This is a genomic window from Croceicoccus naphthovorans (assembly GCF_001028705.1).
In the GTDB taxonomy this organism is placed as follows: Bacteria; Pseudomonadota; Alphaproteobacteria; order Sphingomonadales; family Sphingomonadaceae; genus Croceicoccus; species Croceicoccus naphthovorans.
In genome coordinates this window covers 57,373-113,986 of record NZ_CP011772.1, presented here as the reverse complement: position 1 = coordinate 113,986, position 56,614 = coordinate 57,373, and the positions used below count along the sequence as shown (strand labels likewise).

At 62.8% G+C, this 56,614-nt stretch carries 54 protein-coding genes (2 of these 54 running past the window's edge); 29 read left to right on the top strand and 25 right to left on the bottom strand.

Annotated elements, in window-relative coordinates; translation table 11 throughout:
* From AB433_RS19160 to AB433_RS19115, 10 genes are all read left to right on the top strand, one after another.
* Positions 1-324: the 3' portion of a DUF5615 family PIN-like protein gene (locus tag AB433_RS19160; protein ID WP_053059307.1), read on the top strand. 51 nt of this gene lie to the left of the window's left edge; 324 of the gene's 375 nt are visible here — the last part of the coding sequence; its start codon lies off the left edge, out of view; its stop codon occupies positions 322-324.
* Between the two features lie 175 nt (positions 325-499).
* Positions 500-2,554 carry a ParB/RepB/Spo0J family partition protein gene (locus tag AB433_RS19155; RefSeq protein ID WP_053059306.1) on the top strand — a complete coding sequence of 685 codons (2,055 nt, stop codon included), beginning with the start codon at positions 500-502 and terminating at the stop codon, positions 2,552-2,554.
* Between the two features lie 82 nt (positions 2,555-2,636).
* The gene (locus AB433_RS19150) at positions 2,637-3,536 is read left to right on the top strand and encodes an ArdC family protein (protein WP_047824580.1); all 900 of its coding nucleotides are present in this window, start codon (positions 2,637-2,639) and stop codon (positions 3,534-3,536) included.
* Between the two features lie 105 nt (positions 3,537-3,641).
* Positions 3,642-4,298: a hypothetical protein gene (locus AB433_RS19145; protein ID WP_047824578.1), complete on the top strand. Its 657-nt coding sequence runs from the start codon at positions 3,642-3,644 to the stop codon at positions 4,296-4,298.
* Between the two features lie 9 nt (positions 4,299-4,307).
* Positions 4,308-4,913 carry a DUF6927 domain-containing protein gene (locus AB433_RS20910; RefSeq protein WP_047824704.1) on the top strand — a complete coding sequence of 202 codons (606 nt, stop codon included), beginning with the start codon at positions 4,308-4,310 and terminating at the stop codon, positions 4,911-4,913.
* Entirely contained in the window at positions 4,910-5,146 is a 237-nt protein-coding gene (locus AB433_RS19135) for a hypothetical protein (RefSeq protein WP_047824576.1), read from the top strand. The genes AB433_RS20910 and AB433_RS19135 overlap by 4 nt, the downstream gene beginning before the upstream one ends.
* 70 nt (positions 5,147-5,216) lie before the next feature.
* Positions 5,217-5,630, top strand: a complete 414-nt coding sequence (locus AB433_RS19130) for a DUF3768 domain-containing protein (protein WP_047824574.1) — start codon at positions 5,217-5,219, stop codon at positions 5,628-5,630.
* A gap of 5 nt (positions 5,631-5,635) precedes the next feature.
* Positions 5,636-5,971, top strand: a complete 336-nt coding sequence (locus AB433_RS19125; RefSeq protein ID WP_047824702.1) for a hypothetical protein — start codon at positions 5,636-5,638, stop codon at positions 5,969-5,971.
* 139 nt (positions 5,972-6,110) lie between these two features.
* Positions 6,111-6,629 (top strand): DUF736 domain-containing protein, encoded by a 519-nt coding sequence (locus tag AB433_RS19120; protein WP_047824571.1) that lies wholly within the window; start codon positions 6,111-6,113, stop codon positions 6,627-6,629.
* A gap of 229 nt (positions 6,630-6,858) precedes the next feature.
* Positions 6,859-10,872 (top strand): ATP-binding protein, encoded by a 4,014-nt coding sequence (locus tag AB433_RS19115; protein ID WP_245626771.1) that lies wholly within the window; start codon positions 6,859-6,861, stop codon positions 10,870-10,872.
* A 60-nt stretch (positions 10,873-10,932) separates the two neighbouring features.
* On the opposite strand, the gene AB433_RS19110 is transcribed toward AB433_RS19115, so the two are convergent.
* On the bottom strand, positions 10,933-14,007 hold the full coding sequence (locus tag AB433_RS19110) for an AAA family ATPase (RefSeq protein WP_047824701.1): 3,075 nt from the start codon (positions 14,005-14,007) through the stop codon (positions 10,933-10,935).
* Complete coding sequence (locus tag AB433_RS19105; RefSeq protein ID WP_047824698.1) at positions 14,004-15,149, bottom strand: exonuclease SbcCD subunit D; 1,146 nt, start codon at positions 15,147-15,149, stop codon at positions 14,004-14,006. Before AB433_RS19105 ends, AB433_RS19110 begins: the two co-directional genes overlap by 4 nt.
* A gap of 102 nt (positions 15,150-15,251) precedes the next feature.
* Between AB433_RS19105 and AB433_RS19100 the strand changes: the two genes are divergently transcribed.
* Both AB433_RS19100 and AB433_RS19095 read left to right on the top strand, forming a co-directional pair.
* On the top strand, positions 15,252-15,998 hold the full coding sequence (locus AB433_RS19100) for a BrxR family transcriptional regulator (RefSeq protein ID WP_053059309.1): 747 nt from the start codon (positions 15,252-15,254) through the stop codon (positions 15,996-15,998).
* A gap of 68 nt (positions 15,999-16,066) precedes the next feature.
* Positions 16,067-17,938 carry a competence protein CoiA family protein gene (locus tag AB433_RS19095; RefSeq protein WP_156170935.1) on the top strand — a complete coding sequence of 624 codons (1,872 nt, stop codon included), beginning with the start codon at positions 16,067-16,069 and terminating at the stop codon, positions 17,936-17,938.
* 155 nt (positions 17,939-18,093) lie between these two features.
* Here the strand turns inward: AB433_RS19095 and AB433_RS19090 are convergent, their stop codons facing one another.
* Positions 18,094-19,542 carry an ATP-binding protein gene (locus AB433_RS19090; protein WP_047824690.1) on the bottom strand — a complete coding sequence of 483 codons (1,449 nt, stop codon included), beginning with the start codon at positions 19,540-19,542 and terminating at the stop codon, positions 18,094-18,096.
* Positions 19,543-19,766: 224 nt separating this feature from the next.
* Between AB433_RS19090 and AB433_RS19085 the strand changes: the two genes are divergently transcribed.
* From AB433_RS19085 to AB433_RS19070, 4 genes are all read left to right on the top strand, one after another.
* Positions 19,767-20,795: an IS110 family RNA-guided transposase gene (locus AB433_RS19085; protein WP_047824688.1), complete on the top strand. Its 1,029-nt coding sequence runs from the start codon at positions 19,767-19,769 to the stop codon at positions 20,793-20,795.
* Between the two features lie 438 nt (positions 20,796-21,233).
* Positions 21,234-21,923, top strand: a complete 690-nt coding sequence (locus tag AB433_RS19080; protein ID WP_245626770.1) for a hypothetical protein — start codon at positions 21,234-21,236, stop codon at positions 21,921-21,923.
* Between the two features lie 138 nt (positions 21,924-22,061).
* Positions 22,062-22,502 carry a hypothetical protein gene (locus AB433_RS19075; protein ID WP_047824684.1) on the top strand — a complete coding sequence of 147 codons (441 nt, stop codon included), beginning with the start codon at positions 22,062-22,064 and terminating at the stop codon, positions 22,500-22,502.
* Between the two features lie 129 nt (positions 22,503-22,631).
* Positions 22,632-23,147 (top strand): hypothetical protein, encoded by a 516-nt coding sequence (locus tag AB433_RS19070; protein WP_156170934.1) that lies wholly within the window; start codon positions 22,632-22,634, stop codon positions 23,145-23,147.
* 7 nt (positions 23,148-23,154) lie between these two features.
* Here the strand turns inward: AB433_RS19070 and AB433_RS19065 are convergent, their stop codons facing one another.
* Together AB433_RS19065 and AB433_RS19060 are read right to left on the bottom strand one after the other, a co-directional pair.
* Positions 23,155-24,393 carry a DUF1173 domain-containing protein gene (locus AB433_RS19065; RefSeq protein WP_047824680.1) on the bottom strand — a complete coding sequence of 413 codons (1,239 nt, stop codon included), beginning with the start codon at positions 24,391-24,393 and terminating at the stop codon, positions 23,155-23,157.
* Positions 24,394-24,574: 181 nt separating this feature from the next.
* Positions 24,575-24,769 carry a hypothetical protein gene (locus AB433_RS19060; RefSeq protein WP_047824678.1) on the bottom strand — a complete coding sequence of 65 codons (195 nt, stop codon included), beginning with the start codon at positions 24,767-24,769 and terminating at the stop codon, positions 24,575-24,577.
* A gap of 1,016 nt (positions 24,770-25,785) precedes the next feature.
* Here AB433_RS19060 and AB433_RS19050 point away from each other — a divergent pair.
* Together AB433_RS19050 and AB433_RS19045 are read left to right on the top strand one after the other, a co-directional pair.
* Complete coding sequence (locus AB433_RS19050) at positions 25,786-26,121, top strand: single-stranded DNA-binding protein (RefSeq protein ID WP_047824674.1); 336 nt, start codon at positions 25,786-25,788, stop codon at positions 26,119-26,121.
* Positions 26,122-26,576: 455 nt separating this feature from the next.
* Entirely contained in the window at positions 26,577-27,149 is a 573-nt protein-coding gene (locus tag AB433_RS19045; protein WP_047824673.1) for a hypothetical protein, read from the top strand.
* A gap of 12 nt (positions 27,150-27,161) precedes the next feature.
* Here the strand turns inward: AB433_RS19045 and AB433_RS19040 are convergent, their stop codons facing one another.
* A complete protein-coding gene (locus AB433_RS19040) occupies positions 27,162-27,584 on the bottom strand; it encodes a putative toxin-antitoxin system toxin component, PIN family (RefSeq protein WP_047824671.1) in 423 nt (140 codons plus the stop codon).
* Between the two features lie 33 nt (positions 27,585-27,617).
* A complete protein-coding gene (locus AB433_RS19035) occupies positions 27,618-27,860 on the bottom strand; it encodes a ribbon-helix-helix domain-containing protein (RefSeq protein ID WP_047824669.1) in 243 nt (80 codons plus the stop codon).
* 336 nt (positions 27,861-28,196) lie between these two features.
* Between AB433_RS19035 and AB433_RS19030 the strand changes: the two genes are divergently transcribed.
* Both AB433_RS19030 and AB433_RS19025 read left to right on the top strand, forming a co-directional pair.
* Positions 28,197-29,351, top strand: a complete 1,155-nt coding sequence (locus tag AB433_RS19030; protein ID WP_047824667.1) for an XRE family transcriptional regulator — start codon at positions 28,197-28,199, stop codon at positions 29,349-29,351.
* The gene (locus tag AB433_RS19025) at positions 29,348-29,845 is read left to right on the top strand and encodes a DUF4411 family protein (protein WP_047824665.1); all 498 of its coding nucleotides are present in this window, start codon (positions 29,348-29,350) and stop codon (positions 29,843-29,845) included. The genes AB433_RS19030 and AB433_RS19025 overlap by 4 nt, the downstream gene beginning before the upstream one ends.
* 53 nt (positions 29,846-29,898) lie before the next feature.
* Here AB433_RS19025 and AB433_RS19020 read toward each other — a convergent pair whose 3' ends face one another.
* Both AB433_RS19020 and AB433_RS19015 read right to left on the bottom strand, forming a co-directional pair.
* Complete coding sequence (locus tag AB433_RS19020; RefSeq protein ID WP_047824663.1) at positions 29,899-30,174, bottom strand: hypothetical protein; 276 nt, start codon at positions 30,172-30,174, stop codon at positions 29,899-29,901.
* A 52-nt stretch (positions 30,175-30,226) separates the two neighbouring features.
* Positions 30,227-30,457, bottom strand: coding sequence for a ribbon-helix-helix domain-containing protein (locus tag AB433_RS19015; protein ID WP_260182012.1), 231 nt, complete (start codon positions 30,455-30,457; stop codon positions 30,227-30,229).
* Positions 30,458-31,209: 752 nt separating this feature from the next.
* On the opposite strand from AB433_RS19015, the gene AB433_RS19010 reads away from it, so the two are divergent.
* On the top strand, positions 31,210-32,253 hold the full coding sequence (locus tag AB433_RS19010; RefSeq protein WP_047824659.1) for a DUF2493 domain-containing protein: 1,044 nt from the start codon (positions 31,210-31,212) through the stop codon (positions 32,251-32,253).
* A gap of 415 nt (positions 32,254-32,668) precedes the next feature.
* On the top strand, positions 32,669-32,980 hold the full coding sequence (locus AB433_RS19005; protein WP_047824657.1) for a hypothetical protein: 312 nt from the start codon (positions 32,669-32,671) through the stop codon (positions 32,978-32,980).
* Positions 32,981-33,109: 129 nt separating this feature from the next.
* Here AB433_RS19005 and AB433_RS19000 read toward each other — a convergent pair whose 3' ends face one another.
* A complete protein-coding gene (locus AB433_RS19000) occupies positions 33,110-33,337 on the bottom strand; it encodes a hypothetical protein (protein WP_047824655.1) in 228 nt (75 codons plus the stop codon).
* A gap of 472 nt (positions 33,338-33,809) precedes the next feature.
* Between AB433_RS19000 and AB433_RS18995 the strand changes: the two genes are divergently transcribed.
* The 7 genes from AB433_RS18995 to AB433_RS18965 all read left to right on the top strand — a co-directional run bounded on the left by AB433_RS18995 (position 33,810) and on the right by AB433_RS18965 (position 40,680).
* Positions 33,810-34,100: a ribbon-helix-helix protein, CopG family gene (locus AB433_RS18995; protein WP_037486438.1), complete on the top strand. Its 291-nt coding sequence runs from the start codon at positions 33,810-33,812 to the stop codon at positions 34,098-34,100.
* Complete coding sequence (locus AB433_RS18990) at positions 34,087-36,429, top strand: type IV secretion system DNA-binding domain-containing protein (protein WP_047824653.1); 2,343 nt, start codon at positions 34,087-34,089, stop codon at positions 36,427-36,429. The genes AB433_RS18995 and AB433_RS18990 overlap by 14 nt, the downstream gene beginning before the upstream one ends.
* A 3-nt stretch (positions 36,430-36,432) precedes the next feature.
* Positions 36,433-39,477 (top strand): MobF family relaxase, encoded by a 3,045-nt coding sequence (mobF, locus tag AB433_RS18985; protein ID WP_037486434.1) that lies wholly within the window; start codon positions 36,433-36,435, stop codon positions 39,475-39,477.
* Positions 39,474-39,722: a hypothetical protein gene (locus AB433_RS18980; RefSeq protein WP_037486431.1), complete on the top strand. Its 249-nt coding sequence runs from the start codon at positions 39,474-39,476 to the stop codon at positions 39,720-39,722. Before mobF ends, AB433_RS18980 begins: the two co-directional genes overlap by 4 nt.
* On the top strand, positions 39,712-39,915 hold the full coding sequence (locus tag AB433_RS18975; RefSeq protein WP_037486428.1) for a hypothetical protein: 204 nt from the start codon (positions 39,712-39,714) through the stop codon (positions 39,913-39,915). The genes AB433_RS18980 and AB433_RS18975 overlap by 11 nt, the downstream gene beginning before the upstream one ends.
* Positions 39,916-39,933: 18 nt before the next feature.
* The gene (locus tag AB433_RS18970) at positions 39,934-40,305 is read left to right on the top strand and encodes a hypothetical protein (protein ID WP_037486425.1); all 372 of its coding nucleotides are present in this window, start codon (positions 39,934-39,936) and stop codon (positions 40,303-40,305) included.
* 156 nt (positions 40,306-40,461) lie between these two features.
* On the top strand, positions 40,462-40,680 hold the full coding sequence (locus AB433_RS18965; RefSeq protein ID WP_245626769.1) for a DUF5818 domain-containing protein: 219 nt from the start codon (positions 40,462-40,464) through the stop codon (positions 40,678-40,680).
* A 10-nt stretch (positions 40,681-40,690) separates the two neighbouring features.
* On the opposite strand, the gene AB433_RS18960 is transcribed toward AB433_RS18965, so the two are convergent.
* The 15 genes from AB433_RS18960 to AB433_RS18885 form a co-directional block, all read right to left on the bottom strand.
* On the bottom strand, positions 40,691-41,173 hold the full coding sequence (locus AB433_RS18960) for a type II toxin-antitoxin system YhaV family toxin (protein ID WP_281177814.1): 483 nt from the start codon (positions 41,171-41,173) through the stop codon (positions 40,691-40,693).
* On the bottom strand, positions 41,170-41,493 hold the full coding sequence (locus AB433_RS18955) for a type II toxin-antitoxin system PrlF family antitoxin (protein ID WP_037486419.1): 324 nt from the start codon (positions 41,491-41,493) through the stop codon (positions 41,170-41,172). The genes AB433_RS18960 and AB433_RS18955 overlap by 4 nt, the downstream gene beginning before the upstream one ends.
* Before the next feature lie 480 nt (positions 41,494-41,973).
* Positions 41,974-45,015, bottom strand: a complete 3,042-nt coding sequence (locus AB433_RS18945) for a conjugal transfer protein TraG N-terminal domain-containing protein (RefSeq protein WP_047824645.1) — start codon at positions 45,013-45,015, stop codon at positions 41,974-41,976.
* Positions 45,016-45,030: 15 nt separating this feature from the next.
* Entirely contained in the window at positions 45,031-46,470 is a 1,440-nt protein-coding gene (locus tag AB433_RS18940) for a conjugal transfer protein TraH (protein ID WP_039859018.1), read from the bottom strand.
* Positions 46,470-47,297, bottom strand: coding sequence for a conjugal transfer protein TraF (traF, locus tag AB433_RS18935; protein WP_007015859.1), 828 nt, complete (start codon positions 47,295-47,297; stop codon positions 46,470-46,472). Before traF ends, AB433_RS18940 begins: the two co-directional genes overlap by 1 nt.
* Before the next feature lie 25 nt (positions 47,298-47,322).
* Complete coding sequence (locus AB433_RS18930) at positions 47,323-49,458, bottom strand: conjugal transfer protein TraN (protein WP_007015858.1); 2,136 nt, start codon at positions 49,456-49,458, stop codon at positions 47,323-47,325.
* Between the two features lies 1 nt (position 49,459).
* Positions 49,460-50,248 (bottom strand): type-F conjugative transfer system pilin assembly protein TrbC, encoded by a 789-nt coding sequence (trbC, locus tag AB433_RS18925; RefSeq protein WP_047824642.1) that lies wholly within the window; start codon positions 50,246-50,248, stop codon positions 49,460-49,462.
* Positions 50,245-51,264, bottom strand: coding sequence for a conjugal transfer pilus assembly protein TraU (gene traU / locus AB433_RS18920; protein WP_047824640.1), 1,020 nt, complete (start codon positions 51,262-51,264; stop codon positions 50,245-50,247). Before traU ends, trbC begins: the two co-directional genes overlap by 4 nt.
* On the bottom strand, positions 51,261-51,539 hold the full coding sequence (locus tag AB433_RS18915) for a hypothetical protein (protein ID WP_007016053.1): 279 nt from the start codon (positions 51,537-51,539) through the stop codon (positions 51,261-51,263). The genes traU and AB433_RS18915 overlap by 4 nt, the downstream gene beginning before the upstream one ends.
* Positions 51,536-52,192 carry a type-F conjugative transfer system protein TraW gene (gene traW, locus AB433_RS18910; RefSeq protein WP_238532674.1) on the bottom strand — a complete coding sequence of 219 codons (657 nt, stop codon included), beginning with the start codon at positions 52,190-52,192 and terminating at the stop codon, positions 51,536-51,538. Before traW ends, AB433_RS18915 begins: the two co-directional genes overlap by 4 nt.
* Positions 52,189-52,707 carry a S26 family signal peptidase gene (locus AB433_RS18905; protein WP_007016051.1) on the bottom strand — a complete coding sequence of 173 codons (519 nt, stop codon included), beginning with the start codon at positions 52,705-52,707 and terminating at the stop codon, positions 52,189-52,191. Before AB433_RS18905 ends, traW begins: the two co-directional genes overlap by 4 nt.
* Entirely contained in the window at positions 52,691-53,263 is a 573-nt protein-coding gene (locus tag AB433_RS18900; RefSeq protein ID WP_007016050.1) for a type-F conjugative transfer system protein TrbI, read from the bottom strand. The genes AB433_RS18905 and AB433_RS18900 overlap by 17 nt, the downstream gene beginning before the upstream one ends.
* On the bottom strand, positions 53,235-53,603 hold the full coding sequence (locus AB433_RS18895) for a hypothetical protein (protein WP_039859061.1): 369 nt from the start codon (positions 53,601-53,603) through the stop codon (positions 53,235-53,237). The genes AB433_RS18900 and AB433_RS18895 overlap by 29 nt, the downstream gene beginning before the upstream one ends.
* Positions 53,600-56,221: a type IV secretion system protein TraC gene (gene traC / locus AB433_RS18890; RefSeq protein WP_007016048.1), complete on the bottom strand. Its 2,622-nt coding sequence runs from the start codon at positions 56,219-56,221 to the stop codon at positions 53,600-53,602. Before traC ends, AB433_RS18895 begins: the two co-directional genes overlap by 4 nt.
* Before the next feature lie 5 nt (positions 56,222-56,226).
* A protein-coding gene (locus AB433_RS18885; protein WP_007016047.1) for a hypothetical protein crosses the window boundary here: on the bottom strand, positions 56,227-56,614 show its 3' end. Its footprint extends 788 nt past the window's final position; only the last 388 of its 1,176 coding nucleotides appear in the window; its start codon lies beyond the right edge, outside the window; its stop codon occupies positions 56,227-56,229.

Sequence of the window (56,614 nt, the reverse complement as noted above, 5' to 3'; positions counted from 1 at the left end):
ACTGAAACGGGCGAGCATAGTGCAATTCATCCAAGAGACATGGGCCGCCTCGGCGAGCCTGATCACGTTGTCCTTTCCCGCTGCCTTGCCGAAGATCGGGTCATCGTCACCGAGAACGCCATCGATTTCCGCAAGCTGGTGGCACGCGAGGAGATACACCCTGGTCTTATCATCCTGCCTAGCGCTCGCCGAGATGATGCCCTTCGCCTTTTGCAGGAAGCCCTTGGATACCTCACAGAATGCGGGGTCCCGTCGGATGTGATGGTCAATCATGTCCTTGAGGTCTCCCTGGACGGGACCTTTCGGCTTTTCGAACTTCCCTGACGATGTGACGACTTCGCTATCGGGGGCTATCCACCGCACAACCTCAATATGACCTGCACCGCCCGCGTTGCTGCCAACCGGGCGTCCCTTTCGTTCCTGAAGTGTCGAAAGGGGAGGGGGGTTGGAGGGGTTGAGCCGTTCGGCTCGATCCATTCCGGCCATGAGGAGCCCTCCCGTGAACGATATCCAGATGATCCCGCTCAGCAAGCTGCGCTTGTCCGAGGCCAATGTCCGCAAGAACGACAGCAACCTCTTCATCGAGGAGCTTGCCGCCAATATCGAGGCCAAGGGCCTCCTGCAGAACCTGATCGTGGTGCCCGCCAAAAGGCGCGGGTTCTTCGACGTCACCGCCGGCGGCCGGCGGCTGCGCGCGCTCAATGCATTGCTTGAGGCGGGCAAGGTGGCCAAGACCCACGAAGTGCCTTGCAAGGTCATCGACACCGACAGCGCCGAGCAGTCCGAACTTTCGCTGATCGAGAACGTCATCCGCCTCGACATGACCCCGACCGACGAGATCCGCGCTTACAAGCACTTCGTCAACGAGGGCAGCGACCTCGACGCGATCGCCAAGCGGTTCGGCCGCACGCGACGGTTCATCGAGGGTCGCCTGCGCCTGGCTGATCTCGCCGATCCGATCTTCGCCGCACTCGAGGAAGGCCAGATCACGCTCGATGTTGCCAAGGCCTACGCGACCACGCCCAATCACGAACGCCAGATGATGGTGTGGAACGAACTGGCCGATTCCTGGCAGGGCAACCAGCCCGATTCGATCCGGCGCATGATCACCCACAGCGCTGTGCGCTCGTCCTCGCCGATGGCAAGGCTCGCCGGTGAAGCAGAATACCTCGCTGCGGGTGGCCGGATCGAGCGCGATCTCTTCACCGAGGACTCGAACGAGACCTGGATCGACGCCGAAATCGCCCAGCGCATCGCCGGCGAGAAACTCCAGGCTTTTGCAACAGAGGTCGCCGAGACTTCGGGCTATGCCTGGGTGCGCCCGGTTCTTGAAAGCCGAGTGCCCTATGCGGCAACCGAAGACCTGCACCAGGTCCATCTCGAACCCGCCCCGCTTACCGACAAGGAACAGGCCGAGGCCGACCGCCTACTCGAGACGATCTCCGCCCTCGAAGCCGAAAGCGACGGCCTTGATGAAGACGACGAGACTGCGGCTGCAGACTTCCAGTCACGCTGGGAAGCAGCGACCGAAGCGTACGACGCCCTTCACGACAAACCCCCGGTGATCCCCGAGGAGATGAAGGCTAACCTCGGCTGCTTCGTCATCGTGCGCGAGAACGGCGAGCCGGCCATTGCCCACGGCCTCTACAGCGACAAGCCGCTCGAGAAGCGCAAGGCGCGTGGCAGCGACGCCAGTGGCGAGGGTAGTGCGCCTGACGGAGGCGGCGATGCCGGATCGGCGCCCAAACCGCTTTCGCAGAAGCTGGTCGAGGAGCTCGCCGTGCAGCGCCGCGACATCCTCTCGGTCAACCTCGCAGCCAACCCGGCGATCGCGCTCGATTACATGATCTTCGCGATTGCCGATGCCGGGCTCACCTACGGCGCACAGGCGCTCGGCACCACGATCCGCGCGCCATCGCCCTCGCTCTACCTTGCCAGCTATCCGGAGTCTCCGGCGCACACGCTGATGGCCGACATGCGTGAGACGCTCGATACCGCCTGGACCGAACATGAGCGCACGGTCGAGAGGTTCACCGCGTTCAGCGCGCTCGATGACGAAGCCAAGGCCGCATGGCTGGCCTGGTGCGTTGCCCGTACGCTCGAAGCGAGCATGGGCGTGGCGCGCAAACCCGGCCAGTCCGGTCCCGAACCGATCGAACTCCACGATCATCTGGCATCGCTGATGGAGATCAACGTCGCCAATCACTGGCGGCCCACCTCGGCCAACTACTTCGACCGGGTGAGCAAGCAGACACTGCTCGCGCACGTCACCGAAGTGGGCGGACCGACCATGGCGGCAATCTTCATGGGCGCCAAGAAGGGCGACCTATCCGCATCCTGCAAGAAGCTGTTCGCCGGTGAGACCATCGTCGCGCCCGAGGTCAAGCAGGCAGCGCTGGCCTGGGTGCCTGAGGCGATGCGGTTCCGGGTGCTGGGTGACACCGGGGCAGGGGAGGCGCAGCCCGACGAAGGCGAAGGTGAATCTCCGAACGAAGCGCCCGAACCGGACGTCACAGATGCCGCCGATGAGGTCCGCGAAACGGTCGACGCCTGATTATCCGAATGCTTTGCTATCCCCGCCTGGCCAAGGTGCCGGGCGAGGATGGCTTGCGCCCCAACAACACGGGAGTATACCCATGACCCGTAAGCCACGACCTGACGTTGCGCAGGTCATCACTGACCTCATCCTCGAGAAGATCGCTGCAGGCACCGCGCCGTGGCTCAAGCCCTGGTCGGCGACCAGCACTCGCCCGATGCGACACAACGGGATTCCCTACACGGGGATCAACACGTTTTTCCTTTGGGCGGTGGCCGAGGCCTGCGGCTACGCCAGTCCCTACTGGATGACGTATAGGCAAGCTGCCGAACTTGGCGGGCAGGTCCGCAAGGGCGAGTCCGGTTCCTACAGCGTCTTCTACAGTACCGCCCACAAGACCGACACCGACCGGCAGACCGGCGAGACCACTGAAAAGACCATCCGGTTCATGAAATGGAACCACGTGTTCAATGCCAGCCAGATCGATGGCTTGCCGGCGCACTACTACCCGGAGCCACCGGACCCCAAAGCCATCGGCGAACTGTCGGCCGGCGTGCGTGACTTCCTCGATGCGATTCCGATCCGGGTCGTCCATGGCGGCAGCAGCGCGCATTACACGCCTTCGACAGACACGGTGACGCTGCCGCAGCCACAGGCGTTCCATTCAATCGAGGCGTACTTTTCGACCCGTTGCCATGAGCTATCTCACGCCTCAGGCCATGCCAAACGGCTCAATCGCCAGTTCGGCAAGCGCTTCGGTGATCAGGCCTATGCTTTCGAGGAAGTTGTGGCGAGCCTGGCGCAGTCGATCCTTTGCGCTGAATACGGCCTGCCGAACGAGCTGCACGACAGCCACGCTTCCTACATCGATCACTGGCTCAATATCATGCGCGGTGACAAGACCGCCATCCTCCATGCCGCGGCCAAGGCCGAGCAGGCGGTCCAGTGGCTGCGCCAGTTCGATCCCGCGCTTGCGGACCCTGAACGCAAGGCGGCCTGATCGCTGAGAGCACATCGCCAATCTCTTCAACCGCGCTCGCACGGCGAGCGGGAAGGGGAGGGGGTGGGCAGCCCATGCGCCTTTCCGGCGCAAGGGAGCCATGCGATGAACTACGATCTCGACTTCCGCTACCGCCGGGCGCTCCAGCCCGATGGGCTGTCAACGATCCCGACCGCGACCCAGGCAGTGATCGATGCAATGCAGGACGCGCGCAATGCCGGAATCGACCTGGCACGCGATCCGGCGACCATCCTGCTTGCCCGCCATGTCGGACGCATTGCGCTCGGCCACGCCCCAGATGCGACCTTCGCCGAAGATGCGCCGCTGCGCCGCCAATGCATCGAGCGGATCGACGAATTGAAGTCGAAGCCCGCGCTGGTGGCGCTCGCCCGACGCGGCGTGGGCTACGACCCGGAAGCCAAACGCGTGTTCCAGCGCGAAGCCCGCTCGGCGCTCAGGATTGCGGCACGGCAGCTGGGTCTTGGTGCCGACGACTATGACCTGCGTGTCAATCCAGGCGGCGTCGCCGTCTCGGGCGAGATCACGCTTCATGCCGATGCGATCTACATCCAGGTCGCGCTCTCCTGCATGGGTGCGGGCCGCGAGGTGATGTTCCGCCGCTGCAACGGGCGGCAGGACTATATCGGCGAGCGCAATCACTATTGCGACATCGCGGTGCTGGCCGTTCCGGTCCGCTTCCGCGCGACCGTGGTGCGCGAGACCCGCCTCGAACTCGAACCCCGACAAACCGAACTCGTATAGGAGGCCCCGATGGGTTGGCTCTCGATGACCGCATCAGGCATGGCGCCGCATGCCACGCCCAAGGCATATCTCGATGCCCAGTTCACATTCCCGCCTGACCTGGACAAGGGGCGGACCACGGGCCTGCGCGTGCTCAAGTCCTCGGTCCGTTCTGGCGCGTGGTACGCTGCCTGTCAGAGCTATGAGTCCGATGGCACCTCACTCGTCTTCGCGGCGATCTGCCTCATCCGCTGGAACCCCAAGGCGCGTGACGGCTACATCTTCGCATACAAGGACATGGAAGAATCCATGGGGCCGTATCGCTACGATTGCCCGGCTTCGATTCTTGACCTGCTCGATTCGCCGAGGAACGAACACGCCGCGCATTGGCGCGAACATTGCCGCCAGCGACTGGCGCTGACCTCGCGCCGCAAGCCCCGGCCCGGCGACACGCTGGTGCTTGCCGAAGCCCTGACGTTCACCGATGGCCACAGCGAACGAACGTTCCGCGTGGTTGCCTCTGGCAACAAGACGCGGCTGTGCCGCATGACCGACGGCGTAGGCGTGCGGATCACGAACCTGATGAGCCGTGCCTGGACCATCGTCCCGCCTCCAGCAGCTCCGCACGTGTCATGAGCGAACCTGCCTTATCCACTCGCTCGCCCAAGCGCGCGCGGCTGTGCAGTATCGAAAATGCCAACCGTGTCGCGAGCCAGGTCGCTGAACGTATGGCCGCCGACACCGCCGTGGTGAAGACCGGCAATCCCCTGCAACCATTCCGCGTCGTCCTGGCGAGCCGCGCTTCGCCCGCGCGCATCGTCACCCGCGTCGTCATCTCCAGCAACGATGACGAACCCATTCCCGCCTGACCCGGCAAGCGCCGGCAAGGAGGGGAGGGGGATCGGACCGGGCGATCAATTGCAAAAGGAGCATTTTTCCATGGCCCAGCCTGCCCAGGCATCATGCCTTTCCGCCGAACAGTCCCGCGCCGGCGAGATCGCCCGGCTCAACGATGCCGCGCGTGCCGGTACGCTTGCGAACTCCCGCATGGTGTTCACCCGCAATCTCGTCGACCTGCTTGCGGGCGACGCGGACGATGCGGCCATTGCGCAGGTGCGCCAATTTCAGAACCAGGCTGCATTGCTCCGCCTCGTTCGCGAAACCCCGATCGATCCGGGCAACGACCCCAACGGCGAGAGGGACTTCGGCGTGGTGACATTCCTTGATCGCAAGATCTTCTGGAAAGTCGATGTCTACGAGAACGACGGCACATTTGAGTGGGGCGCAGAGGCGCCGTGGGATGAGCAGACCAGCTACCGGGTGGTCACCGTCATGCTTGCGACCGACTACTGAGCCAGATGTCGCGCTATTCGCTCAAACCGCTTCCCAACCATGTCGACCTCTTCGAGGTCGCCCTGGGTTGGGACCCCGGGCTCGATACCTTCTTCGTCACCGTGTTCGCCGCAAGCGACGGCGCGCCCGATCCAGATGTGCGCCTGTGGCGCGGCACCACCTTCCGGGAAATCCCGAGCGCTTCCGCGCTGCTAGCGCTCGTCCGCGACTATGCCGAGGTGCCGGATGGTCTTGCTTCGCGCCTCGAGATCGACCGGCTGCGTAACCCTCATGATCAGACCCGGCCCATCAGCACGCTGATTGTCGGATTGCTGGGGGCAGGGCGGGGCGGTTCCCGGTGATCTCTCCGTGCCTCTCCTCAGAAGTGCTGCGGGCATGGCCCGCAGGTCTCGGCCTGACGGCCGGGAGGGAAGGGGGATGGAAGAATGGTGATCGGACAAGGGGTCCGGTCGCAATCAATCCTTCAAGGAGAACGTCCCCATGAATATCGGTGAAATCCGCAAGAACGCGAATGGCCAGCTGATCGGCTCTGTCGAAACGCTCACCATCACCCGCACCATCGGCCTTCGGCCGGTGAGCTCCAGCAACCCGCGCGCGCCCAAGTACGAGATCGTCGCGCTCAACGACCAGCGTCGCTGGGTCATCGTCGGCGCCCTGTTCGAACTCGCCTCGAACTCGACCGGCGAGATCTTCTACCAGGGCAAGATAGACGATCCGTCGATGTCGCAGCCGCTCTACATCGCCGTGTTCCCGCGCGAGGACGGCACCATGGCGGTCGCCTGGCAGCGTCCGCGTCGGCGCAACAGCCAGCTCGGCACTGCCGAATACGGCGAAGGCGACATGTTCGCTGGCGACGATGCCGGTTCCGACAGCGACAGCTCCGGCGACGGTCTCGGTGACAGCACCGCGACGCTCCCGGCAAAGCGCGGTCGTGGCAGCGCCAAGGACAGCGGCACCAGCGAAGACGAAGGCGCCCTGCCGCCGATGGTCGACGCCTGAGCCTGAACTGCTCCTCCGAAAGGACGGGGACCCAACCGCGGGTCCCCGTCCCCATGCAACGGCCGCAACCGCCCCACGCGGCCCGAGGCGGAACGTCGGCGCATCCCCCGCCCGACGTTCCGCCTCTTTATTTGCAGGGGAGGCTTTGGAGAATTCCGACAGGTCGAAGGGCTTGAACGCGTACATTGCAGCTATTCTATTTGGGGAAATGGAGCATAGTTGAGCGGGCATGCTCGCCTACCGGTTGTTCAACGCCGGTGGTGAAGTCGCCGATTTATCTGTCGTGATCTGGACGACCATCATTTTTGTCGCGAGAATGTCTCAGCAATATGAGGACATTATGGCTGACGACACCGCAGCATCACGCGATATTCATCTTCTGACGACCGATGCCTTGCTTGCCGATCTCATCGGCGGTCGAGCCGTCACACTTGGCAATGGAGAGCAATTAACACTGGCGTCGGACGACGCCCGCGCGGTGCTTGATTGGTATCGTCGCAACCGGGCCAAATGGCAGGGCAATTTGTCAGTGGGAGATACTGAGGCGGTCATCGACACGATCGGCACGCCACCTCCCACCATCTTGGCCACAGCAGATGCCGCGCCGGCTTCTCCGACCCGGGTGCTGCGGCTGGTTAGGGTTGAAGCGCACCGTTTTGCCGGGCTGCATGCCTATGGGCGCGTGACCGAACCGCCCGCCTCGTTCGTGTTCGAGCCTGGCAAGCCGATCACATTGCTCGAGGGCGTCAATGGGTCTGGCAAGACCTCGATCGCGAATGCTCTTGTCTGGTGCCTTACCGGTCAACTGATCCGCTCGCAGCGTGCCCCAGAGGATGGGACTCTTGATTTTGCGTGTGAGATCGCGAGGGACGATCACAGCGTCAGCACCCATCCGATGTCGGCCATCACGCCGATGCCCCAAAAATCAACCGAACTACCCCCCGACGGGCAACCTATCCCGGCGGACAGCTGGGTTGAGGTTACCTTTGCCGATGGCGACGGCGCGCCTCTGCCCCCGCTCCGGCGCAGCCAGACCCGGTCATCGCGCGGAAAGCTCAATGAGACTCCGCCCGACCTCGACGGAATCGATCCGATCGCGTGGCGGATCGCCACAACGATGCCTGCACTGCTGCCGTTTCTGGCGGTAGGCTCGGCATCCCAACTTGGCGAATCCGTGGCGCGCCTGACCGGACTTGCAGACCTCGTCGATCTCGCGAAGCATACCGAGAAAATGGCAGTGCGGATCAGGAAGACAGCGACGCCGGAGCTCGAATCCCAGCGCGATGGAATCGCAGACCAGTATCAGCAGGCTGTCGACGATCTCGCCGCCGTCATCGCCGAGACACCGGCAATTGCATTTGAAGGTGACGCGCCTGCCGTGACCGATGCGCAAGCCAGAGACCGGATTGGCGCGATTGGCACGCATTTTGTCGATCTGAAGGCAGCGGCGCTTAGGAATGCGCAGGAAGTTCTGGGCGACGGCTTCGACGCCGAGAATAAACAGGCGCGCGATGACCTTGAAGCGAGTATCCTGCCTGCTATCGAACGGCTGAAAACTGCGGGCGAGCTACCATCGATTGCCCGACTATCATCGCTCTCGGTGGACTCCAATGATGTCGCCGCGGTCGTCGCTTTGCTGGCGCAGGTAGAGGCCGAAGCCACAACCTTGGCACAGCTGGAGAGTGCCCCCGATCGCGCGCGCCGTGCGCAGCTCTACGCCAAGGTTTCCACTTGGATGCATGACCATGAGCATGTCGACGACGGCACCTGTCCCGTCTGTATTGGCCAACTCCACGGTGCCTGTGACCCGGTATCTGGCAACCCGGTTTCCGATCACCTCGCCGATGCTGCGCGCGACCGTGAAGTGGTCGCGCGGACTATCGCGGAATGGTCGGCGCACTGGTGCGGGCATCTCATTCAGGAACTACCGGTTGCGATCGGCAAAGAGGCGCGAGGCGATCTGCCGGCTACACCAGCCACACTGCTGCGGGCAGGCCTGGCGGACGAGCTTTTCGCGACCGAGCCTTTCCGTGGCGTTCTCGTCGCCCTGCAACCGGACGCAATCAAGCTGATCGACGAGCGCATCGCGAAGCTCCCCACCTTCACCGAACCGGCCGCCCGCCTGCTGCCTGTCGCGCTGGCGACCGGTGCCGCGGGGCTTCAACAGATGATCGACCGCACAGTGCGTGCGCTTGCCTTCGCCGAATGGCGCGCAGCGAACGGTGGGGCGATCAATAGCTTCGTTCAAGCAGTCAGGCGTGGCGAGGACGGCGCCGCTGACGCAGATCGAGCGATTGGTGTCCGCCTATCCACGCTGCGAGGGATCGTCGCCGGCGCGGCGCCGCTGAATGCAGCGATCGAACAGACCCGGCGTATGGAGACGGCGCGCGGCAACCATGCCGCTAAGACTACGCGGATTGCCGCCTGCGGGCGAGCAGCAACTGCTCTCGATCTGCTCGTTCCTCTCGGTAACCTTGCACAGACGCAGGTCGATACGTTGCGTCGGACGCTACACGACCGGTCAGAACACTGGCGTACTTCGATCTACCGCAACGCGACGACATTCGCCCCGGATCTGACCGACACAGGTATGAATGCGCGTGGCGTGCTGGAACTAACCGTTGGCCGCGACGGTGTGACCGCGCCTGCCCAGCACATCTCCAATGCATCGGCGCTGCGCGGCGCGCTGCTCGGCTTTTTCCTTGCATTTCGTGAGCATGTGCTTGCGACACGCGGAGGACTGGCACTGCTCGTACTCGACGACCCGCAGGAACTGCTGGACCACGATAATCGTCAGCGGCTCGCACATGGCCTGGCGAGCGTCGCGGCAGCCGGCGCACAGTTGCTGGTCACCACGCACGACCGGCGGTTCGCCCGATCACTCGTCGCCGAATGCCGTTCCGACGACCGCGTTGAGCATCTATCGGTGCATCCAGTGAATACCGTGCGTCCAACACTCAGCCTGTCGCCCGCAATCGAAGAAGTGGATCGGCGACGGCAGGAATTTCTGGCAGTAGAAGACGGCGCGTCGGAGGCGCAGACATATGCATCTGACGTCCGAGTGTTTCTCGAAGCGCGGCTCGGCGACCTCTTCGACGACCTGGTGGAGCCCGCTCATGCCACTGCATCGCGGGCGTTGACGCTATTCCCGCTGGTTGATCGATTGCGTGGATTAATTAACAGCGGAAGTGGCGAGCTGTTCACCAACCCTGTTCTCAAGCGGTTCGTGGACGATCCGGGGCTTGCCGAAGGTGCGGCGCCACGCCAGGTGCTCAATACCTCCCATCACGACAAAGCATCGCTGACCTATATGGACGTGAAGCATGTGGATGCGGATCTTGTGCGACTGCGTGGTTCGATCGAGAAGGTTCATGAGCAATTCCGCCTGCATCGTTGGCGCGAACCGCTCGCGCCCGCCGGTCCCGCTATCGACAACCTCGTGGCGCTACCTTTTATGGAGCAGCCCACGTTCTCGGTATCCATCTATCCTGATATCGCAGCGTTCGTCGGCGCGGCACCCGCTGGCGGCTCGCAAGACTTTGACATGGAGCTGCTCGACGGACATTGGTTCGATGGCAAAGCTCTATACTACATTCGTGGCGAGAGCCTCGGCTTCGCCATTCCGGCCGGTGCGCTCGCCATCGTCGAGGCAGAACCCTATCCCGGCCGCGACCGGAATTTGGTAGTAGCTCTATACCGCGAACAGGTGCTGGCTCGCCGTATGGCCAAATCATCTGGCTCGCTGGGCGTTTCGTTATCTGCGCAGATGCCAGATCCGCGCCGCGGGCGACCAACGATGACATATGATGAGAGCAAGGTGCGCCTTCACCGCATCGTCGGTGCGATCTTCACTGCGATGCCGCCACCGGTTGGCGGCGGCGAAGCGACAGCGGTTGAGAGTGCTCCGGAACTCACCCGGATCGAGACTGCGTATCGCGTCCGGGAGGAAAGCGCGGTGCCCCTGGCACTGCCTGGTCAGATCGTTCTGGGTGGTGCCGAACTTACCGCAACAGATCTAGACGGTTGGGAAGGTCGGCTAGTTGCGGTCACGCTCGACGACGGCACGAGCCTCTTCAAACGCGTCGGCGTGCGCCTCGCAGGTAACCTCGCTCACCTCCGCCAGTTCGAGACGATCGGCGGTCTCGGTGCGTCGATCGTGATCGCAACAGAAGCAATCGAAGGCGAACAAGGAGCTCCACTAATGATTTCCGCGCGTCAGGTGCTGGGAGTGCTTTACGATTGAAGATATCGACCACGCCTCGCCTTTGCGGGCCGTTCGAGTACCGCCGAAGCAGGATTAGGTTCAGCCTATCCTGACCTCGATCTGGCTGCCGTTGACACCCTTGTGCACGGTGAAACCATTGGGGACTGCCTGCTGGACCAACGGCACATGCGAAATCAGCCCTACAGCTCGTCGCTCACCTACGATATTCTGGAGAACTTGCAGGACCTGATCCAGCGTGCCAGCGTCGTTTTCAGTGTCGAGGCTGCCAAAGCCCTCGTCGATGAAAATCGTATCCAGTCTTATGGCTCCATTGGTCATTTCCACGATGTCAGAAAGTCCCAAAGCCAGCGACAGGGCTGCAATGAAGGTTTCGCCGCCTGACAGGGTAATGATTTCGCGCGCCCGGCCAGTCTCGATGTCGTGAACCCGCACATCGAGCCCCCGCTTCGACCGCCCACCGACACTGACTGTGTCGCGTTCGAAACGATATCGACCACCAGTCATGGGATCGAGCCTCAGATTAGCGGCTTCAAGGACCTGATCAAACATCGCGCCAATGGCAAAGGTCTCAAGGGTAGTGCGTAGCTCGTTCTGCCCGTCAAAGGCTTCGGCCAGACCGCGCAGCGAGCCAGAACTTTGCTCGAGATCCTGCAGATTCTTCAATTCATCAGCCAGGCTCGTTTGCAGATCGATGAGCGATTGATGCTTCTGCCGTGCTCCAGCGCTGTTCCTTGCAGCTTCATCGGCTGCTGCCTGCGCTTGAACGCAGTTGAGCCGAAATGGCTCCAGGCTGGGCCGTTGGGCACTACCAACAGCATTCCTTGCTGCTGACAGTCGCCCCCGCGCTCCCGCCAGTTCCTTGTCGAATTTGGCAATCGTCTCCTCCAGCTCTCCAATCAATTCGATGTCGGGAATGGCAGAGCGATAGACCGCCTCGGAGATGTCGAGTTCGACGAGGCGGCTCTCAAATCCGGCCTGCTTTCTCGCGATGTCGTCCGCGCAATCCTTGAGCGAGACCTGCGCGCTCTGCTTGGCCGCTTCGGCTTTGATCTGCGCGGCTTGGTCACTCTGTTGTTGCGCGATCGCGTCGGTGATTGCCTTCTTGCGCAGATCAAGTTCACCGGTCGTGGCTTCAATCGCGGCCTGCAGCGCAGCCGGGTCCCGCAATTCTTCCGGGACCGACGCGATGCGGTCCGTATAAGCCTGGCGGGCAACGGCTTCGGCAGTCGTTGCTTCGCTCAGAGCGGAGTTGGCCTGCTGGAGCTTGGCAGTTGTTGTAAGCTTTCGCTCACGCAGTTCCTCGACTTCCTTCGCGAGAAGCGTAACATCGGCGACCTCACCGAGTTCCTCGATTGCATCGACAGCCAGCCGATAGTCAGTATCGATCTCGTCGATGCCGCGCCGGGGCGCCGGAAGATCGGAAATTGTTGCCCGGCGCGCCTCCAAGGTTGCAGTTGCCGAACTGACGCGTGATTGAGCCTCGCGATCAAGTTTTGCCGCGGCGATGGAAGCGGACTGGGCGCCTCGCCACGCCTTCTCAAGCAGCGCTGCATCGCCTGCGCCTTGAGCTGGCTGAGGATGATCGCCGGCACCGCAAACCGGGCAAGGCATACCGTCTTCCAGCCGCTCAGCGAGGATGCTGGCTTGCGCAGAAATGAACTCATGTTCGCGTGCGGTTTCATCTTCCTCCGCGCTACGATGGCGGGCTTGCGCATCCAAAGCAGCTGTCGAGGCCGCTTCGAGATCAGCCTGTGCCTGTTCCGCAGCCTCGCTTGCACGCAGATGAGCATTTGCACTGTCCAGTTCACGCTTCAGCTTGTCTCGCTCACCGATCAATCGCTGCCGCTCGACGGTGTTCCTCTGGGCAACAGCGTGCGAGTCAGACTTCTCATCGAAGCTCTGCTCGGCCTTCTGATGGTTGCAAGCTGCTTGCTCATGTACCTGCTTGGCTCCGTTCAGCGCACTGAGGGCATTTTCATGCTGCCTGTGCCGCTCTGAAGAATCGACCAGAACCTGCTTGTGCCGATCCAGTTCATCGATCTTCCGGGCCAGGCCGTCGAGTTCATGCTCGCGGGAGCGGAGATCATCCAGTTTCGCAGTAGCCGCCAATGCAGCGCCGCGTGCCCGCGTTGCTTCTCCTGCGGCGTTGGCCAGTGCAGTTTCGGCCGCGGCATGGCGCGTGCGAGCGTCAGCGAGGCTGTTGTCGAGATCTGCCATCCGGCGCGCCAGCTCGGCCTTGGATTTGCGGGCACGCCTGGTCTCGAACTCAGTGATTTCGCCTTCGAGCACCTTCAAGGCTGCGTCTGCTGCGTCCACCTCGCCAAACAATCTCTCCTGAGCCTGGGCTGCAGCAAATGCGCTGTTCGCGGCGTTGAGTGCCGCAGTTGTTTCAGCCACAGTCAGTCGGCTCAATTCATATCGTTCGAGTGCTGACGCGATGCCGGCGCCGAGTTCATCCGAGCTGGCAAAGCCTTCGGCATGGAGTCGTTGCCCGTTCAATCGATAGCCATCCTCGATTTCGCGCCGTACTTCCGCTGCATCGGCCTTGAGCTTTTCGGTGAGCCTCCGGTAGAGCGATACGTCAAACAGTTCGCGCAGGATTTCGAGCCGGTCTTTGCTGTTGGAGACCAGGAAACGCTCGAACCGGCCCTGAGGCAGCAGCACAATCTGGCGAAACTGCTGCGCGCCATAGCCGAGCAGTTCTTCAATATGCCTCACAACATCGCTGACTTTGCGTTCGGCGATCGGGGTGCCGCAACAATCCGGACCGACATCGTCGACAGCGATCTCCGACACGTCGAACAGCCATGCCGCGTGCGCCTGCATAGTCTGTCCTTCCCCTCGGCTCTTGGGACGAGTTTGATCGGGGATGCGCCGGACAAAATATCGTTTCTCGCCGAGTTCGAATTGCAGGCTGACCTCGGTCAGTAGTGCCTCCGGTGCGAAATCCGACCGCATCGTGCCGATGCCCTGCTCTTCTTTCGCGCCTTCGCCAAACAGGGCAAAGGCGATCGCGCTGAAGATCGACGACTTACCCGATCCGGTTGGCCCATAGATACCGAAGAGGCCCGCGTCCGTGGCTTCGCGGAAATCAATGGTTTCGACCCCGCCGTAAGGGCCGAAAGCGCTGATGATCAGTTTGACCGGCCTCATTGCCCTTCCTCCGTTGTCTCGAACGCATGAAGGGCGGAGGCGACAATCCCTGCCTCCGTCTCTGACAGCGCGTCACCGCGGACGAATTCGAGGAATGTCGAGGCCAGTGTTTGTGGATCGTCGATTGCCGCCCGCTGTTCTTCGAGACGCTGTGCGACGGGCCGCTCATTGCGGTCATAAGCGAGTTGGACCGCATTCGGGTAGAACTCCCGGATCCTTTTCATTGGGTCTATCTGCGGTGTCTCATCGGTCAGAACGACACGCACGAGATCATGAGAAACCCCGGTTGCTGCCAGCAGTTCCAGAAGCTTGCCGCGGATTGATCGCACCTGCCGCAGCGGTTTGATGGGCATCACCGTCACCTCGACGCTGCCGTCAGGTGCAAGATCGATCAGACTGACGGACTTTTCCTGACCTTCTTCGTCAAAACCGAAGGCCAGTGGTGCGCCGGAATATCGGATATGATCGTGTCCCACCGATTGCGGGCGGTGCAGGTGCCCAAGCGCAACATAATGCGCGCGGTCGAATGCAGTCGCCGATACCGTTTCGATCCCGCCAACCGTCCGCACTAGAGGACGCTCGCTTTCGCTCGTCGCCGCGCCATCGACGAATGCATGGGCAACGACGACCCAGCGCATATCGTCGCCGATGTGCTTGCGCGCACTCGCAATCTGAGCGCGGATGACATCGGCAGGAGAGGCAATTCCGTCGTCTTCGAAGCACAGTCGCGCCGCATATTCGAATGCGAAAGGCAAAGCCGAGATCGCCACCGGACCATGGGCGTCAGAGATGATCAACGGCCTTTCGTCTTCATCCAATGGCCCTCGCACGATTGCCTCACCATCGTTTGCGAGAACGCCCATTGCTCCGATCTGCGCAGCGGAGTCATGGTTGCCTGCGATCAGGACGATGGCGGCGTCGGAGATTGCTCGTACCGTCGTCAGGAATTCGGAAAGCCGTCTGATCGCGCCTTGGGGTGGGTTGGCCCGGTCGAAAATGTCACCGGCGACGATCACGACGTCCGGACGATGATCATCGATGATCGAAAGGATTTGGACGAGGACGTGGTCGTGATCTTCCTCCAGGCTCAGACCATGGAACTGGCGACCCAAATGCCAATCACTCGTGTGTAAGATGCGCATTTATCGGTCCTCGAATCTCTATATGTATAAAAATTATATGGACAGTGAGGGGCGAGTCAAGTAGCGTTCGACCCGATGAATGGTTCTGCACTCAAACCAGCGATGCTCGCCCGACTGGTCTATCTTGACCAATGCCTGACGTGGCGCGGGCAAGTGAACCGTAAGGACCTGATAGAGCGCTTCGGCATTTCTTCCCCTCAGGCCGCGATCGATTTCAGGGAGTATCTGGAGCGGGTCGCGGAGCCGAAGCCGGGCTATGACACGGTCCGCAAATGCTATGTGGCTAATTGCGAACATGTTGGATTGCCGTTCCCTCACGACACCGGCTCGCCCGATGAGCTAATTGCTGGCGCTGCTGGGGATGACTTCTCGCGCTTGCCGTCACCCGTGCGACAGTGTCCGCCTTTCATCATGCGCCAGCTTTATCAGGCAATCGAGCAGCAGCTAAAGATCGAATTTGACTATGTTTCCATGTCGAGCGGGCTGCGCCAGAACCAATGGATCGCACCGGCTCATTTTGCATCGGACGGTGAGCGATTGCACGTCCGGGCATGGAGTTTCCACCATCAGGAATGGCGTGACTACCTTCCCATCCGCGTGCTGCCTGAAAGCAGCTTCATAACCGAACCGATAGACGAGGCGCTTCCGCGAGATACTGACTGGGAAGACCTGATTGAGATACGCCTCAGGCCGCTGAGCGGCCTTTCGGAGGCGCAGAAGGCCGCTGTCCGACTGGAATACGGCTTCACAGAGGATGTCCTGAGCTTTCAGGTTCGAAAGTCGCTGGAGTTTTACTTCGAGCGGCGTTGGGGCCTCAACCGACCGGGAGCGAGATTGGAACGATGTTAGATTCTGGCGGATGCGAACGTCAGTTTGGAGGTGGCCATGGCAGAAAGCGCAACCATCGATCCGCGTGAATGGATCAAGGTTCATGCCGTCAGATCAACGGAAATGGTGGCGGAAAATTGACAGACGGAAGGCGACCATGTGCCTCGACATGGCAAAAGTCTGGCGACCTGCGAGTGCCCTTTGCCCGATGCAATGACGGCGTCGCACGTCACGTCGATAAGATCACCGGAAAGTCAATGGGGCCGTTTCGTTGTCTCGATTGTGATGAACTCCTGCAGCTTAGAATTTCGACGAGGGCGCGACCACATTTCGCGCATTTGCCGGATTCCCGCTGCGCAGGAGAAACGGCACTGCACGTCTATGCCAAGGAGCTGCTGCAACGGGAACGAGAACTCACCTTCACACCGCTCGTGTTGCGGAAGGAAGGCCTCGAGGAAATTGTGTTCGAGGGTGGTCGATTCAAGCTTGATCACGTCATCATTGAGGCGGATCGATCAGGCTTTCGACCGGATGCAATTGTTGCGCTATCCAGCAAGGAATTTGCCGTCGAGTTCAAGGTTGCCCACGCCGTTGACGATGCGAAGCAGGAGAAGGTCGCCGCTGACGATATTCCCATGATAGAAATTGACCTCAACTCCCTGAGGTTTCGGCAGATCAGGTTGGAGGAATTGGACGATGCAATCCTTCATGGTGCCGATCGCAAATGGATACACCATCCCGAACGCGGCAATGGACAGGCCCGTCTGGAGAGCCGGGTCGCTGCCAAGAAAGCGGAGCGCGGTCGGCGCCTCAAATTCCATATCGAGCGCAAGCCACGTGGCAACGTCGACTACGACTACCATCGGGAGTCACTGGCAGCGCTCGAAGACGCTGGTCTGCTCGACGCGATCGGCATGGCGGTGGATTGCCAACACTGGTTCTGTGTCGGCCTGCCGGTTTGGCAGGCAGCTGTGCTGGCCACGTGCATTGTTGCGCCTTCACGGACCTGCACCCCGGGGGCGAGGATCAAAGTCTGTGGCGACTGGCCGGACTACCGAGGCTATGCCAACCGTCTACCCGACTGGATGATCCGCAAAGATCTGAGTCCCTATCATTGGAAGAGGCTGGAAGAAGCGGGTTACTCGACATCCAGCTTCGGCAACGCGGATCACGCGGTTTTTTACTACTTGGCTCACCTTGCCGCCACGCAGGAAATCGTAGTGTGGGACCGGAATGAAGAGGCCTTCTTCGTCACGTCAGAGTTGCACGGCCGGGTGTACAGACTTCATGAACTGGGCTGGAAAATCCGCCGAGTGCTTGAAGCCGCAGGCGCCCCCGACCCCAATGAGGTCAAGGCGCGGTGGCTGCACAAATACAATGTCGATGGCGCATCGCCAGCGGAAATCGCGGGCAACGGAGGTGCCAGATACGATTTGCTCCTGTCGAGGGTAGATGCACTCGTGCGAATGGCGGACTCATACTATAACCCGGTTGTCGTTGACGACTTATGTGGACTCCCACTTGAGCCGATGCGTCAGAAGCGCTTGACGGAAATCGAAGAGCAGAACGCAAAACTGGCGCAAGCGAAAGCAGTGGCAGCGTTGGCACGCGGAAGTGATCTTGAGAACTCTGCGCGCGAAGGTCTTGGGCCCGATGCCAGGGCTTGGCTTAACCAGAACGTGGCGGACCCACCCCAACCGATCACAGAATGGGCAAGCGAAACCGACGGCAACCTGGCTCAGGCATTCTCCTTACTTCGCAAGGCAATTCGAGAGAGGAACGCTCGGTTGGCCGCAGCTGACGCTGTCCAGAACTATCAACGCCAACTCGAAGAAGCTGCCAGGAAGGCCTATCCTGACGAGACACGGGCCGGCCTCTTTGTCAGTTCTTGGCGTGCAAAATGTGATAGCCCGTCGGCGCTGCGGTCAATTCTTGAGAAGCTGCCCAAGACCCGGAGGTAAAGGGCGAAAGCCTCCCCGAGCCGGAGCCGCTTCGCTATCTCCGGCTATCCTTCTGCGACGGGCAGGTTCGTATGCTGAACGGCAGATATTGAGAATAACGATATGGAAAGCCGACTGACCGCAAACGGCCCAAAAATTCTGCTTCAGCCTGGCAATCAAGCTCGGCCGAACAGGCCGCCAAGTAGGGACCTCGGTCGGGATGGAGTTGAAAGTGCCGCCGCAGCCGTGAGACCAAGCACGTCGGTCAAGGCTTTTTCGAAACCCCGCGTTACGTCGTCGTAGCCTGTTTGTGCATGGACGATTTCATGCAGAAGCGTGCCAGCAAAGTCTGATACGGACGAGAGCTGATTCCGATGAATGACGATCGAGTTGGTGGAGCCGTCCCATAGGCCGAGCGCATCACTGCCAGTCGCAAAGTCCACCCGCATGGTGTTGCTCACCCGAACGGAATTCACCTGACCGGGAAGTCCACCAACCAGTTCGGCAATCGCGCCTGCCTTCTCGAAGATTGATCGTTCCGCTACCGTCAGAGCACCTGCCTCGACGAAATCAAACTCGAAACTGTCGTTCCACTCAGCCTGATAGAGACCAAGATCGCGGATTGGCTCTCCGCGAATATCGGTCATACCCCCGACTTCCTGCTGAATGATGTCGGGGATAGTGATGATCTCGATACCATCATTGCGCGCGTGATCGACCGAGGAGGCATTTGTCATGAGCTGGCCGGCGGTAACGAAAAGATAATTACCGCTTCCGCTAAGAATGCGGACGGCGTGAATTGCGACATCCTTCCACCGGACCTCGTCACTTCCGGAGCCGGATTGCAATGCCTGCAGCTGGCTGGCCAGTTCCTCGGCGATCTCGTTCGCGCTCGCGTTAAGCAGCATCTGCCTGACCCGGTCGGTATAGGCGGTGCGACCGACATTGGTCCGCTCGCGGTTGAGCGCTTTGCGCATAGGCTCGGTCAGGGCCGTGATGTTGTAAGAGAACGCAAAGTTGTCTTCCTCGGCGACAAGGAGCCCTGCCACGTATATGCGCGCTGACTGTCCTGGCTTTCGTCGGAGAATGTCGCCAATCCGGGTTGTTTCCAGCACCTCCTCGTCGGAGAATCGCAAGAAAAAGCCCATCGCCTTCGCCATTTGTTCGTCGCTCAAATCGCTCAGGATGACCTTGGTGCCGATCATAGCGGGATCGGGCGCTGGTTGGACTGCGGCATGGAGTGTTATGACGTCATCGAAATCGCGCTTGGCAACCTCAGCGAGGGTGATTTCGCCATAGGCTGACAGGATCACCACGGAGACGTTGTTGCGATGGAGCGTTGCCATCGCATCTTTCAAGCCGACGCCAAATTTGCCGATCACCTTGCCGGTGTTATGCAGCTTCTCCATATTTTCGTTCTGCGTAAAATGCTCGTACCGGAGCCCGCGCCCAAAATCGCGAATGACCCAGTCGCCGTCATCGGCCTTCATTACCTGAATGTCGGCGGTTCCGCTCAATTGCTGTTCGTCAATGGCATTGGCGATCAATTCGCGCACTGCGTGTGCGCTTTCCCATGATTCCAGGATCTTTTCGATGTTGAGATCGAACAAGCGCGCTTCGGTCATGGTTTCCCCTCAATCTGGCTTACCGCCATGATCAATAAAATAAGCCAAAAAGGCGTTCCTTTATCGGGCAGAAATGCTCGTTTAGCGCCAAATCAACCTGTTGCGGGAAAAGTCCGCTTCGACCAAGCAGATTTCGATAGCCGCCAGTCCGCAATTGATGCTGTGGACGGCTCTCCACCCCTCCTGCGGTAGCATCGCGGGATTGAGCTGGAAGGAGAGTCGAGATGGGCGAAGTGGTCACGATCGGTCTGGATATCGCGAAGTCGGTGTTTCAAGTGCACGGGGTTGGAGCGGATGGTGAGGTGCTGATCCGCTGCCGGTTGACCCGCGCGAGGATGCTGCCGTTCTTCGCGAAGCTGCCGCGCTGTCTGGTCGGTATCGAGGCGTGCAACAACTCGCATTACTGGGCGCGTGAGCTGAGCGCGCTTGGCCACGACGTGAAGCTGATGCCGGCGCAGTACGTGAAGCCCTACGTCAAGCGCGGGAAGAACGATGCGGCGGATGCCGAAGCCATCTGCGAGGCAGTGACACGCCCGACCATGCGCTTCGTCGCGGTGAAGAGCCCGGAACAGCAGAGCCTGATGATGCTGCACCGGGTGCGGTTGATGCTAAACCGGCAGCGAACGCAGATCTCGAACGCGATTCGTGCCCATATATCGGAGTTTGGCGTGGTAGCCCCGGTTGGCCGGCTCGGCGTCGAGCGACTTCTGGAGGTGGTCGCGGATACAGGCGATGACCGTGTCCCGGAAGATGCACGCTTGTGCCTACAGATGCTGGCAGCGCAACTCGACGGGGTGAAGCAGCAGATCCTCGAGAACGATCGGCGGGTGCTTGCCAGCGCGCGTCGAACGGAACTCGGTCGCAGACTGATGGATATCCCTGGCATAGGCCCGCTTCTGGCAAGTGCTTTCGTCGCCTCGGTGGCGGATCCGAGCGTGTTCAAGACCGGTCGCGACCTGGCGGCTTGGATCGGGCTCGTCCCCAAACAGAACTCATCAGGTGGGAAGGACAAGCTCGGCAGCATAACGCGGGCCGGCAACCGATACCTTCGGCAGATGCTCGTGGTCGGCGCGATGGCTGTGATCCGGTATGCTGAGCGACACGGCACGAAGCGGCCCTGGCTGATCCAGCTGCTTGCGCGCCGCCCAGCCAAGGTCGCGGCGGTGGCGCTGGCGAACAAGAATGCGCGCATGGTCTGGGCGCTGATGACCAGCGGCGAGCGGTATCGTGAGCCGATGCCGATGGCAGTGTGAGAGTTCAGCGCTGAGTACCGCGCTAACGATGTTGGAAAGGGCAAAGAGGAGTTGATGCACCAAGCCGGTTGAAACCGCCGGATCGGGAAAACCCATTTTGGGCCGTGGCGCTTCGAGCGCGAGCTATAGGTCGGGACCCGGTTCGCGCGAAAGGCATCATGGCCAGCGGCGCATGACAAAGCCGCATCGAAAGGCCGAACACATGGCCGCCTCAACCAGCGAAATGCAGAACTCCCGAAATCCCTTGCCAACGGAGGGCCGTCCACACACGGCCCGTTGCCGTCACCGGCAAGCGTTTGAATGTATGGCAATTTCTGGCGGACGGCTCCCAGCCTGGGGATGGCAGCTTGGTCGGCGGAACCTGCATTCCCATCCGCCACAAATTCTCTGATAACCCCTCGAATGATTCCACTCCACCAGCCCACCGATCCTTCGGCCTTGAAGCGCCTGTCACCGATGCTGCAGGCAGTGCGCCTGACCCTCGACTATATTGATGCCAACGGCCCTATCGGCCTCACGCCATCGCGCGCCCTCAAGCGCTATTTCGTCGAATGGGCAGCCGAAGCGATCGCATGGCCGGGGTACACGGCCGAAGACCTCTACGCCGTCAACAAGGTCCTCAATGAAGACGATTTCCCGCCGCTGGCCATCATGCACGAGCTGCTGCTGAGCGCCAGGCTGGCGCGGCACAGGCAGCGCGCTTTGCACATGACCCGGCTCGCCCGGCAATTGCGCTCCGACCCTGCCGAATTGTGGGCACTGCTTGCCCGGCAGTTCCTGTTTGCCACTGACCACACCGGTTACACACGCTTTGGCGACCGTCCGTTTGGTAACTGGGATATCTTCCTCAATGTCATCAATGTCGAGGCGCAGGACGGATTGAGCAAGGATCGCTTGTGCGAGGTGCTTTATGGCCCCGAGAAGTCGGATGGCCTGCTTGACGCGGTTCGCACCAGGGCGGCCCTGCACATTCATGTGCTGCGCCGGCTATGCTGGATGGGCCTGCTCGAAGAGGTGCGCACGGGCGAGGGATTTGAGCGCCAGGTGCACTACTTCAAGACCGCGATCTGGCACCAGGCTTTGAAGCTCGACACGGACATGCATCTGGCCCCCGTCACGCAGCACTGAACATCCGGGTGCCGTGTCCTGCGGCTGGCGCTGCACGCCGGAGCGGCCGGGCATTCGTCCATGCTGGCGCTGAACCGGTCAATGGAGGGGGAGGGGGGTCTTCACGATCGGATCAACCGAACGTGAAAGGACCCGGTCATGGGCGACAGAGCGCCAGTTCACATCACCATCGGCGGCACGATGCCGCGCGATGCCCTTGCCGAATTCGCAGGCATTGCCGACAGCTATGACCTGCGCGTCGAATGGGACGGCGAGCCGTTCGATCCGGCGGCGATCGTCGCGGGCGAACCGCTCGAGCTTTACGGCACCGAGCTCAACGGCGGGCAGCTTCCCGAGATCGACGATTTCTGCGTCCGGCACGGCCTCGTGTTCCGCCGCTGGTCGGGAGGATGCCTCGGCGCATTCCTGCCCGAGATTGTCGTCTTCGACGGATCGGGGCCCATGCGCGATTACACGGCGAGCGAGGATGAATACCTCCTCTTCCCGCCGTCCTGGATCAACAGCTTCACGCGGCTGCGCGAGCTGAAGCGCGCGATGGCGCGCGCCGAGATCACGGTCCCGCCGCTGGTCATCGCCTGACCGGCACGCGCTGCCGACCCGTGGCGGCTGGCGCGACCGCGCCGCCGCATGCCTTCCCATCCGGTTCGCTGTGTCCGTTCGCTCCCGCGCCTCCGGCGGCGGGGCAGGGGACCGTGCGGCCAATTCCCGATGACATCTGCCATGCCTCCTGTCCGGCTCACGCTCGAGCTTGCCTGCACGCGCGAGGAAGCTGCGCGCTTCGTCGCCGTGCTTGTCTTCCTCCATGATCATGCCAGTGATCCCGCCGCTGAGCCGGGCCCCGAGCTCGATGGCCTGTTTGGCCCGCAGGCGCGCGACACGATCCTCGGGATCGTCGGCCACCCGATGCCGCTCGGCCTCAATGCCCGTTACGATCACGTCGCGGGCGAGCTTGTCATTGCCGACGAGGACGGCGCGCCCAACCTTGCGGCGCTGCCGTTGCTGCTGCTCTGGCTCTATCCCGACAAGCTGCCGCTGGCCTGGTCGATGCAGATGGACGGACATCCGGGCGAGGCGGTCTGGACCATCGTCAGCCTCGACCGAATTGAGGTTCTTGTCGATCCCGCCCGGGTCAGAGCCCGGCTTGCCGCCCTGCGGGCCGCGCCGCGCGGTGCTCGCCGCTTCGACCTGCATCCTCGCCGCGGACCTGGCGACAAGCCCGACTGATCGCGCCTCAGGTGAGCGCTTGCTCCTGCCTTGGCGCTGGATCCCGGTGTGGCTTGGCCACGCGCGGGGGCAGGGCTTCGCCCTCTTTCCAGAACACATGGGTCACGCCCTCGCTCGCGAGCAGTGCTTCGAGCGGTTCGCCGGCCTCGTGGTCGCAGTCGTGGATATGGATCGCGGTCGCCTGTTCGCCGGTGTCCTTGAGTACCAGGCTTGCGATCGGCGTTTTGGCATCGAGATTGACGCGCAGGCCTTTCACGAACCGCCGCTTGTCAGCGACCGCGCGGGCAATGAGGTAGCGCTCGTCGCTGGTCTCGTACGGTATCCATTCGCCGGTGACCGGCATCAGCGCGACCTCGATCAGATCGAATGTGCCCTGACGGCGCCGCGCGAACGACCCGGCGATGACGAGGTGGCCATCGTTGCCCCTCGCGCTGTCCTGCGCCTGCCACAGCGCCAGTTCGCCCGCGAACCGCTTGTGGAAGCGCCGGACCATGTCGGGGTCCATGACGAAGGGCATGTCGCCGACATGGCGCAGGACGATGCGCTCGGCGCCATGGGCAGGCACGATCTCTTTGATCTCTCCGATCACCACCATCATGTCGCTCTTCGAACGATAGACCCGTTCGAGCGCCGCGCGGCGGCGGGCACGGATATCCTCTTTGTCTTCGAGCCGGAAAGTCTCGGGCACGAACAGCATATGGGGCAGGGCCTCCTGCTTCGCCTTGCAGGCAGCGGCGGCTTCGATCAGCGCGCGGCGCACCACGAACCAGCTGCGCTTGCCCGCCATCTTCGGGTGCCAATGCGTGAGTTCGGCCCGGTCCCACAGCACGTGGAGCAGCCCGCGCATGGTAAGCTTCTGGCCGCTCGATTTGACCGTCGGCTTGTCGTTGGTGAGCGCGGCGGGCGCGAGCCTTGCAGCGCCGCGCGAGAGCGGGAAGCCGAGCTTGAGGCTGGTCTCGCCGGATTCCTCATCGTCGATCACCGCGCTGCCGCGCACCTGGCCCATGCCGGTGAGGTGATCGGGGGCCTCGTAATGATCGCAGGCGGTCGCATGGCGCGCGCCCGATCCGGGCCAGCGCGCGAGCACGTAGCGCTCATTGCGATGGGCTATATAGAGCGGAAGCTCGCATCCGGGCCGGCATTCGCAAAGGACCGGCAGCTTGCGCGCATAGGCTTCGGCCAGAAGGGGCTGCAGGCGTTCTCCCTCGGGGACGACTTGCCCGAGCACACGGTATCGCTGGATCATGGGTTGGTTCTCCAATTCCTCGCGATCGACGCTGCCCGTTCGACCTCTCGCGCATCTCCTTTGTTGATTGTGCAGTCCCGGCATGGACCTGCCGGTTCAATCTATGCCTGCCCTTGCCGGGGGGCAAGCCCGCTGAACCCTGCCTGCGGCAGTGACATTGAGGGGCTGGACGATTTCCGGCTTACGCGCTTTCCGCGTGGTCGCCTTCTGCCTTGAGGCTTTCGATCACGCCTTCGGCGAGGCCGAGACACAGCGCGGCTTCCTCGCGATCGAGGTCGATACGCTCCGCCGAGAGGTCGGCGAGCTTTGTGCCGAGCACCTTGGCTACGGCCTCGGCGACCTGCAGCGCGCTGGGCATGGGAGGATCGTTTGCCATCTGTCTCGTTCCTGTCGGGGTTCAGTGCCGAGAATCGGCCCCGAGGGGTCCTTTCCGCTCCGCGGCAATCTATCCTGTGCCCGCCAGGGCGTCGAGCCTGACGCTCCGGACGATTCTCTGGTGTCCTGCGGTGCAGCGGTTCCGCTGGGGCGGAATGCGAAGGGGAGGGTCATGCGGTCAGGCTGCTGATGTCGTGGATGCGGATCGAGACAGGGCAGGGGGAGGGGCACCCCGGCGCCCGCGCCCCGCGCGGGCTTGGGGCAACCCGCTCTACTCGCTAGGGCGCGCGTCGACGCTGGCGCGCCGCCGCCCGCCCAAGCTCGCCGGCATGGATGCCGGCCCTTCGGGTGACGATCGGGGCCAGGGGGCGTGGGGCAGACGTGGAATGCTGTCTGGTTGGTTGAACGCGGGGTAGGGGGCTTGCTTGCAGCAGCGGTGCTGTCCGAAGGCATTGCCGCCGCCACTGGCATCATGGAGCTGACTCCTGCGACTTCCATCACGGCGTCATGATTCTTCGCACGGTTCCGCTGTCGATTTGTCGGCAGGCTGGACCTTTGACCAGACCGCTTCGGTCCCTGGAAACGACATCCCCTGGCTGGCCGTGAATGGTCGGTGGAACGCGATCAGGGTTGGACCCTCCCCGAACTCTTGTCCCGCGCGCCTCGCCAGTTTGAGCCGCACGACCGTGTAGCAGTGATTCATCCTGTCCTCTTGGGGGGCAGGGCAGGCACGAACGTGCCCGATCCGGAACGAAGCTCCATGTCCGACCTCCAACATGCCTGAACTGGCGCAAACCGCCCTTTGCCAGCCGATGAACCCTGCGGCGCCCGTCCCGGCCGGCAACCGGAAAAGCAGCGGACCGTGAAGCCCTGCGGGCTTGCCGCACCACTCCTCGCTTTTGCCGGTTTCCCTCACGCCTGCGCGAAGCTTGGCGCTCGGTGCAGCCCGGGCCTTTGCGCGCCGCCGATCGCGTTCATCGGCGGGCGGTTCCGCCGAATTCAAGCAGGAGAAAACCCATGAAGAACCTCGTCATTCTGATCGGCCGCATCGCCAGCCAGCCCGAAACCCGCCGTGCCGGCGAGACCGAAATCACCGGCTTCACGCTGGTCACCGATCGCCCGAAGCTGGTCGATGGCAAGACGGTCAAGAACGAAGCGGGCTACACCGAAACCCTCGCAGAATTCCACCGCATCACCGCTTTCAACGGGCTCGGGGCCTCGGTCGCCAGGCACAAGCAGAAGGGCGATCTGGTCGAAGTCCAGGGCCGCCTCCACTACTCGAAGTGGACCGACAAGGAAGGCATCGAGCGCTACGCGGTCGAAATCGTCGCCGAGGAGGTCCTGTTCCTCTGACGCCAGGCCGGGAGGCGGCGCTGTCCATCGGGCAGCGCCGCTTCACCCCTGTGCGCAATAGTCAACGCCGCGCGATGTTTTCGCACTTGCAGCATTGCAGGGAGCAACCCATATTGGCGCTGCCTTTCAGGCATCCTCTCCCAAACTTTTGACGGGGGCTGGCGCAAGCTGGCCCCCTTTTTCTTGGCCAGCGGCCCTTGCGAGCCCGGCGCTGTCATTCGTGACACTTTGCCGGGAGATGGAGTGGCAGCCTTGCAGAGGGCTGGGTGACATTTCTGACCGATAGGCCCTTTGTGAGGCATTTCTGGCTATGATCGGCGATGCGAATGGGTGAAACCGGGAGGGCTAATCCGGGCATCCTGCGAAGCCCCGGGCAAAGTGTCACAAGCGACAAACGACATCTTTCGGGTCAAAGGGGATTCACAGGATTCACGTTTTGTGCTCAATACTGATCCATGGAACGACAGGCACAGATCTCAGGCGTCGGAGGCATCTACGCGGTCCTGGCCGAGGCATCGAACCGGCCGCGCTATGCCTTCCTGGTTCTTCAACTCATCGCGGAAATCGCCGACGGGCGAGGGCAGGCCGGTCCCTTCGTGGCCAGTTCGCCTGGCGCAGGGGAAGGGGAGCCGGCCCTGCTGCGCGACTGGCTCTGCACCCAGCTCCTGCCGATGAGCGAGCAGCCTGCGCGACGCGCGGCGCTGCGCGAGCGCGTCGAGGCGGGTCTCAAGGACGAGCTCACCGGCAGGCCCGAGATCGACGAACCGCATATCGAGGCCGCCGTGGAGGAACAGGTGCTCTCGGTCGGCCGTGCCAATGTCAGCCGGGCGACGTCTGATCTCGTGCGCGCCGGGCTCGTCACGCGCCACTACGCGGGCTATGCCACCAACCACAAGAACCGCGGCGGCGGGCGCCATGCGGTCTATGTGGTCAAGCCCGCCGTGCTACGGCTGTTGCGCAAGCCTGCAGCAGTGTCGGCGGTTTCGGCATCGCGAATGCCGCGCCAGGGCGAGCTGTTTGCGGCTTAACGCCTGACCCGTTCAACCAAGTACCTGACCCAAAAGGCCAAGAAGGTCTCGCACTGTTACGATGTGCGCTCGCCCATGGCGTTGCAGACTCAGTAGGTCCGCCTTGTCGCCCGTCACGAGGTAATCTGCTTCACCGACTTGCGCCATTGCCAGCAAGTAGTTGTCCCAGGGATCGCGTGAGACGTCAACGCTCGGCAGGTTTTCGATCATTTCCGCAAGCCCGCTCAGCTCATTGACGAGCCGCCCGGCCAGGGCAGGGGAAAGGCGTGCGCAAATCTTCGGATATCGAGTGACCCGCCGCAATTCTTCGAGCTGATCGGCGCAGGAGAGCAGCCGGAAGCGTGCTTGCCGCCAATGAGCCAGCAACTGGCCAGGCGGCGCGCTTTCGGACAGCAGTGCGCTCACCAGAACGTTGGTATCGATGATGATGCGCAATCTGGTGGTTCCAGGCGATCAGGTCGCTGAGGATCAGTTGGAGCGCGCGGCCGCCACGGCCTCGTCGATCAGGGCGTCGAGTTCTGCGGGGTCGGTACCCGCAAAGGCTGATCGGGCCTCGTTGACCGTGAGATCGAACAGGCGCCATTTCACGGCATCTTCGATGAACTTCGACAAGTCGCCCTTCTTCATGCCGCGCTGGGCAAGGTATGTGCGCAGGTCGATATCCGTGCGGCTATCGACATTGACGGTCCATCGTGTGACTTCTTCACCCATGGTTTGGTCCTTTTGATTGGATAGGCGTATAACAGGATAAGCGCTTAAGCGCAAAATGATATGTCCGCCGGACGAGTACCACTGGATGGTCTCAGAAAGCGTGTGCGGGCTCGCAGCGAAACATCACAGAAAAGCATCTAACCCATTGATAATATTTAACATAATCTTTGTTATCAATCTTGACGGACATTCCGCCAAGTAGAAGTGCCGCGGTTCTAATCTTTGCAGCTTACAGCCCCTTCGGATCTTCAGTTTGAAATCGGCGCTTGTGCTGCGAGTCCAATCCGTCGCATTACGTCGACGAACTCGGATTGAGCGACGATTGCACGAATTCACATGACCAGGGCGGCAATTCATCCAGATCTCTTCACGTGGGCCCGTGAGCGTGCTGGCTTGAGCATAGAGGATCTGGATCATCGTTTCCCCAAATTGGCATTGTGGGAAGCTGGCGAAGCTCAACCCACGATCAAGCAGCTACAGTCCTTCGCTAATGCCGTACACGTGCCGGTGGGCTACCTCTTCTTGCCTGCTCCCCCGCAGGAAGAACTTCCAATTCCGGATTTTCGGACTGTGGACGGTCGCGGTGTTCACCGCCCGAGCCCGAACCTCATCGACATGGTCTACGCGTGCCAGGAACGGCAGGGTTGGTTCAAGGATTATGCCCGTGCGGTGCGCCTGCCCGAACTGGCGTTCGTTGGTAGCGCCACGCTGAATGAACGACCCGTTGCGGTCGCGGCGCGCATGGCAGAAGCCTTGTCGTTTGATCTTGAAGCACGAGCGGCTTGCCGAACCTGGGAAGACGCATTGCGGTTGTTCATCGGGCACGCGGATAGCATCGGCGTCTTGGTCATGGTCAGCGGGGTCGTTCTCAGCAACAACAGTCGGCGACTCGATCCTGAGGAATTCCGGGGCTTTGCTCTCGTCGATCCTCAGGCGCCGCTAGTTTTCATCAACGGCTCGGACAGCAAATCTGCGCAGATGTTCACGCTTGCTCATGAGTTGGCGCACCTGTGGCTTGGGGCGTCTGGCATCTCCAATGCCAGTGCTGCGCCAGTTGCTGGATTTCGGCGAGAGGAAGTCTGGTGCAATGCTGTGGCAGCCGAACTGCTCGTTCCGCTGGCTGCCCTGCGCCAGAATCTGATTGCCGACGAACCTCTCGAAAGTGCGATCTCCCGTCTTACCCGTCGTTACAAGGTCAGTAGTTTGGTAATCCTGCGACGCCTGCTTGATGCCAATTGGTTGACGAGGGAAGCCTTCGATGCAGCCTGGGCGGCAGAGCGGGCGCGGTTACGCGCCATTGCGGAGCGTGGTGGGGGCGGCGGGGATTTCTATCGCACGACCCTTTCGCGCGTCAGTCGGCGCTTTGCGCGTGCGCTCGTTGAAAGCACACTTGAGGGACAGACCCTTTATCGCGATGCCTTTCGTATGCTGGGTGTCGCCAAGACCGAGACGTTCAACAATATCGGCCACGAAGTGGGGGTGTTGCCTTGAGCCGCTACCTGCTGGACGCCAACGTCTTCATCCAGGGCAAGAACCTTCACTACGGCTTCGATTTCTGTCCGGCCTTCTGGGACTGGCTTGTCGAACAAAATCAGGCGGGCGTTGTCGCAAGCATCGAAAAAGTCAGCGACGAATTGGTAGGCGCTGGCGACGAACTTGCCGACTGGGCGACCGAGCGTGGCCGACCGTTCTTTCTCGCCCCGGATGATGTGGTTTTGCCTGCCTTGGGTGAAGTTTCTGCCTGGGCCACGGGCCAGAACTACGAACCAGCTGCGATCGCGACCTTCCTCCAGGTCGCAGACTATTGGCTTGTCGCCCATGCAAAGGCCCACGAATCTATTGTGGTGACCCATGAAGTACCTTCGGAGTCGGTCCGCAAGATCAAAATTCCAAATGCCTGTATCGCACTCGGGATAACCTGCGTTTCGCCATACGAGATGCTGCGTCGTGAGCGTGCCCGCTTCGTCCTTGGCGCAGCCGCGTAGATTTGACGATTAGAGTAGCTTGCGTCGCAGACTGATACCTACCTCCTCAGGACCTATAAGCGGCTGTCTTCAGCGCTGTTGGCCTGATCGAGCAAATCCATGAAAGTGCGCGCCGCATCGCGGTCCAGCGGATCCTTGAACGCGACATCGAGGTCGGGTGCCGAGCCCAGCATGTAGAGCAGCGACCACATGGCGAACCTGCGCCCCTTGTCGGTCTCCAACCCGAACTCGACCTGCATGCGTTCGATGCCGCTTGCCATCCCTTCAGCGGATACGTTGGCAAGGTCGTCAGTCCCGAAGAACCGCCGCATCTGGTCGTCAAATTCCATGACCCAATTCCCAATCGATCAATTCAAAAGGCGTCCTTGCCGACCCATGCTCTTACGAAGCTGCGCTGCCCGTGACGCGAGAGCGAAAGCCGTCAAAATATTTCGCATCAGCGGGAGTGCCAAACGCTGATGTGGCCCCTTCCATCAGCAAATCGCGCAGGTTCACCCGGTCTCGATCCTTGCGGATCAGTTCGCACACATAGTCGTTGACCGTGCCCATGCCGCGCGCCGATACCTCGCCCTGAGCGAACGCCATCAATTCCGGCGGTACGTAAATCGTCATCTTCACCATCCCGGCAATCTAGCGCGCCGCCCCCGTGTTTGGCGAGCCTGCAATGCGTAACGCACTTGCAAACTGGTGATGACGGATTTCTCCCCACGCGTTCGCGATCGATTTCAGAAGGAGCGGCCCTGTCAAGATTGCCGCACTCGATCCCGCGCGCCTTGCAGCCGCGCTCCTGCGGGTGCGGTGCTTCCGGAATTGGGCCGCCGGCACTCTTGCCTCCGGCACCGTCGCCGTCCCGCACCCGTGGCAGGCACGGGCCCCGCGGGACGACGGACTTGCTCCGGCAAGGGGTCCGCTATTGGTTGCTGGCCGCGCCGTCGTCGGCGCTGTCCAGGGCGATCCCGCCGGCCTCCCTCGAGCGGGCACAAAGGTGCCCTGTGGGAGGCCTCAAGAGCGGGTCGCAGTCGGTGCGGTGTTTTGCTGTTCACCCCGAACGCGCCCTCCCCCTCCGGGCTCGCGCGGTTCGGGGGCAAAACCTTTTCAACTCTCTCATCTCCGTGGCCGAGCGAAATCGGCATCGCCAAAGCATGACGCCTGGGAGCTGGCGACCATCAAGGATCGCGGGTGCCCCCCGATTATTGACCGTGCTGCGGCTTCGCCTTGACGGACAATAATCGGCTCCCCCCACGCCCGCTTGGCGCGGCGGCGTGGCCTGCGGCAACGCCGTCCTGTGACGGCCTGACTCCGGCGTCCTTCAAGGCTCATCTTTCATCGCGGTGATGAGAGAGACAGATCCTTCGGAGGATATCATGACCACTCGTTTCTCGAACTTTTCCGACCTTGCCGAGCACTATGCGCGTGAGGTCCAGACGCCCGACTATGCCCGGGCCTTCATGGAGCAGACCGAACTTTCCCGACTTTCGGTCGCCGACGAACCGAGCTCGGCCGAAATGCCCGATCCCGATATCGCGCAGGCTGCGATCGAGATGATGCTGGCAACGGTTTTCGACCTGTTTCGCGACACCCGCATGGAGGACTTCGCAAGCGAAGTCGCCTGGGGCGTCGCCAACAGCTTCCACGTGGTGGCCAAGCGCCTCGATGACCGCGAGGATGCCATGGCGAGAAAGCTTCAGGAGAAGCTGCGCGAATACGATCCGAGCGAAGTCTACGCCACCGACGTCGAGGACCTCACCATGCAGGCCAGGAGCCTCGCCGAGTGCCGCGACGCGATGGAGTGCATGCGCGATCATGCCGCCTCGATCTATCTTGTCGAAACCGGCCGTCCCTTCTCGCCGGTGCGCGGGTCGCGGGTCTCGATGAAAAACAACGCATCGATGATCGAAGCGCGCGATTATCTCGCATCGCAGCGCGCACAACGCCGTGAGCAGTTCGCTCCTTCGGGACCGGTCGTGGTGTTCTCGGGCGGGCAGCAATTTACCGACATTGGCCAGGTGCACGATTACCTCGATGCCGTGCGCGAACGCATTCCCTCGATGGTGCTGGCAACCACCGCGCAGAACAAGGGCGCCGATGTCATCGCTGCCTCCTGGGCATCGCGCCAGGGCGTGCCGGTGATCCTGTGCAAGCCCGATGCATCGCGCGGGGCTTCCGCACCCTATCAGCGCAATGCAAGGATGCTTGCGTTCAAGCCGGTCGAAGCGATCGTGTGCAGCGGCGGTGGCATTCAGGCGAACCTTGCTGACCGGTTGCGCGAGGCACGCATTCCCATGCACATCGTGCGCGAAGCGGGCGCCGATAATGGACCCGTACAGCGCCAGGCGAAGGCTGAAGCGCAAGCCGGCCCGCAAGCAGCAAGGCGCGCCGCCAATGGGGACGATCTCCCGCCATTCTGAGCGGCCAGGACTTGCATCCACGGTTCTCGCAAAAGGGGTGTCCGGTCTCACCGCCGGATGCCCATTTTTGCTGTCGATTGCGCACTCCCATGCCCGGCTCGCTCGCATGCTGACCCCGCCAGTGACGGCCGATGGCCTGCTGGCGGCACGGCATGGCTCTCATCGGCCGGGCGGGATGGATAGGGGGTATTCCTTCTCGCAGATTTGCCAAGCGTGATGACCGCCATTGGCCCGCGTCAAGAAGGGCGGTTCCCCCAATTTTTTGCGCGTCCTGCGGCTGCGCCTTGGCTCGCGAAAAAATCGGCTCCCCCACCCCCGCTCACGCGGCGGCCCTGCGGCCCGTTCTGTGACCCGCGCCAAGCGCGATCATCCTGCCTCGAGACCTCTTTTCAAGTGCTCTCAATAGGAGGTTTTCATGAACGCTCTCGTTTCCCGTTTCGACATTCCCGAGTTCGATCGCTTTGGCTACGACGCCGCCATTCGCACCGCGACAATGCGCGCCGCGCACAGCTTCTTCGACTGTCACGTGATCGAGGACGAAGACGGCTCGTTCCGGGTTGTCGAGGAAGGCGACTACAACGCGCTGCCGATCCACCTCATCGACCGGATCGTCCATACGGTCCAGGGTCAGATGGCCGACGACTTCGACGAAGACAACATTGCCCGCGCCGCCAGCTTCATGAGCGTGCTGATGGACGCCGACTGGGACGATGACTGTCCGTTCTGACGCGCCATCATTCAAACGGGCCGGAGGGATCCGATGTGGGTCTCTCCGGCCTGTTCTTTTTGCATGATGCAAAAGCGCCGCCGGGCATGTCTAATACCCGGCGGCGCTGGTCTCTTGCCGAGACCGGTTTCAGCTTGCCGACAAGCGCTTTTCCGCCTCGTCGAGCCCGAGCTTGCCGAGCATTGCAAAGAACGCTTCGACCCGCTCGAACGGCGCCTTGCCAAGCGGGCTTTTGCGCATCAGTTCGATGCTCGATTTCTGCTCGTTATCGCGCAGCTTCGCTTCACGCGCTGCGAGCGCGTCGCGATCCTTGGCGATGGCTCGACGTTCGGCTTCAAGGCTTCCTCTTCTGGCCATGATGATACTCCTGGGTGGTGCTGAAACCTCCCGGCCGTAAGCCTTGCCTGGACATGCGCTCTTTGCAAGCCTTCACGCATCGCCAGGCGCAAATTCATGACCAATTGGCAAAGTAAAATGCATCGGCGTCAGCGCCATATCTTGCCTTGAAGGCCCTTCGCCATATCACCGGAAATCCAGATGACTCCGCGAGCAACGGCTTGGGTGGGATTGATTGGAAGAGTAGCAGACCGTACACGGCAGAGCCGTTAGACGATTTGGCGGAATTGCGCGCGTATACAGCAATCGTCTCCGTGTATCACAAAGTGTGCAAATTGATGAACACAAATGCAGACAACGCAAATGCGCCATTTAGGGCGTAATACACTCGAATACGGCAGGCGTCGGCCTTCCCTTCCCTTGCCAAGCCATCGACGATGGCCTAAAACATCCAGGCGCAATCCCCACCGGGCCCTTTTCGAAGGGTTTGGTGATGACAGAAACAGTCCTGATTTCGGTCCGGCTTCCCGGATCGGTTGCCGAGGCGGCCAATGCCGCTGCGGCCTCGCGCAATATCTCCCGATCCAAGCTCCTGCGAATCGCCATCGAGCGTTTCCTTGACGACCTTTCCGGTTCGTCCGAACAAGATCGTCGGCGGCAGTTCTCGGCCGAGTATACCTTCCTCGCGCTCGACCTCATGGTCCAGCGCGAATATCCCGAGGTGCACGATGAACTCCTGACCGAAGCCGAGCGGCGCATGGAGGTCTTCCATGGCGGGGCCTGACACCTGGTCCGACCGCGCTCGACCGGGCAAGTTGCAGCACCATTCGGCGCGCGGAACCATGCCGCGCAATGCCGGTGATTTCACCCGCGGCTCGCAGCTCATCACTCATGAATTCCTGATGTGGTTTGCCTCTGCCCGGCTGCCCTTCCTGGTCTGGTTCTTCACCTTCCTGTTCGTGCTCTCGGTGGTCCTCGCGCTGCGGCTTCACGAACACGAAATCGAGATGATCCTGATGCGGACCTATGCCGCCGGTTGGGCCTTTATGGAGTTCTCGCCGAGCAAGGTGATCAACCTTACCGTGCCATCGGGCGAAGTGATCCCGGCACCGATTTCGATGGTGGCCTCGCACCCCGATGTGGTGATCGCCTGGAACAAGCTCATGCACGCCATTTGGGGTTCGCTGTTCATCTCGCTGTTCGTCGCCGTCCCGCTCGCGGTCTGGTTCGTCGACTTCTCGAAGCGGCGCGGAAAGTCGATCCTCGAGGAGCGACATCAACGCGGCGCGATGCTGGTCGATGGGGCAGAGCTCGCCAGTGTCATCAACGCCCACAACCGCGCGCTTTTGGACCAGGAGATCGCCGAGAAACTGCCCGGCAAGAGCTTCGATCAGGTGATGGCAATGAGCCTCGAAGACCGCAAGGCGGCGGGAATACATCATGTCTATTCGATGGCAGGTATCCCCTTCCCCTGGCGCACCGAACAGTCGCACACGATGATGATCGGCTCGACCGGTACCGGCAAGACAACCCAGATGCGCGCACTTATCGCGCAGATGCGGGTGCGGCGCGACCGGGCTGTCGTTTTCGACCTCACTGGCGCCTACGTCGAGACCTTCTACAACCCGGAAACCGACATCATCCTCAACCCGATGGACGAGCGTTGTCCGTCCTGGTCGGTGTTCGGCGAAGCGAAAAACCACGCCGATTTTACCGGCATCGCCGCGGCGCTGCTGCCCGCAGATGGCGGCGGCGCAGAACCCTTCTGGATGCTCGCTGCGCGCACGCTGTTCGTGGAATCCTGCATCAAGCTCATCAAGGAAGGTCAGGCGACCAACCAGGCACTCGCGAACCGCCTCATGATGGCCGACCTCAAGGCGGTCCACAACATGCTCGAGAACACCGTCGCCGATCCGCTGACCGCGCCCGAGGCGGCCAAGATGGCGGAATCGATCCGGGCTGTGTTCAACACCAACGCGCAGGCCCTGCGCTTCCTCCCTGAGGGCAAGGAGCCGTTTTCGATCTGTGACTGGATTCGCGTCGAGGACAAGCCGGGTTCGATCCTGTTCATTACCTCCTCGCACAACGAACTGGTGCTCAACCGGGCGCTGCTGTCGCTGTGGATGAACCTCGCGGTCCATACCCTGATGCGCCTGCCGCGCACGCGGGACCTGCGCACCTGGTTCTTCTTCGACGAGGTGCATGCGCTCCACCGCCTGCCGGCAATCGAGGACGGTTTGCAGACCGCACGAGGTTTCGGCGGCGCCTTCGTGCTCGGCATCCATTCGTTCGCCAAGCTCTCGGAGACTTACGGCAAGGAGGGCGCGCAGAACCTCGCCTCGCTGGCGCGCACCAAGCTCATCCTGGCCGCGGCCGACCGTGACACCGCCGAGCATTGCTCGGACTATATTGGCCACCGCGAAGTGCGAATGATGGATGAAGCCTACAGCTACGGTTATTCCAACATCCGCGACGCCGCGACAATCACTCCGCGCTCCGAAGTCCAGCCTCTGGTGCTCCCCGACGACATCATGAAGCTGCCCTCGCTGCGCGGCTTCGTGGTGTTCCCCGAAGGCTTCGACGCCGCTCGGATCAAACTCGCCTGGAAGGACTATCCCAAGGTTGCCGATGGCTATGTCCTGCGCGAGAATGTCGAGCCGATCGAGTTCTCGAATGCCGCTGGCGGTGAGGCTGACGGTGCGGAAGACAAGGGTGGCCGGGAGACCAGGGATGAGCTCCAACCTGCAAATCTGATTCTGCCCGATGAGAAACAGGCAAGGCCCGCTGCGGCGGTGCCGGGGCATGATGAGGCAGAGCCTCAACCGCCGCAGGTTGTCGCCGAGAGCGGCGCGCCAGCGGTCCGTATCGCAGCGACAATGGCGTTCCGTGCGGGCAGCGCCTCGCCTGTCGCCGACACCCATTCCCGCCATGCGCCAAGCGAGGCGAAAGCAATCACACAGTCAGCTGCCAAAGCGGCAGGACAGCGCGCGAACCAGAACGCGCGCGAGCTGGGTGAAGCGCTTGAACCGGAGACCCGGATCGAGCGATCCGCGGGCGGGCCAAAAGGCACCGATGAACCCGAGATCGCGCCTGATGACGGCATGGAGATGTAGGCCATGCACTCGATCGCAGCGGTTCGTTCGTCCGGCGGTGCTGCCGACTATTTCGCGAACGACAACTACTACACGGCAGAAGAGAACGCGGAAGCGGGGGTCTGGGCTGGCGAGGGTGCGCGCGCACTCGGGCTCGAGGGAACGGTCGGGCGCGATGCGTTTGAAGCCATTCTCAACGGCCATCTGCCCGATGGCGAGAAGGTGGGGCAGGTCGAGGGGCGCAGGCTGGGTCTCGACCTCACCTTTTCCATGCCCAAATCCGCCTCGATTCTGGCTCTGGTCTCAGGCGACCGGCGGATCATGGATGCCCATATGGCGGCGGTGCGTTCGACCATGTCGCAGCTCGTCGAGAAGCAGTATGCCGAAGGCCGCAATTACGAGCGCAGTCGCAGCGGCGAGCCTGAGAAGACCGGCAACCTCGTCTATGCCCTGTTCGCCCACGACACGAGCCGCGCGCTCGATCCCCAGGGGCACATTCACGCCGTCGTCGCCAATCTTACCCGCGACCTCAAGGGCAACTGGAAGGCGCTGTGGAACGGCGAGATCTGGAAGAACAACACGACAATCGGCCAGTTCTATCACGCCGCTTTCCGCGCCCAGCTCCAGAAGCTCGGTTATGAGACCGAGGCATCCGGCAAGCATGGCGCCTTCGAGATCAAGGGCGTACCTACGGCTGTCATCAAGGCGTTTTCGACCCGGGCAAACGAGATTGAGGCGAAGATCGCCGAGACCGGAGCGACCCGCCTCGCCACCAAGAAGCAGATCACCCTCTACACCCGCGACCCCAAGCTCGCAGTCGAGGATCGGGCGGCGCTGGTCGAAGGCTGGAAGACCAGCGCCGCCGAACTGGGCTTTGACGGCAAACCCCTCATCGCCGAGGCCGTGGCGCGAACCGCCCATCAGGTCCGCCCTTCCTTGCGCGAAACGGCGAGCCAGGCCTTTGCTGAAGTCGCGGAACGGATCAGCGCTGCCATGCGGCCGCCAAGTGCGCTCGCGGTCAGCGGCCCGGCCGCGCTCTTCCTTTCCGCCGAGACGATCAAGGCCCAGCATGCCACTGCCTCGGCGATCCGGCACCTTTCGGAGCGCGAGGCCGCCTTCAGCCCGCAGGCGATCCTGAGCGCCGCGCTCGGCTTCCAGATCAAGGGGCTCGAAGGGGGCGCTGTCGCCCTGCGGATCGGCGAACTGGTACGCGAGGGGCATCTGATCCCCGGCAAGTCCGACCGGCTCGATGGGCACTACGATCTCGTGACCACGCCCGCAGCGCTCGGGCGAGAGCAGCAGATACTGGACCGGATTGATGCCGGAACCGGCAAGGGCCGGGTGTTCATGGCGCCCGACGTGGCTATTGTGCGGCTCCAGGCGGCGGCACGCGAACTCGGGATCGAGCGCGCGGCTAGCGATGGCTGGCAGCTCAATGCCGGACAGCTTGCCGCGGGCGTGGCCGTGCTGTCGGGCAAGGACCGCTTCCTCAACATTCAGGGCGTGGCGGGCGCGGGCAAGTCGACGCTTCTGGGAGCGCTCGACAAGGTGCTGGCCGCCGAAGGGGTCAAGCTTGTTGGCCTCGCCTTCCAGAACAAGATGGTTGCTGACCTGCGCGGCGGAGGCTCGGGCGCGATGACTGCCGAGCAGATGCGCGAGGCCGGGATCGAAGCCTGGACCATCGCCAGCTTCGTCAACCGCTATGCCGGGCCCGCCGCGCAAGGCGAGGGCGAACGGTTCGAGACCGCGCGCACCGCACTCCAGAACACGGTCATCATCACCGACGAAAGTTCGATGGTCTCCTCGCGCGACATGGCGAGCCTGACCATGATCGCCGAGCGGCTAGAGCTCGCCAAGGCACCGTTCATGGGCGACCGCCAGCAGCTCTCGGCGATCGAGCAGGGCAAGATGTTCGCGGTATCCCAGGCCGCCGGGCAGGCGACAGTCAGGATGGACGAGAACATCCGCCAGAAGGGCTCGCCGCTGCTGCTCGCGGTGGCCGGCCTGTCGAACGAAGGCCATGCCGGCCTGGCGCTCGATCTCCTGGCGGCGCACGGCCGGGTGATCGAGGACAAGGCCGACCATATTGCGGCCGCCGCCGACCTCTGGTTGTCGCTTGCCCCAGAAGAGCGCGCGCGCACAGCGATATTCACGGCGGGCCGCGACGACCGCACCCGGATCAACGGCCTCGTGCAGCAGGGCCTGCTCAAGGAGGGCAGCCTCACCGGCCCCGGCATCCCCTTCTCGACCCTGCAAAGCGCCAACGCCACCCGCGAGGAGATGCGCTTTGCCTCGACCTACCGGCCCGGCCAGGTGCTCGAAGCGCGGATGGACGTGCGCGAGCTGGGGCTGAGGCGCGGCGAATATGACGTGGTGGCGATCGGCCGCGATGGCAAGGTGACGCTGGAGCGCGAGGGCAAGCGCAAGGTCATAGATCCGGACCGAATCGATCCGCAGCACCGTTTCGACCGGATCGGGCTCTACGACCGCAAGGACATTATCCTCCATCGCGGCGAGACGGTGTTCTGGCGCGAAAAGGATGCCGCCCGTGACATCGCCAAGTCGACCTATGCGACGGTCGTCTCGGCAACTGGGCAAGCCGTGACGCTTGAGCTTGCCGACAAGCGGCAGATGACTCTCGCCTCCAGCGATCCCATGCTGCGGCGGCTTGACCTGGGCTATGCGCTCAATGCGCACATGGCGCAGGGCATGACCCAGGCCCAGGCAATCGAGGTGATCTCTTCAAGGCAGCGCAACCTCGCCACCCAGCGTACCCAAAACGTGCTCAATACCCGCGCGACGGACGACATGCGGGTCGTGACCAACGACCTCGAGGCGCTCAAGTTTCAGCTCGACCGGACGCCGGGCAACAAGACCTCGGCGCTCGAGACGGTCGGCAGGCTCGAGGTTGACGCGCGGCCCGCGAACCCGATCGAGCCTCGCCAGCTCCCCGAACTCAGGATGAGCCCGGAACTGAAGGCGAAGCTCGATGCTGTCCTTGGCCCGGTCGCAGCGCCGACGGTGCGCCAGCTCCCCGTCCCGGAAAAATCGCTGGGACTGGACCTGTGAGGCCCCTGTCCTTGCTTTCGCGCGAGCGGCGCATGCGCCTGTTCGATGGCTGCCAGGCGGCACTTGTCTGGCTGGCGGTGCTCGCCAGTGTCGTTGCCGACCGCGAGGTCGAGAGTCTGGCGCTTGCCGCCATCGCGGCCGTGGCGCTCGCCGCGGCCTTCGTTGCGCTTTGCCCCGTGGCCCCAGCCCCGCGCCCGCGAGATGCTTCACCCATGACCAGGGAGGACGAGACCCATGTCCTATGACCATCAGGAAATCGGCGACTTTGCCAACGAACGCGACGCTCAGGACTGGGCCGAGCGCAATGGCATCGATGTTCGCGACCTGCATCTGCGCGCGGTGCGCGGGCGCGGCGTGACCTTGAGCGTGCGCCGGTCGGCGCTCGGGGATTCTGCAACCAGCGACCTCTCCTACGGTCGCCGGACCGGCTTTTTCTAACCAATGAGGAGATCACCCATGAAGATTTACCTGTCGCTCGCGCTGTTTGCCCTTGGCGCTCAACCTGCCCTCGCTTCCTCGCCTGTTTCGAGCAATGCCCAGGCTGCGGCCGATCCCGGCATCTCCATCGCCTCGGTGCGCGCACAGGGAGTGCAGCGCGTCGCTGATGCCCTGTCGGCCGAAATGGGCACGAAGGCTGGCGCGACCACGCGCGAACCGGTGGAAGTGCTGAAGGCGCGGGTCAAGGCGATGAAGCGCCCTGTCCCATCCGATGCGCCGCCGCCTTGCGAGGATTGTCCTGAAAAGGTCACAGAGCCTCGCCCCAGTTCTGCCAGCCAGGCCCGCAACCACGACTGCATCGACTGCGTCGAGGAAGCGATCCTGGCCTGACCAGAAGGCGCGGTCCGGGCCGCCTCCCACCGGTCCGCGCCAATTGTTCACGCAAGCCGGCACTGGGCAATATTTGCTCGATCGGCTATCAGCGGCAGGCACCGTCCGTGCTCCGGACGGTATCCTCCAGCAAGACTGCACGCGCCAAGGCCCATGATGTCATCCCGCTCCCACGCCTCCAGGTTCCACGACGGCACTATTGAACCCGGTGCGCGCGGGCCGATCCTGCGCGACGATGACGGGATGTGCTGGCGGCTCGGATTTGTCGATGAAACCACTGCCAATGGGCTGAAGGGGCGCGTCCGCGTGCGCGGGCGCATCGTCGAGGTCGACCGGATCGAGGTCGAATACGTCGAGATACAGGACGGCGCCTGAGGCACTCAGATCAGCTTTCCGTAAGTGTCCGGCTTGCCCACAGCAGAGCCTCCCAATCCTCGGGCGGGTTGCCCTTCTCGAGCATGGACTTGAACACGGCATAGGCATCGGTCTTCGCACCATAGGTGCGAAGCGTGTCGCTGTCGTTGACCCACGCGAAGATGATGATCTTCGCTGCGGTCGAATAGCGGAAGAACAGGCGGAAGCGGCCATTTCCGAACTTTGCCCGAAACCAGTGCTTGCGCCCCGGACCCAGCGTCCCGCCCTGGCGGAACTCTGGGCGAGCGGGATCGATGGGGATCACCTCGAACATCAGTTTGCGGAGCGCTGCCAGAAGTTTGGCATTGGCAGTCGACGCGTATCCACCCGGATCCTTCTCGCGGGCGCGTTCAACCGCGAGCGTCAACTTCTCAAGCTGTTCGAGAAAAAGCGGATGAGCGTAAAGCGTCCAACCGTTGACCGTCAGCCCTTCAGGAATGGGTTTCTTCTTCAAAGGGCGACGTCGCCATCGATCGCGTCATCGAGATCGACCGGAACATCGGCGGTGAGCGCCGTGATGCGCGCTGCCAATTCGGGGCCAAGCGCCTTCACGGCCTCGGGATGACGCTTCAGATCGGCCGCCAGAAAGTTCAGGAAGCTGTCGATTGCCGGATCTTCGTTGTCGTCGGCCCGGCAGACGGTAACCCCCCCATCGCTCACGCGAAAGGCAATGCGGCCGCCATAGTCGACGCCAAGCGCCTGACGCACAGCCTTGGGGATCGTCGTTTGACCCTTGGCGGTGATGGTGCTGATTTCTTCGAGTGAGATCGCCATGATGCTCTCCATGTCGGGGATTAAGGTAAGGAATAATTCTTACATTGTCAAGGTTCCCACCTTGGTTCGACCGGACTCTCTGTATTTTTGCACCTCACATGTTGCGGAGAATAGCCGCTCTATTCTCCGCATTTCCGCCGATCCGGTCGAGTTGATCGGCGCTTCGCGGCGAGGAGTGCGGAGGTTCGAAATGGGTGCGGAGGGCTTTCCCTTTTCCTGGCAGATCATTGAAAATCCGGCGAGAACCGGATATGATCCTGCCAGCGCAAGGAGCCCCGCCATGGACCACAATCGTTACGGACTCGATGGCCAACCCTTGTATCCCCGCCCGGGTCACTTCGATCATGTAACCGGCCAACCGCTCCCGACTTTTCGGGGAGGGGGTCGTTCGGGGAACTACCCATTGGCTCTTCCCTTGGCGGTGATCATGGCCGCGCTGGGAGCTTTCCTGGCTTATATGTCGAATATGTTCGGCTGAAGCTATCCACGCCGCCTGGCAACGTGCAGGTGATCGCGAGCAGGGTTATCCGGAAACCTTTCGAAGTCGACGGCATAATTCGGGCCCAGGCGCTCGCGCACGCGCTCCGCCCACTGTTCTCCCTGTTGGTCTGAGATGTTGTTGCCGCGGAAGTCGAGCGCGCGATTGTCGTAGTGCGCAGAGCCGGACGCATGCTGGTTGCTGTCATTCCCCGAAGTTACCACCGGGCGCGGCAGCCCGAGCGCCCTCGCCTCTTCTGCCACCACCCCCATGGCAGGGACGAGATCGCCATCCATTCGACCGAGGCGTGCCCCGGATTTGACGCCCATACCTAGCTCGCGCGCCAATCTGGCACCGTCGACCGGGCCATTGGGTGCCGCGAGCAGCGTGCCACCTTCGAGCGGCGAAACGACTAGCGACGGCGAGCTATCGGCGGGCGGGAGCGATGCGCCTTGCGGCATGCCGAGATCGGTATGGCTGCCAAGCTTGCCCTGCCCGGCGATCGCCGCGACGTCGCCCAGTTCGTCAATCCGGCGGTTCCTGAGGTCACTCAGCAGGTCATCCATGATGTAGCTGATTGCCTGATCGCGCCGTGCCATGTCGCGGTAATCGAGCCGGGGATTGGCAATGTCGGGCAAGTGCCACTCGGGGTGTTCACGCTGCAGCGCCTCGTATCGATCCTGGATCAGGTTCGACATGTCGCTCGAGACCTGGAACCCGTGGCTTTGGGCATAGCTCGCTTCGTTCATCATCCGGCTGCCGATCTCGCGGTAGCGCGCGGCGGCGGCGCGGCGTTCCTCGGCTTCGGAGACCCGCCAGTCGGAGCCCTCGCTGTTGGTCCGGCTCTGGCTGGCATCGGTGTAGTCGGAGCTCTGACTGAACGTGCCCGAAGACTGGACGTCGCCGCTGTTGCCGCTGACGACGACGCGGCTGCTGACATCCTCGGACTTGTCGGTGCCGCGGGTGATTTGGTTCGTTGCTGACCGCTCGGTGTTTACGCTCGCGCTGTCGCCGGTCTCCTTGCGACCGGATATGGCAGCGGAGGCGGAAGCGGAGACGCCGCTCCCGATGGCGCCCTCGAGCGGGGTCCCGATTGTCCCGGTGCCCGTCAGAGAGGCGCTCGTACCAAAGGTCCTCGTCGAGAAATTCCCGCTCGAACGACTGTTCCCCTGCCGGAGGATCAGATCGTCGTTGGTCACCTCGCGCGTCGACTTGCCGGCCGAGCTTTCGACCATGACATTGCCGCCGACATTGTGGGTGTCGGACGCGCGTGACCCGCGTTCGCTGCGGCTTCCGGTCACCTGGCTGCTGGCGCTGACCGCGCTGCCGAAGGTCCCGCGCGTGCTGCTCCAGCTCGCCGAGGTGCCGTTCTCGATCCGGTCGGCCTCATTGAGATACCACTGGCCCTGATTGCGCAAATCGCTGGCATAGCCGCGCGTCATCGAAGCCTTGAACGGCAACTGCGAGATTGCCCCGCTGGTGTCGAACACCCGCGCGCCGCTGCCATAGGCATGGGTCATGGCGCCATCGTCGCTTCTGAGGCCCATGTGGCTTGCACCCAAGGCCAGATTGGGGGCCTGGTTCCACTGCGCCATCTGGCGGTTGTTGGCGTTGAAGTTACCATGGCTGACATCGCCGAATGTGTAGTTGCCGGTGGTCCGCTCGAGCGCGGCAGCATCGGCTGCCCCTTGCGGCGCGCTGAGCATCGAGCCCATGTTCGAGGCGACCGACATGGTGCCGCGCATGACCATGAGCGCGAGCACGGGCACCGACATCATCAGGAACCCGGTCATCGTCGCGACGTCCTGGTTGACCGCGTCGATCCCCGCCCAGTTGGCGAGCGCAATCCCGCCCGCCGCCGCCGCATTGGTCTGTGCGGTCAGCCGGTCCATGATGAACATGTGGATGAGGACGTAGATCGGTCCCCAGGCGGCGAGGTAGAAGAAGCCGGCGAAGTAGCCCTTGAGCGTCGCGATGCCGCTTTTCGGGAACAGCAGGAGCGGGAAGACGATCGGGAAGAGCGCGTAGAACACGACCGTCAGCACGACGTTCAGCACCGGAATCCAGATCAGCCCCTGCTCGGCCGTGGTGGTCATGGCGTTGCGGGTCTGGGCATCGGCGCGCTGGAGTGCGAAGGAATCGCTGTCGGCATTGCCGAAGTCGAGCTGGGCGGCCTCGAAGGCATCGACCACGCTCTTCTGCTTGAAGAACTGGTTTCTGGTCATGGCGGTGCCGGTGAGCAATTGCGCGACTACCGGCACGTCAGCGGCGAGCCGTGCGCCGGCGGCAGCCTGGGTGAGCTTGGGATACATCGAATGCGCGAAGGGCAGCGCATAGGCGTTGATCGCTGCGTCCCACTGCGCGTCGAGCAGCCCCCAGGCCTCGGCGCAGGTCCTGCCCTCGATATCGACCGCCCCGCCGCCGGTCTGGGTCAGGAATTTCATGCCGCGGTTGGTCGCGGCATTGACCCCGAGATCGGCCCACAGGTCAGTGGATTCCGAAAGCAGCCGAAGGCTCTTCGTCCCGAGCAGGATATCGTAATAGGCGCACTGTTTGAGATAGCCATCGAGGTTCGCCTTGAAGACGGGATCGCGAATTTCGAAGCCACGCACCTTGTCCCACAGCCTGGCGCCATAGACGAACCCGCCGGTTGAATAGTTGAGCGCGGCAGGCATGACGAAGACCGTCTCGGCGGTGCGCGTGAGGTAATCGCTCACCTGGCTGGTGAACGAGGCCATGACCCCCAGGCCAATCGGCACGTTGGCGACGGTCGCGGGCGCAAGGCCGGGATTGATGCGGTCGGTGACTTTGACCGTGACGGTCGGCACCATCAGCACGAGGTAGATCAGCGTCGACTGGACGAACCAGCGAAACCACGCGCGCCAGTCGAGGTCCATCGCAGTGATGAGCAGGGCATAGATCAGGCCCATCACCATGCAAACGCGGATCAGCGCCTTGAACCCGCCAGAGCCGGTCCAGGCGGCGACAGCGTTGAAGGTCTGGACGAGATACTCGCCGCCCCCGACGGTGAAGACCTCAAGCATCTCCCTGGCCCGCCCCTACTGGACTTGCTGGTTGAGCGTGCGCGAGAACCTGAGCGCTGCCGACATCTGCGGCGAGAGCTGCGAACGCAGGGTCTTTTCCATCATCTGCGTGCGCTGGATCAGCGCGAAGGTCTGGTCGAAGCGCTGCGAGGTGCGCGCGGACAAGCCCAGAAAGTTGCGCCGGGTCTCGTAAAGCCCCTCGCGCCATTCGCGCAAGCTGTCGGCATCCGCCCCGTTGAAGTCCGAGCGCGCGTTCACCGCCATGTCGATGAAACGCATGGTCATGGTGGTGACAAGGTCGATTGCAACGATTTCGGAAAGATCGTTGATCTCCTGTGCGGTGATGCCGAACTCGGCCGCTGCGCTGACGGTGACGATCTTGTAGACCGGAACGCTTGCCATGCCGAGCAGCTGGACTTCGGCAGGGGTGAGCGAAGCGCCCGGATCGCGCACCTTCAAGGCCATCGATTCGATCAGCGCGCGCACCCTGGCCTTGAGCGCCGCATTGGGGCCGATCACCAGCGCGGTCTCGGTTGGGTTCATGCATTTGGTGGTGTCGGAACCACAGGACCAGACCTTGTGCGGCGCGGCCGAAGTGCCATCGAGCATGGCGCTGATGAGCGCCGAGTCAGCCGGGCCGATGAACTGGACGCGCGGCTTGCCGCCGTTTCCGGCCGGATCGTAGATCACCGTGCCGACCAGCGTCATCAGGAATTCGCGGAACTGGGTGTCGAACCCGCCGTATTTCTTGCCCAGCGCCTCCCAGGTGTAGTTGTTCGGCATCCCGGCCTGATCCTGCATGTCGGGATCGGAATTGCCCGCCTTCAGCGCCTCGCGCTCTCCGCCATTGTTGCACTGCTGGCGCGCTCGGGCCCAGTCGGCGACCGCACCCTGGCTGTTGGCGATCGCCTCGCAGACGACCGAGGATGCGGTATCGGTCTTGGGCCAGAGCCCGCCGACCAGCGCCTGCGCGGTCTCGCACGACGAAATGTTCATCTGGTTCATCTGCTGCACTTTCTGCGCCAGCTCATCCATGACCTTGCCGATCTCGGGCGAAATCGTGTCGATCGCGAGCTTGAAGGCGAAGCCCAACGCATTGTTGGCGGTGGCCTTGAGCATCGCGACGAGTTCGGCGGTGTTGATGAACGAGAACGATCCGGCGAAGAGGTCGATGCCCCCGCACCCGGCACGCGCATGCGGCAACTGGAGATTGAAGGGCTGGATATTCTTTTGCGGAAACCGCGCCCACATCGCCCCGCCCGAATAGTAACCCGCCGACTGGCCCTGATAGGCTGATGGCCCGGTGACATTGGCCTGCGCACCCATTTCGGTCATGAAGCTCTGCATCTCGCTTTCGACCCCGGCCAAGGCGGGAACCGGCACTGCCAGCACAAGCGAAGCGGTAAGCACCATAGCGATTGCGCGGCGCGAGGCATGAAGTATCCGCGCGCGCATCAGTAGTCGCTCCCGGGCCGGACCTGCGTGAGCTGAAACACCCGGTCCATGATCTCGTCCTGCGACAGGATACCGTAGCCGATCGGCATGGGCCGTTTGGTCACAGAGTCGAACAGCACCAGCGCGGGCACCTGACGGTCGTTGCCAAGCCCGAGCCGCTCGTATTGCCCGGCATCGACGACGTACTCGGGAAATGAGGCCGTAGGCCCGCCGTCCATCGAGACCGCGAGCACGGCAAGCCCGAACTTGTCGCTCACCGATTTGAGGATCGGCCCGAAGATCTCGCAGGCCCCGCAACTCGAGGCATAGAAGTAGAACACACCGTAGCGCTGCGAGAGCCGGGACATGGCAAGATCGCGGTCGGTCTTGCGCTGGTCGATCCAGGCCCGCTTGCCAAGCGTCGAGACCGGGCGCTGGAGCGTATAGTCGAGGCCCGGGTCCTGCCAGAGCGCGCGCTGCCAGACATCGGCGAACAGCGAGGAGCGGTCGAGTTGCTCGCGCTGGAAGCGCACGTATGCGGTCACATTCTCAGGGGTGGGCTCGAGAATCGCGCGCGCCTTCAATTCCTCAAGCGCAGTTGAGATTGCCGCGAGGCGCTCGCGCGCCGGGACTTGCGGGGCGCTCTCGGGGCTGCCGGTCTCGGGCTTTGGATCCTCGCAATAGAACCACGTGCCGAGCTTGCGCTCGCCGCAGTAGAAGCTGTCCCCGGCCTGCTCGACCTCGATCCCGTCGCCGCTGGACGCATGAGCGCCAACCGGGACGAGGAGACTGAAGGAGAGGCTGGCGGCAATGCCGGCGACGACGGGGATGGTCCTGGCGTTGATCATGATCGGTTCCTGACCTCCTGGGGGCTCATGGCTGGTGGCTCGCGTAATAGGCTTCGATCTTGCGCTGGATTTCGACGAGCGTGGCGGCCTCATCGGGAAGCTTCGCGGCCTCGACGAACTCGGCGTAGACTTCGGAAAAATCCATGATCGCAAGGTCGAGCCGCTGGAACTCGAAGACGGTGAAGCCCTCGCAGGTCTCGGTCTTGGGCTTGCCCCAGGGCTTGCCGAGCTGGGGGCGCCCCTGTTCCTGGAGGATGCGGCTGATCTTCGATTCAAAGCAACAGTAGACCTGCTTCCTCGTTTTGCAGATGCCGAGGAAACTGGACGAGCAATAAGACCCGACTTTGTGGCATAGGCCCGCATCGTCCTTCTGGTCGAGCAGCACTTCGGCAGGGGAGCATAGCAGCGGTGTGAGCAGCGGTACGCCGCTTCCCGAGCAGCAGTTCGAGAGCCCGAAGAGCTTGTGCGAGCAGGTCTCGCGCGTGCCGCGAAACAGTGTCAGCGTGGCTTCGTCGAACTCGGCACTGGCCTGACCGAGGGCATTCAGGGCGACGGCCGCATCCTTGAACTCGTCGGAGGCCTCGCGCTCGATTGTCTCGCATTCGCCATTGAGGCAATAGACATCGCCGCCGCAAATGTATTGCACCGGCTCGGGCGTGGTGCCGGGAATCGGGCAGGAATAAGTCCGTTCGGTCACCCCGCATGATCCATTGGCAGCAGGCGGATCGTCGAGACAGGACTCGCGCGCGAGCGTGCAGGAGCTATTGGCTTCAAGGCTCGGGCAATCGTTGGCGCCCCCGACGATCCGCTGGCACAAGTACGAGCGGTTCTTCTGCCAGCAGGGCCGCGTCACCTGGACGCCTGCAATCGTCCGGGTCTGGTTTGGCGCGGTGCAGACCTCGCTTTTGAGCTCGCAGGCGACCGGATCATTGGGACAGCCCGAAGTGGTCCAGCTCTCGGTAAACCATTTCGAGGTCGAGATTTCCGGCGTGAACCCCGCGATGCTGGCGCTGCACGACCAGACCTGCTCGGGTGCGGCAGGCTCGATGCAGGTCAGATATCCGCCATTGAGCGGATCGCCGATAAAGTCCCAGGTCTTGCACAAGTCGCGCTCGGCAAGGCCTGCGGTGCCTGCCGTCGTGCGGGTGCAGGAAGGCTGCGAACCGATCGCGCCGCAATGCTGGAGCCCGGTGACGTACTCGAGCGGAAAGCTGGTGACCGGATCGTAGGTCAGCGCAGCGCTCAGACCGTCATTGTTGCAACGATAGATGTGGCTGACGACTTCGAAGGCGCCGGCAGGCGGCGGCGCGGGGACGGTGCCCAGCAGGTAAATGTTTGGATCGGTTACAGCGCTGCTGCAGTCGTAATAGTCGATAGTGATGCCGTAATCGGGAACGGGATAGCTGGAGGTGCGCCGGCACTGGCCATTGCCGGAAAGCGCCGAGCAGCCATTGAACGTTCCCGAAATCGCGCAGAGGTACTGGTAGGTAAGCGCGCTCCACTCGGTCACGACAAGGTTGCTGGTGCAGCTTTTGGTTTCCTCGATGACCTTCGAGCCGACATGGCAGGTCCACTCAGCGCTGTTGGGCGTTCCGGGACCGGGCGGCAGCGGTGTGCAGTCCCCGGTCGAACCGTCGGCGCTGACCCCATCGAGATAAGCGTCCGGGTCAGCTTCGATCGCGGTTGCACGCGCCATGTCGCCTCGGGTGACATCGACCACCGGGCGCGATGTCGAATTGGCCGTTCGGTAGGCCTCGCTATTGTAACCTTGCGCCGCGCCCGCAGCATACATCTCGCCGGGATTATCGTAATACTGCGTGAGCCCGGGATACGTAGCATCATAGCCCGGCACCTGCGCCGCCGCGCCTGCTGCCTGCGTCAGGTCCTGGTAATTCTCGCGCAGCGCTGACCCCGCGGCGCGGGCTTCGGCCTTCGCCTGCTGCGCTGTCATCGTTTCAGGCGCGGGAGGCGGTGGCGGCAGCGGTTGCGGCAAGGGTAGCTCGCCGGCAGGAGGCAGGACCGGCAGGTCCTCGATCAGATCGTCGGGCGGCGGGATATAGACCTGGGCCTGCGCCGGACTGGCAGCGACGAGCAGGCAGGCGAGGATCAGGCCCGCGATCAGCGGGCGCGTCCGGCCAGATAGTTCTGCCGCCCCTGCCATGTCACTTCGCCTTGCGCAGGTTGGCAAGCGCGATTCCCGCCACTCCGGCACCGGGCCCGCGCCCCCTGGCAAAGCGTTCGAGCGCATAGTCGACGCTGACATTGCCGCTCATGCGGTCGTGATCGGGAACGGCAGAGGTGCAATCGAACCCGTCGCACAGCTCATAGGCGCGGCTTGCGACGACGAACGTCGGCGCTGCACTGACGGAGAACGCGCGAAACAGGCGTGGGTCGATGGCGATATGGGCTTCCTGGCGCTCGTCGGTGATGACACGCTTCAGCCCTTCGGCGAACGCGCGCGTGCTGCCTTTGGGAAATCCGCGAAAGACGACCACGCCGCCCGCCGCGCTGGTGTCGGCGATCAGGCGCGAGAGTGAGGCCTCGGGCATCGAGAGGCTGGCGAAGACCACGAACAGCGGCCCCTCGCCTATCGGAGCGCTGGCATTGGCGGCCGCGCCTTCAAGGATTGCGTCGAAATCGACCGGACCTGCAGGGCCTTTGGGCAGGCTGGCGGGATCGATGTCTTGCATCGCGGCCAACGCATCCTCGCGCAATTCCTCGGCATCGCGCGCATGCGCGGCTTCGCGGCCCGCAAGCGCGTCGACGAAGTCCTGTGCCTCGCTGGTCTGCTCGCCGGCGCGCGCCTTGATGGCGTCGAGATCAAGGCCTTCCACCGTTTGTGCGGCGGTGCGCGCCAATCCCGCCGAGATCCCCGCAAGCGCCAGGAAGGCGGCGACAGCGGCCAGTCTGGAGGTGCGGAAGGCTCCGATAAGGTGACGTAACCTGTTCATAATGCGCAGCAATTTCGCTTCCTCCACACAAGGTAGCCAAAATCCTCGCCTTTGACCGGAAAGGACTTGCCCGTGTGGGGAATGATTGTGGTCGCCCCGATCGGCGCGCAGGCGTATCTGCCTTTGACGGTCGGGATCGGGTTGGTCATCTGCAGCCGGTACTGCTGCTTACGCATCACCGGCATGAGGTACTTGTGGCACAGCGCCTTGGACCCCATCGTCCCCCAGGCAAGCGCTTCGCGGTGCATCTTGTAGAGCTTGCGTTCGGCCACGAGCCGCGAGGCCTGAACCGGCGTGACGTGAGCGGCGACATGGCCGTTCAACGGATACATCCCCCCGTTACAGCCCGCGCACCAGAACATCTGGTCGATCGGAAGCCGCGCGGTTGCGGCCACGCAGTCGGCGGCGCATGCGGCGGTAGCGACGGGATTGGCGAAGAGCGCGACTTCAGGATTGATGATCGAGGTGAGCGCGGAATCCTGCCAGAGCGGATCGAGCTCGGTTACATAGGCGACATCGAATGTGGTCTGTTCGAAGCAGAGGAAGTCGGTGAGGATCTCCATCCAGTAGAGCAGCGGATAGACATAGTAGTGGGCCTGCCACTGCGAGGAATTCTGCGTCTTGCCGCCGACCTGGCTGCGGCCCTGGACATGGCCGTTACCAATATCGAACCCGGGGTTGAGCCGGATGCCGCCAAGATTGGGAAAACACCACGCCTTGTTGGTGACATCGACGAGCCGCACGGGTTCCCAGAACCCCACTGAGATGCCGATGCGCGGGATCGGCGAGCCGCAGGCGCACAAGGGAAACGAAGGGTTTTTGGGATCGGGCCGCGAGCCTTTCCAGATGGCGAGCCCGCCGATCGAAAGCGGAAACAGGCACGACCAGCACACGTCGGTGATCGGATTGACGAACTTGCCATGGCAGGTAACCGAAGCGCGCGCGGGTGCGGCGCCTAGCCCCACGAGCGCCAAGCCAGCGAACAGAGCGACGAAGAAGCGTGGCAGGCGCATCATGCCTCGCCTTTCGGGTGATCGGACCGGTTCCAGGCGGCATCTGCCCTTGTCTTGGCGCGCCAGTAGATCATGCCGACGATGGGCGTCGCCATCAGGAGCAGCAGCGCCGGCAGAGCGCCCCAAGGACCGAAGAGAGAGACGCTTGCTGGATTGAGGGCCACAGCGAGAATGAGCGCCGCGCAAAGCAGGACCCATGTATGTCGCATCCGCCTCAGCGCTCGGGTCTCGGGGTCAGCCATAGGTGTGGCCATGAACGCGAGCAGCGGATGGGTCATGTCGCGCCACCTTTGCCCCCAAGCGGGACTTCGGTGATCCGCAGCGCCTTGCCCGCCGATGTGACCACGGCAGGCGTGTGGCGGATGCCGAAACGCGTCGTCAGACGGCCACCTTGGTCAAACCAGAACCGGCGCTGGTGCGGCTTCATCATGTCGAACGGCGAGCCGGCAACAAAGATGATCTTGGCGGTCTGGGCGCTATGCTCGCGCACGGCCCAGTCGATCTGCGCCGGAACCGTGCCATCGATGAAGACCAGGTCCTGTCCGAGCGAGACATGGTCGAGCGGGTTGACCCGCGTGCCGCGTGTAGCGATCAGATTGTTCTCGGCATCGCGGATATCGGCTTCGAGCACGATCGAGGGATCGAACAGCCATTGTCGCCGCTCGCTTGCTGCCGAAAGTCCCGCAACCGGTTTTGGTCGCCGCACGCTCATCGTCGCCTGCTGCTGCATCCGCCGTTGCAGGTCTTCGATCTGGCCCGAAGCTTCGAGCGTCCTCAGCCTTGCTTCGATGGTGGCGAGCAGGTCTTCCTCGATGATCGGGAAAGTCTGGCCCATCTGGCCATGGTCGGCGGCCTGCAGCATGGACGCCGCAGGCCAGCCTGCCGCCAAACCAAGTCCCATACCGAGCACAAGGCGACGGCGCAGGCTCACAGCACCGAGTCCCCGGTGCCAACGATCCTGTCCCGGCAGACAAAGCCCACATCGGAATAGCGGCTGTCGAACCCGTCGGCATGCGCGGTGCCAACGTAATAGCAATGCTCGGGGATGCGCCCCACTGGACCGGGCACGAGCTTCTCACCGCGCTTGCTGAAGGCCTTGAGCCTTGCGACCTCGCGTCCGTCGATCCGCACCACGGACCCGTCGCGCGTGACGAAATCGCCCGGCATGCCAAGCACGCGCTTTGCGAAAGGTGCCGGTGCTTTGCCGAAATGCGCAACGATTAGCGGCGTGCGCGGCGGATTGAACACAACAAAGTCGCCGCGCTGGGGAACGCGGCTGCGGTCGACCCAGAATGCCCAGTTGGGCAGCGACTGCGTGGTGTTGATGAGCAGCACATGCTCGTCGCGCCAGGCGGCGAGCGCTGAGCTCCCGGCAAGGCATAGCCCCAGGCCTCCGATCGCCAGCCAGCGCCGGACCTGGTGCGAGTGTTCAGTTGACGGGGGCATTGGCCGCCCCTCCGATAATGCCAGACCCAGCCTCCCCGGCGGGCGCGGCGATGGCAGCCCGCATGGCGCCCATGACGTCGCCGGCATCGGCCGCAGCAGGCTGCGGCATCTTGACCCTGGCATAGATCTCGCGGCGCAGATCGGCGGTGATGTCGGGAACGTCGCCGGCGAGCACCGCCTCGCCCACCAGCACAGTCTGGCCATGAGCCCCGCGCGCTTTCAGGTTGCGCTCGATCTCGGCCATGAATGCGCGGGTCTCGGCGGTCACCTGGTCGGGCGGGGTTGCCGAGCGCGCCTGCGCCTGGACATATTCGCCGACGATAGTGGAGAGCTGAACCTTGGCGATCGGCGGCAGGGCGGAATCGGCTAGCAGTTCCTTCGTCACCCACGCGCCCCACAGGCCCGTTCCAACCAGTGCGACCACAAGCGCGACCGGGACGAGGCCAAGATTGCGCGGCACGCGGCGCCTGGGCTTCGACGCCAATGCATCAGCCCCCTCTTCGGACCTGTCATCGAACAGCGGCCCGTTACCGGCCGGCGGCGTGTTCCTGGCCATCGGGCCTCTCCTTGCTGGGTGCGATTGATTGGATAAGCACGGGCAGGCGCAGCACCGCGACAACGAGGAACACCGCGCCCGAAGCGAGCCAGAACTGCGCGCGAAACGCGGCCTGACGCAGCGGATCGGCGCTGATGTAGCGGTCCGCGAAATTGTCGAGATGAAGCACCAGCCCTGCGAAAGTGAACTCGCCAAGCGCGGCAAAGAACAGCGCCCAGCATGCCGCAACGAACGCCACGCAGACCGCGAGCCACCCACAAAGCCTGAGCGTCACATAGCAGGCCCTCGCCCACCAGCGCTCTCGTGCGGCGGTCCGCGCAGGAGCGACAGGCACGCTCATTCTGCCGCCTCCTGCTGGAAGCCGCCTGCAACTTCGCCTTCATGAAAATCGGGCGCACCCGGTTCGGGCGGAACGAAGTCGGGAAAGGCAATCCGCTCGATTGCATCGGGCAGCGCCATCCCGCTCTTCACAAGCTCCTCGATCGCGGAGAACACGCGCGGGCTCGAGGAATAGAGCGTTGCCGAATAAGGATCGAGCACGAGGCGGCCAACGCAGAGCGTTTCCGGACCCTTGATGAGCACATCGGAATATTCTGTGCCGTTGCGCTTCAGCGACCGCAGCAGGGTCTCGGTATAGCGGTCCATCTCGAAGCGCTGGTGGCGCGCGAGATCGTTGATCGTCTCTTCCTTCTGCTGGAGCACCACCGACCAGTCTGAGTTTTCCAGCGCCGCCAGCGAGCCCTCGGACTTGTAGAAATCGTTGAGCGATTGCGTCGCGGTAACGAGCGCCCCGCCATATTTGCGGCAGGTGCGCGCATAGGTCTCGATCGCCTGGCCCATCTGCCCGCCACCCAGGAGCTGCCAGGCCTCGTCGATCATCGTGAGCTTGGGCACCGAGCGGTTGAGATCGCGCATGACGCGAAGCGTCAGGAACATGAGCGCGGTAAGCGCGACCGAGCGCAGTTCGGGCTTCGAGGAAAGGTCCGAAAGCTCGAACACGGTGAGCCCGGCAGAAAGATCGATCGAACAGGCCCCGGTAAAGAAGCGCCCGTAAGTGCCCCCTTTCAGGAATGGCGCCATCGCATCGGCGAGATCGCCGGCGAAGGGCGATGGCAAAGCGCGCAGCGCGGCAGCGACGTGGTCGATGGTCCCTTCGCGCTGATGCTCGCGCCAGACTGAACTCACCGCCGAATCGATAAGCCCACGCTCGGTGTCCGAGAGCCGGTCCTGCTGGCGCGCCATCTGCCCGACGATGGCCTTGAGCATGGCAAGGCATTCGACCTCGTAGTCCTCGCCGTCCGCATCGTCGGTGAGCGCCGCGGCATCGATCATGTCGAAGGGGTTGAGCGAGAAGCCTGCAGACAAACGGAACTCGACGAAGGCGCCGCCGAAGGCTTTCGCCATGTGTTCGAACGAACGGCCGTCGTCGATGACAATGACCTTGGCGCCTGCGCCCGACATCGCGGCGCAGACATCCTGCAGGAACACCGATTTGCCCGAACCCGACTTGCCGAAGACCGCGACATTGTGATTTCCCGCCTGGTTCTGGAACGGCGACCAGAAGAAGGGCTGCCCTCGCCGCCCCACCAGCAGGACATGCGGGATCGTCCCGCCCAGCGGCTCGCCCTGGACCGGCGCGATCGCTGCGGCGGTGGTGGTGAGCATGGTGCGAAAACGCTTCATGCGCTTCAGGTCGGCGGAAAGCCCGTTGGGCAACGACAACGGCATCGCGGCAAGCAGTCCCATCACCTGGAGGTAGCGCTCGTCGATCAGGTCCCAACCGGCAGCCTTGTAGACCGACTTCACGAGCCGCTCGTTGACGTCGCCTTTGCCGAGCGGGGAGAGCGCGCCGACGCCGTAGTAGACCTGCGCCAGCTTGCGGCCCTGGCGGATCTCGGATTGCACATATTGCCATTCGTCGCGCTGATCGGAGAGCTGGGGCAGGAAGCGCGCGGATCGCGAATCCGCCAGGCTGGTTGTGCGCATGACCTTGAGCCCGGTGCGCGAGGCGACCGCCTCCTCGTCCTGGAAAGCCAGCGCCAGCACGGTCATGACATTGCAGCCGAAACGCAGCTTGTCGTTGACCATGTCGCCGATGATCTTCTGCACGTCCCAGGGCGCCCACTGTTTGGGCAAGTGCCGCACTCCGAAGAAGCGCCAGTCGAAGGCGTCGGGCACAACCTCGCCGATGACGGGGACGCCGTCATGCTTCTCCCCAGTGGGGCGAAAGCGCTCGGTTCTGAGAACGATCCGCTCTGGCGTGATCCTTGTTTCGAGGTCGCGGCGGATGCACTGGACATTGATCGGATCGAGTTCGGAATAGTGTTCGGGCCGGTCGGCATTGTCGACCGAGGGACAGAGGAAATCATCGAGGAAAGCGATAAGCTCGACCGGACCCATTTCGCGTGCGGGGATCGAAAGCGCCTGCAAGGTCCCCATCAGGCTTTCGCGCACGGTCGATAATGCGTCGGCCCCAGTTGACGAGCGCAGCGAGGCTCCGACCGAGAGGATCACGCGGTGCGAACGCAGGTAGAAGGGCGCGTCGCGCGAGATCGACATCCATGCCCCGCGCCGCAGCCAGCGTGCACGGTGCTCGGCTGCACGGCCATAGACCCCCTTGGCGGCAACGCGCGGCATGACCCAGTCGGCGATGCGCTCACCCACCGAGGGACTTTGCCAGTGGATCAGCTGGATCTCGCAGCCCGACGGCACAGCGTCGGAGAGGAACTGCGTGAGGATTTCACCGCTGCGCTCGTCGGCGCCCATCATCGGCGCGAGTTCGAGGATGAACCCGATCGACTCGGTGTTGATGAACATCCGCGCCTTGGCGTCGTAGCTGCGGTAGGGAAGCCAGTTCGACAGCATCGGTGCGCCAAGCAGCGGGCGCTCGGCCTCGGGCCGCGCGCTTTCGCCGAAGACGAGATCGAGAAAGCTCTCCCAGAAACCGCGCCGCGCCATGGCTATCAATCCTCCTCGACGGCGGGAAAGGATGCGGGCGGGTTGATCGATGTGGCCTCGCCGGTCGCAGGAGGCTGCGATGCCCCTTTAGGACGCGAGGCTGCTTGCTCCGCAGTGCCCTCTGCGGGCTGCACATCTGCAGGCGATGCGGCGAGTCCAGGTGATGCCATAAGTCCACCGGGCGCTTTGGCACTCTGGCCAAGGCGCGCATCGACTTCGGCCTTGATCGCATCGATCGGGTTGGCGGTGCGCGCGGCGGTGCCTCTTGCCCGGGCAGCGGCAACAACACGGGGGTCTGGAGGTCCGGCGGGTGCAAGCCCGCTAGCCGCCAGGGTCGGCTCAACAGACCCGGCGGGCATTGCGGCGGACGCTTCGGGGATCGAAGGGCCGGTG

What these genes read in the sequence shown, in the direction of transcription:
- AB433_RS18965 (WP_245626769.1), top strand. Translation starts at nt 40,462, where the DNA reads ATGTCATCCCGCTCCCACGCCTCCAGGTTCCACGACGGCACTATTGAA.
- AB433_RS19075 (WP_047824684.1), top strand. Translation starts at nt 22,062, where the DNA reads ATGGGCGACAGAGCGCCAGTTCACATCACCATCGGCGGCACGATGCCG.
- AB433_RS19085 (WP_047824688.1), top strand. Translation starts at nt 19,767, where the DNA reads ATGGGCGAAGTGGTCACGATCGGTCTGGATATCGCGAAGTCGGTGTTT.
- AB433_RS19110 (WP_047824701.1), bottom strand. Translation starts at nt 14,007, where the DNA reads ATGAGGCCGGTCAAACTGATCATCAGCGCTTTCGGCCCTTACGGCGGG.
- AB433_RS19045 (WP_047824673.1), top strand. Translation starts at nt 26,577, where the DNA reads ATGGAACGACAGGCACAGATCTCAGGCGTCGGAGGCATCTACGCGGTC.
- AB433_RS18955 (WP_037486419.1), bottom strand. Translation starts at nt 41,493, where the DNA reads ATGGCGATCTCACTCGAAGAAATCAGCACCATCACCGCCAAGGGTCAA.
- AB433_RS19130 (WP_047824574.1), top strand. Translation starts at nt 5,217, where the DNA reads ATGGCCCAGCCTGCCCAGGCATCATGCCTTTCCGCCGAACAGTCCCGC.
- AB433_RS20910 (WP_047824704.1), top strand. Translation starts at nt 4,308, where the DNA reads ATGGGTTGGCTCTCGATGACCGCATCAGGCATGGCGCCGCATGCCACG.
- AB433_RS19035 (WP_047824669.1), bottom strand. Translation starts at nt 27,860, where the DNA reads ATGGGTGAAGAAGTCACACGATGGACCGTCAATGTCGATAGCCGCACG.
- AB433_RS18975 (WP_037486428.1), top strand. Translation starts at nt 39,712, where the DNA reads ATGTCCTATGACCATCAGGAAATCGGCGACTTTGCCAACGAACGCGAC.
- mobF (WP_037486434.1), top strand. Translation starts at nt 36,433, where the DNA reads ATGCACTCGATCGCAGCGGTTCGTTCGTCCGGCGGTGCTGCCGACTAT.
- AB433_RS19065 (WP_047824680.1), bottom strand. Translation starts at nt 24,393, where the DNA reads ATGATCCAGCGATACCGTGTGCTCGGGCAAGTCGTCCCCGAGGGAGAA.
- AB433_RS19090 (WP_047824690.1), bottom strand. Translation starts at nt 19,542, where the DNA reads ATGACCGAAGCGCGCTTGTTCGATCTCAACATCGAAAAGATCCTGGAA.
- AB433_RS19105 (WP_047824698.1), bottom strand. Translation starts at nt 15,149, where the DNA reads ATGCGCATCTTACACACGAGTGATTGGCATTTGGGTCGCCAGTTCCAT.
- AB433_RS18895 (WP_039859061.1), bottom strand. Translation starts at nt 53,603, where the DNA reads ATGAGCGTGCCTGTCGCTCCTGCGCGGACCGCCGCACGAGAGCGCTGG.
- traC (WP_007016048.1), bottom strand. Translation starts at nt 56,221, where the DNA reads ATGGCGCGGCGCGGTTTCTGGGAGAGCTTTCTCGATCTCGTCTTCGGC.
- AB433_RS18995 (WP_037486438.1), top strand. Translation starts at nt 33,810, where the DNA reads ATGACAGAAACAGTCCTGATTTCGGTCCGGCTTCCCGGATCGGTTGCC.
- AB433_RS19010 (WP_047824659.1), top strand. Translation starts at nt 31,210, where the DNA reads ATGACCACTCGTTTCTCGAACTTTTCCGACCTTGCCGAGCACTATGCG.
- trbC (WP_047824642.1), bottom strand. Translation starts at nt 50,248, where the DNA reads ATGAACAGGTTACGTCACCTTATCGGAGCCTTCCGCACCTCCAGACTG.
- AB433_RS19115 (WP_245626771.1), top strand. Translation starts at nt 6,859, where the DNA reads ATGCTCGCCTACCGGTTGTTCAACGCCGGTGGTGAAGTCGCCGATTTA.
- AB433_RS18945 (WP_047824645.1), bottom strand. Translation starts at nt 45,015, where the DNA reads ATGCTTGAGGTCTTCACCGTCGGGGGCGGCGAGTATCTCGTCCAGACC.
- traU (WP_047824640.1), bottom strand. Translation starts at nt 51,264, where the DNA reads ATGATGCGCCTGCCACGCTTCTTCGTCGCTCTGTTCGCTGGCTTGGCG.
- AB433_RS18900 (WP_007016050.1), bottom strand. Translation starts at nt 53,263, where the DNA reads ATGGCCAGGAACACGCCGCCGGCCGGTAACGGGCCGCTGTTCGATGAC.
- AB433_RS19120 (WP_047824571.1), top strand. Translation starts at nt 6,111, where the DNA reads ATGAATATCGGTGAAATCCGCAAGAACGCGAATGGCCAGCTGATCGGC.
- AB433_RS18970 (WP_037486425.1), top strand. Translation starts at nt 39,934, where the DNA reads ATGAAGATTTACCTGTCGCTCGCGCTGTTTGCCCTTGGCGCTCAACCT.
- traF (WP_007015859.1), bottom strand. Translation starts at nt 47,297, where the DNA reads ATGATCAACGCCAGGACCATCCCCGTCGTCGCCGGCATTGCCGCCAGC.
- AB433_RS19145 (WP_047824578.1), top strand. Translation starts at nt 3,642, where the DNA reads ATGAACTACGATCTCGACTTCCGCTACCGCCGGGCGCTCCAGCCCGAT.
- AB433_RS19015 (WP_260182012.1), bottom strand. Translation starts at nt 30,457, where the DNA reads ATGACGATTTACGTACCGCCGGAATTGATGGCGTTCGCTCAGGGCGAG.
- AB433_RS18915 (WP_007016053.1), bottom strand. Translation starts at nt 51,539, where the DNA reads ATGACCCATCCGCTGCTCGCGTTCATGGCCACACCTATGGCTGACCCC.
- AB433_RS19135 (WP_047824576.1), top strand. Translation starts at nt 4,910, where the DNA reads ATGAGCGAACCTGCCTTATCCACTCGCTCGCCCAAGCGCGCGCGGCTG.
- AB433_RS19070 (WP_156170934.1), top strand. Translation starts at nt 22,632, where the DNA reads ATGACATCTGCCATGCCTCCTGTCCGGCTCACGCTCGAGCTTGCCTGC.
- AB433_RS19030 (WP_047824667.1), top strand. Translation starts at nt 28,197, where the DNA reads ATGACCAGGGCGGCAATTCATCCAGATCTCTTCACGTGGGCCCGTGAG.
- AB433_RS19100 (WP_053059309.1), top strand. Translation starts at nt 15,252, where the DNA reads ATGCTCGCCCGACTGGTCTATCTTGACCAATGCCTGACGTGGCGCGGG.
- AB433_RS19095 (WP_156170935.1), top strand. Translation starts at nt 16,067, where the DNA reads ATGGATCAAGGTTCATGCCGTCAGATCAACGGAAATGGTGGCGGAAAA.
- AB433_RS18990 (WP_047824653.1), top strand. Translation starts at nt 34,087, where the DNA reads ATGGCGGGGCCTGACACCTGGTCCGACCGCGCTCGACCGGGCAAGTTG.
- AB433_RS19005 (WP_047824657.1), top strand. Translation starts at nt 32,669, where the DNA reads ATGAACGCTCTCGTTTCCCGTTTCGACATTCCCGAGTTCGATCGCTTT.
- AB433_RS19125 (WP_047824702.1), top strand. Translation starts at nt 5,636, where the DNA reads ATGTCGCGCTATTCGCTCAAACCGCTTCCCAACCATGTCGACCTCTTC.
- AB433_RS18940 (WP_039859018.1), bottom strand. Translation starts at nt 46,470, where the DNA reads ATGCGCGCGCGGATACTTCATGCCTCGCGCCGCGCAATCGCTATGGTG.
- AB433_RS19050 (WP_047824674.1), top strand. Translation starts at nt 25,786, where the DNA reads ATGAAGAACCTCGTCATTCTGATCGGCCGCATCGCCAGCCAGCCCGAA.
- AB433_RS19150 (WP_047824580.1), top strand. Translation starts at nt 2,637, where the DNA reads ATGACCCGTAAGCCACGACCTGACGTTGCGCAGGTCATCACTGACCTC.
- AB433_RS18930 (WP_007015858.1), bottom strand. Translation starts at nt 49,458, where the DNA reads ATGGCAGGGGCGGCAGAACTATCTGGCCGGACGCGCCCGCTGATCGCG.
- AB433_RS19020 (WP_047824663.1), bottom strand. Translation starts at nt 30,174, where the DNA reads ATGGAATTTGACGACCAGATGCGGCGGTTCTTCGGGACTGACGACCTT.
- AB433_RS19000 (WP_047824655.1), bottom strand. Translation starts at nt 33,337, where the DNA reads ATGGCCAGAAGAGGAAGCCTTGAAGCCGAACGTCGAGCCATCGCCAAG.
- AB433_RS18905 (WP_007016051.1), bottom strand. Translation starts at nt 52,707, where the DNA reads ATGCCCCCGTCAACTGAACACTCGCACCAGGTCCGGCGCTGGCTGGCG.
- AB433_RS19060 (WP_047824678.1), bottom strand. Translation starts at nt 24,769, where the DNA reads ATGGCAAACGATCCTCCCATGCCCAGCGCGCTGCAGGTCGCCGAGGCC.